This window comes from Kitasatospora papulosa (assembly GCF_000717245.1).
Lineage (GTDB): Bacteria > Actinomycetota > Actinomycetes > Streptomycetales > Streptomycetaceae > Streptomyces > Streptomyces papulosus.
In genome coordinates this window covers 1-45,404 of sequence record NZ_JNYQ01000028.1, presented here as the reverse complement: position 1 = coordinate 45,404, position 45,404 = coordinate 1, and the positions used below count along the sequence as shown (strand labels likewise).

The following is a 45,404-nucleotide window of genomic DNA, read 5'->3' as shown; positions in this document are numbered from 1 at the left end:
TAGCCACCCGCTACGACAAAACCCGCGAATCCTACGAAGCAGCACTCACCATCGCGTCACTCCTGATGTGGATATGACCCTTTGAAGACAGGCCCTAGGCACTGTTTCTCGGATCTCCTGACGCGGGTGGGGCGTTGGGCCCAGGCTGGCTGTATGGGCCGTGGGGATCTGACGAATGCGGAGTGGGATCGGCTGGAGTCGTTCTTGCCTCGGGGTGGTGCGCGTGGCGGTCGGTGAAGTGATCACCGGCGGGTGATCAACGGGGTTCTCTACCGAGTGCGGACCGGCGTGCAGTGGCGGGATCTGCCCGAGCGGTTCGGGCCGTGGGAGACGGTCTATAAACGACATCGCCGCTGGTCAGCTGATGGAACCTGGCAGATGCTGCTGTCCCGCGTCCAGGCAGCGGAGGACGCGGCGGGCGGGATCGACTGGGACGTGTCGGTGGACTCGACAGCGGTACGAGCCCACCAGCACGCCGCCGGTGCGAGGAAGGCTCCTCCGGCCGCCCTTCCTCAAAAGGGGGCCGAGCAGGGGACGAACCAGGTCGATCCGGTACTGCGGAAACTGGTGGCCCGGCTGGAGGAGGTGGTCAGATCGGCGAATGCCTGGGACGTTCCCGCGGGGGATTCACCACCAAGATCCACCTGGCCGCCGAGGGGCGATGCCGGCCCCTCGCCTTCGTCCTGACACCCGGACACTACGGTGACGGACCCCAGCTCGAGCGGGTCCTGGAGCAGGTATCGGTGCCCCGAACCGGAGTCGGCCGGCCTCGCACCCGGCCCGACCGTGTTCTGGCGGACAAGGCGTACACGTCGCGCAGAAACCGCCGCTACCTGCGACGACGCGGTATCCCGCACACGATTCCCGAACGCCTCGACCAGCAAAGACACCGCAAGAACCGAGGCTCGCGAGGCGGTCGCCCCACCGGCTTCGACAGCGAGCGCTACAAAAAACGCAACACCGTCGAACGCACCATCAACCGCCTCAAGGGCTTCCGGGCCCTCGCCACACGATACGAGAAACGCGCCTACATCTACCTCGGCACCGTCACGCTCGCAGCACTCGTCATCTGGCTCAGAGCACGATCCGAGAAACAGTGCCTAGGCAGCGGTGCCCGCTATGGGCGGCCACGCTTGGTGCAACTCGCCGACCGGTGCCGAGTCGTGACCGTGTGGCCGCCCGGGCGGCCTGCTGGAAGGCTTGAGTCTGCCGCTCGACAGGTCTCGGCCCCAGTGCGCCCGTTGCTGCCTCACCCGCTCGATGTACGCCACGACCGCTGAGCGTGCGCCAGCATGCGGGTCACTCTCTCTCCAGCGCTGCGCGCACAGCCTTGGAGTCTGCGCTCCCGCTCTCGACGATCCTGACCGCCTGGTCGACGAGCCAGGTGCCGCGTTCGTCGGGGACAAGCCGCAGTGCGCTTTGCACGACCATGGCGACTCGCTTGGAGTCCACGGTTGTCCCCACTCCGATTCCGGCCGGGTGCGGGCCGAAGGCCGGGACCTCGACAGCCTCACTGGTGCTCACCCCCGTGTCACTGTTGTCGCCGGGTTTGGGCGCCGCAATAACTTCGACGCACTCGGCTATGGTGTCCATCTCCCAACTCCGCCGCAGGCGTTCCGTCGTGGCCTCGCAGGCAGCCTCCCAATCATGGTCCAATTGGGCCTGCTGATATGCCCAAGCGGCCTCGATCGCAGCCGTCGCTCGCTCCTTACCTTCACCACCGTTCGCGCTGTCATCGGTCGCGACGCAACCGGACAGCGGCAAGGTCACCGCCATCGCAACCACCCGAGCGGCACGTACGAGCCGAGCGGCCATGTCATGCCCCCCCCTCACCCCTTATCGGTCCTTCCCGGAACCGTTTGGAGGATTACAACACAGGGCCGTAGCCGAGTAATCACCCACAGAGCTCAACGCGTTTCCCGGCGTCCGGCGGGCGGAAACCGTGTGTCCCGGATAGCTGCCCTGATCCACAGTCCACACCCCCGTATGGTGCCTCCACGGTGTCGGTCGTCAGGGGGTGACGATCGCGAACGTCTTGTCCGGCTTGTCGAGCACCGACATCAGCCGGGTGAGCAGACTCGCGTCACCCTCCATGGTGATGCCCTCCACCCCCCGGCCCGCGAGCGTGCGCAGGAGCTGGGCCTTGGTCATCGTCATGGTGAGGCCCACGTCGGCGGAGGGCTGGGTGCCGGTCGTCCGGGTGAGGAGTCCGTTCGCGAGGCGGAGGCGTCGGCGGTCATCGCCGACGTGCCAGTCGATCGTGAGGTCGAGGGCCCATGCCTTCGGTCCGTTCACACGGACGGCGAGTCCGTCGATGAGCTGGTCGACCGTCAGGGCCTGGTGCATGTCGGGGCCGATGGTGGCACTGGTGCCGTCGATGACGCCACAGGTCAGTTCCCGCGCGCCCGTGAGATAGAAGTTCCGCCAGACGGCGTTCTCGACGGTGTGCCCCAGGCGCGTGTAGAGGGCCGCTAGATCGCGTCGGGTCCGCTCGTCCCTGGGGTCGTCGAAGACGGCGTGATTCAGCAGGGTGACGGCGAAGCGGAGGTCACCGCGTTCCGCGTAGTGACGGGCGCGGGCGCGGACCGCGGCCTGGCCACCCAGGGTTTCCACCCAACGGCGGGCCTCCTCAACCGGGGGGTGCTCCCACAGGTGGGCGGGGTTGCCGTCGAACCAGCCCATGTAGCGCTGGTAGACGGCCTTGACGTTGTGGCTGAGAGAGCCGTAGTAGCCGCGGTTGGCCCAGATGCCCTCGAGCTGGGGCGGCAGCTGGAAGGTTTCGGCGATCTCGGTTGCGGTCAGGCCCTGGTTCATCTGCCTGACGGTCTGGTCATGGAGGTAGCCGTAGAGGTCCCGCTGGTGTGTGAGCAACTCGACGATGTTGCCGTTGCCCCAGGTGGGCCAGTGGTGGGAGGCGAAGGCGACGTCGGCGGCGCCGTTGTAGAGGGCGATCGATTCGGTGAGGTAGCCGGCCCAGGCGTGGGCGTCGCGTACTTGGGCGCCGCGCAGGGTCACGATGTTGTGCATGGTGTGGGTGGCGTTCTCCGCCATGCAGACGGCGCGGAGATCGGGGAAGAGGAAGTTCATCTCCTCCTGGCACTCGGTTCCGGGAGTCATCTGGAAGCGGATCCGGACCCCGTCGAGCGTCAGTTCCTCGCCCGTGGCACCGATGGAGTGGGTGGGAGGGATGAGACCGACCGTGCCCAGCGAGACGGTCAGACCGAGACCGCACCCGACCTGGGACGTCACCCCGGAGGGGAGGCCGGCACCGTACATGTACGAAGCGCGGCGGGACATAGCGGGGCCGGCGTAGACGTTCTCGCTGACGGCGTGCTCCATGAACCCGCTGGGCGCCACGACGGGGACGTCGCCGGCACCGTCCGGGAGCACGCCCCTGCAGCCGCCGAAGTGGTCGACGTGCGGATGGGTGTAGATCATCGCGCGGACGGGACGTTCGCCGCGGTGGTCGCGGTAGAGGCGCAGGGCGACGGCGGCCGTCTCGGCGGAGATCAGCGGGTCGATGACGATGACGCCGGTGTCGCCCTCGACGATCGTCATGTTGGACAGGTCCAGGCCCCTGACCTGGTAGACGCGGTCGGTGACCCTGTAGAGGCCCTGGCGGGCCAGGAGCCGGGCCTGTCGCCAGAGGCTGGGGTCCACGGTGTGGGGGGCCGGATCCCCAGCCTTGTCGAGGAAATCGTAGGCATTCGGATCCCAGGCGGTCCTGCCGTCCGCGGTGGTGATCGGGCCGCCCGTGAACGCGGCGACGAATCCGCGCTGTGCGTCGTCGAAGTCGGTCGTGTCGTCGTAGGGGAGGCCGTCCGTGCGCGTCGGAGTCGGGGCTCCGTGCGGGCGGTGACCTGGATCTGCTTGTGCGGTGGCGGGGTTGAGCGAGACGGCCGCGGCGGCGGCGCCCGCCGTGGCGGCGACGAAGTCGCGCCTGTTCATCGGTGTCATGGGTGAAAGACCTTTCCCGGGCGTTCCGAACGGCCCGGCCGGAAGGGCGGACGAGGGGTGGGGACCTTCCGCTGCGTCAGGTGTCAGTGGTGCAGGGCCAGCAGCTTGGCGATGCCGTTGCGCTGGATCTCCGATGTGCCGGTCAGTACGCGGAACATCCGGATCTTGCGGAAGAGGAATTCGATCTCGTTGCCCTGCGTGAGCCCTTCCTTGCCGTGGATCTGCACCGCCTCGTCGAGGATGCGGAAGGCGGACTCGGCGACGAAGAGCTTGCACATGAATGCCTCGGTGTGGACCTCGCGGCCCTCGTCGAGGGCCGCGAGCGCCGCGTACGTCATGGAGCGCGCGGCGTACAGGCCGGTCGCCATGTCGGCGACCCGGTGCTGGATGGCCTGGAGCATGAGCAGCGGCTGACCTCCCGCGACCATGCGGGTCCGGGCCCGGGTGAGCGTCAGGTCGAGAGCGCGGCGGGTGGCGCCGAGGACGCTGGGGCAGTGCAGCAGCCGGTTCGTGGTGACCCTGCCGAGTGCGATGCGCATGCCCGTGCCCTCCTCACCGAGCAGGTTCGCGGTCGGAACCCAGCAGTCGTCCAGGACGATGTCGCTCTCGATGTGCTCGCCGGACATCGGCGTCGCGCCGTCCTCGACACGGCAGCCGGGGCTGTCGAGGTCCACGAGGAAGGCCGAGAACCGGGGCTTGTCGTCCGGTAGTTCACCGGTGCCGGCCATGCGGGCGACGACGATCGCGAAGTCGGCGAACGGGCCGGCGGAGGAGAAGACCTTGTGCCCGGACAGGCGGTAGCCCTCGCCGTCCCGGGTGGCGACCGTGCGCATGGAGCGGACATCGGATCCGGCGTCGGTCTCCGTGAGAGAGAAGCAGCACGCCCGCTCACCGCGGACAAGTGGCAGCAGGTAGGTGTCCAGCTGGTGTGGGGTGGCGTACTTGAGGATGTCGCCCGCGCGCAGGGGGCCGCCCATGTCGCCCAGCACGCAGTGCGACAGGACGCGTCCACTGGCGCCGAGCTCCTCCTTCAGGGCCGCGAGCTGGGTGTACGTGAGGTTCTGCCCGCCGTACTCCTTGGGCAGGTGGATACCGTAGAAGCCCAGTTCACGGCTGCGGCGCCAGACCGGTTCGAGATCGGCGCGCGTCAGACGCCCCATCGGGGTGATGCCGCGCTCTCGTTCGTAGTCGGCGAGTTCGCCATCGAGGTAGCCGCGCAGGCGGTCGACGAGTTCGGCCGTGCGAGGGTCGTCGTAGGTGGGACGTAGCGAGAAGGTCACGGGGGCTCCTGGGGGAACGGGTGATCGAGAAGTGGTCAGTTGACGCGGCGGGAGGCGTTCGCCCAGTACGGTTCGCGTACGGACTTGCGGTCGAGCTTGCCGTTGCGGTTGTGGGGCAGCTCGGTCACGAAGTCGACGGCCCGGGGTTTCTTGAAGCGGTCGAGGCGGTCGGCGCAGAAGGCGATCAGCTGGTCGGCAGTCACGCCGGTGTCACCGGGGCTCTGGACTACGACGGCCCTGACCGCCTCGCCCCACGTGTCGTCCGGTACGCCGACGACGCAGGCCTCCTGGACGGCGGGGTGCTCGTAGAGAGCGGCCTCGACCTCGGTGCAGTAGATATTGAAGCCGCCCGAGATGATCATGTCCTTCTTGCGGTCGACGAGGAAGAGGTAGCCGTCCTCCCGCATCCACGCGAGGTCGCCGGTGTGCACCCACCCCTCGCGGAACGTCTCGGCGGAGAGTTCGGGCTCCTTCCAGTACTCGCGTACACAGTCCGGGCCGCGCACGATGACTTCGCCGATCTCGCGCGGGCCGAGCTCCCGGCCCTTCTCGTCGACGACGCGCACCTCGGTGTCGTAGGAGGCCCGCCCGCAGGACTGGAGCAGCTCGTGGTCCTCCTCGAGGGCGTGGGCGATCTCTCCGGCGCTCAGACCGGCGACGACGCTGGTGGTCTCCCCGAGTCCGTACCCCTGGGCGAGGACGGGCCCGAAGAGCTTCACCGCGTCACGCAGGCGCTGCGGTGAGATGGGCGCGCCACCGATCCGCACGCTTGTCAGGGACGACAGGTCGTGGCGGCTGGCGGCGGGGTGGGCGAGCACCATGTTCACCATGGCGGGGACGAGGAAGGTGGCGGTGATGCGCTCCTTCTCGACCGTCTCCAGAAAGCTTTCAGGGGTCCAGGCGGGGAGGACGTACGTCGTGGAACCGCCGAACACGCCGGCCAGCAGGCCCATTCCGGTGGCGTGGGTGATGGGCCCGCAGGCGAGGTAACGCGTGCCGGGACGTGGCCGTGACTCGTCGGACATGAGGAGCTTGCGCATGTTCGCGAGCCGGTTGCCGACGGTCTGCACTGCGGCCTTCAGCGCTCCGGTGGAACCCGAGGTGAAGTTCAGGACGCAGGGTTCGTCCTCGTCCACGTCCACGAGGAACGGCGCGGCGTCGCCCTCGGCGAGCAGGGTGGAGTAGGTGACGGGCGGCGCTCCGGACGGGAGGGCCTCCTCCGGTTCCTCGTCGAGCGGGACGGGCAGGCACTCGTTGCCGGCCGCGGCGATCGCGGCGAGGGCGTCCTCGCGGTGTGCCGAGTCGAAGACCAGGGCGCGCACGGAGGCGTAGCGCAGGATGTGCGCGATCTCGCCCCGCCCGAGACGCGCGTTGATCGGTGCGCGTGTCAATCCCGCCTTGTACAGGGCGAACTCGGTCTCGACCAGTTCCCCGCGGTTCCACGCGACGCAGGCCACCACATCACCGGGGCGAAGGCCGCGCGCGGTGAGGGCGGAGGCGAGGCGGTTCGCCGAGGACTCCAGCTCGGTGAAGGACCAGGAGCGCTCTCCGCATACCAGGGCGGGGGCCTCGGGCCAGTAGCGAGCGCTGCGTGAGAGATAGGTGCCGAGGTTCATGAAGCTGTACTCCAAGAGGCAGAAATGGATAGTCGTTTCATTTACAGACACCTTGTTCAGTAAAGTAAGAAGTGTCAAGAGTCTTCTAGACTGAGGACGCTCGCAGCGTCACGATCGAGGAGAGGTGGCTTCGTGGCCGAGGACAGACGGACGAGGCGGTCACGCCGCGCCCTGGGGACGGCCCTGGTGGAACTGGTGCTGGAGCGCGGTTTCACCGCGTTGACCGTCGAGGACATCACCGAGCGGGCCGATGTTGCCCGCGCGACCTTCTACGCACACTGCCGCGACAAGGAAGACCTGTTCGCCCGTGTGACGGCCGACCTTTTGACCGGGCTCGCCGCACGCCTCGAGCCGGTCGTCGCCGACAGCGAGGTCGGCTTCACCGGCAAGCCGGTCCTGGAGATGCTGCGGCACGCCCGCGAGGAGCGCGACCAGTACCGGATCGTGCTGCGGGGCGAGGGTGACGGCAAGCCGCTGCAGATGTTCGTGGACGCCCTCGCCCGGGCGACGGCCGAGGAGTTCCGCGCCCGCGCGGAACGCAACGCCGTGCAGCCGCGCATCGACCCCGAACTGCTGGCCCGCGTCTGGGTGGGTGAGCAGATCGCGGTGTTGCGCTGGTGGGTGGAGCAGGACGTGCCATCGCTGCCCGCCGAGGAGGTCGTCCGGATGCTGCTCGACCTTGCGTTGCACGGCCGGTACTGGGCCAGCGGCTTCGAGAGCCGGGCCTGAGACCCGGGACGGCCGCGGGGCACAGGCGCCGCGGCCGCCCCGCGGGCGTCAGCCCAGCTTCAGCCGGCGCGCGTCCCGCTCCGGCCGGATGGTGATGAGGGCGGCCACGGCGCACACGAGCATGACGGCAGCGGACAGCAGGTAGGCCTGCGTGTAGCCGGCGCTCCGCGAGGCGGCGGAGTCCAGCATGTACCCGGTCAGATAAGGGGAAATCAGCCCCGGCAGGGTTCCGGCCGCGGCTACGACACCGAACACGGCGCCACGCTGGACCGCCGGGACCACGGCCGAAACGGTCATGTAGTGCAGCGGGAAGACGATGGCGTGACCACCGAACGCCAGGGCGAGCAGCGCGAGATGGACGCCTCGGCCGTCGACAAACGGGAAGGCAGCCATGGCCAGTGCCGCGACACCCACGGCGACGCCTTGCGGGATCGCCGTCGACCCGCGGCTCGAGCCGCCCCGGCGGCGGAGGAAGTCCCCCAGTACGGGTACGGAGAGCAGCAGCACGAGGCTGAATGCGGAGATCGCACTGATGACCGTTGCGGCTACCCCCGATGTCATGCCGAGTTGAGTGCGCAGGTAGGCGGGGAGCCAGGCATGGCTCAACGCCAGAGCCCAGGAGGCGCCGAAGGCGGCGGCGATCGACCCGAGCACCGTGCCGTTCAGCAGGAGCCGCCGGTACGGCAGCCGTGCCTGCGGGGCGGGGGCGCACGGGGTTCCGGAGGCCGGAGCGCCGACGCTCCGGTGGCCTTCCGCGCCGGGCGTGACCTCGCCGCCGTGTGGCCCGTCGTGGCCCACTCGCCACCAGATCAGGCTCCACAGCACACTCGCCACCGCGAGGACCACGAATGCCGAGCGCCAGCCGAAGCTCGTGATCAGCCAGGTGACCACCGGCGCCGCGACCAGCGTGCCCAGGGCGGCACCGCTGATCTGCAGGGCAGAGGGCAGGCCACGGCGGTCCGCCGGGAACCACTTGTACAGCGCGTGCATCGACATCGACGCCGCCGGCCCTTCCGCGGCCCCGAGCAGTACGCGTCCGGCCACCAGCGCCGGCACCGACGCCACGACCAGCACAGGCAGTTGGGCCACCGCCCACAAGACGGCCATCGTGAAGAGCAGGACCCGACTGGAGAGGCGGGCAGAGGCGAAACCGACGGCAAGCCCCGAGAGGCTGAACAGCAACGAGAACGAGCTCGAGATCATCCCGTACGTGCTGTTGCTGATGCCGAGCTCGTCCATGATCGGTACGGCTGCGAGCCCCAGCACGGACTTGTCCGCGTAATTGATCAGCATGAACGACACGATCATCGCGGCGATCAGCCATGCGTGCCGTCGGTCGAACGTGGGACGCGGCGGTGCCCCTCCGGCGTCGGCGGGGAGGGGGCCGCCGGCCGCATCGAGAGGCGGGGCGGACGAGGGCGGTTCGACCATGAGGCACACTCCTGCGGCTCGGAAGGAAGGGGGCGGAGGAGGCGGGGAACGAGTGCTCGCCCGGAACTCGCGTCGTCCGCTGCGGGATTCACGACAGCCGCGTCCAGCATTACCGGACTGACTGTCTGTTAATGATCGAATCATTTGGAAACGTAGCTCTCGAGCGCCTGTGCGTCAACGAGTTGACCAAGACGTAAATGGCCTCTGTTCCCAAAACTGACCTGTGTGTACGGTAACGCTAGACATGTTTGAGATCTCGCCAGCTCTAGCTGCTGACGGACGGAGCGACACATGACCGAGACAGCCCCGCTGAGTGGCCTCTCGTGGACGCGCGGCTACACGGACCCCGCCTGGACCCGCCGTTTCACGACCTCCGGCCGCGAGATCTCACCGAGCCGCAGGGGCTGGCGCGGAGTCCGCCGTCCCCGGGATCTGCCCGGCAGGTCCACCTCTTCCGATCCCGGCACGCACGAGCTCGACACCGTGCCCCTCGAACTGAACGGCAGGGCCGCAGTCACGCTGCCCGACCTGTTCGACGCCGCGCAGACCGACGCCTTTCTCGTCCTGCACCGCGGCTCCGTCGTGTACGAGCGGTACCTGGACGGCATCGAAGGGCACACGCCGCACTTCAACGCCTCGGCGGCAAAGTCGTACATCGGTCTCGTCGCGGCGGTTCTGGCCCACCAAGGGCACCTGGACCGCACCCTTCAGACGTCCTTCTACGTCCCCGAACTCGCGGGAACCGCCTTCGGCGAAGCCCGGATCGAGGACCTTCTGCACATGGGCACCCAGGTCTCCTACGGAGGCCGGCGGCTGTTCGTCTCACCGGGACTCGACCTCGTCGTCGTCCACTTCGGTTCCCAGGTGATCTCCTCCGCCGTTCCTGCCGTCCCGTTCGTCCCGGCGTTTCTGCAGATCGGCGCGCACCTCCACTCGGAGGCATAGGCTGCGACGCGGTGAAGTTCGGTGCGGCGCCAGTGGCTGGGCACGGCACCGAGCCCTCCGGGTCCGCTTCGACCGGCAGCATGTGCCGACAACCTCACGTCGGATTCACGGACCGCGCCTGACGGCTGGATACACGTGAGCTCGCCGACCTCGCCCGCAGCGCGGCCGCTGAAAGAACGCTGAAGAACCTACAACAGCCACCCCGGGATGGCCGACTCCCCAGGACGACCCCAGCACCCGCCATGACCACGCCCAGTGGACCGGGGAAACGGATACCCCATCACGGCGAGAAACCTGTCGGCCGAGGCGGGCGGGCCGCTGCCGGCGCCAGATCGTACGATGGCGGCATGTCATGTGCCGTCCAGCCGTCGAGCCGCCGCCCTGCCGGGCGCGGTTTCGTGCTGTTGGTGCTGGCGGTACTGGCCGGAGTGCTGGCGATGCACGGGCTGGGCCCTGACCCGGCGCCGATGAAAGTCGCGACAGCCGGCAGCGCTCGCGGCGCGGCGATGACGCACGAAAGGGCCGTCGACGCAGCCGGGGACTGCGCGCACGCCACCGGCGGAGCGGGGCATGCGCATCACGCGGATGCCTTGTGCGTGGCGGCGGGTGTCGGCTCTCCTTACGTCCCGCCCCCGCTGGCTTCCGTTCCTGATGTCCCACGTGCGCTGCAGGTGTTTCCTTCCGGCGCGGCCGGGTCTCCCGAGGGCGGGCGTGCACCTCCTGACCTGGCCGAGTTGCAACTTCTGGGGATCTAGAGCGGCCCGCACGGCACCTTCTTTCCCCGGTACTGCGGGGGCGGGAGCGGTGCCGCGCTTGCGCCTGTGTTCTCTTCCGCCTCGACGTATGCCTTTGTATGGGCTGCGTATCAAGGAGTCGCACCACCATGAACAAGCACTTCATCCGCCGTACGGCGCTCGTCGCCGCTGCCGGCGCCGCGTCCTTCGTGCTCGCAGCGTGCGGGTCGGACAAGGACGCCTCGGCCGGGCACGACGGGCACGGCTCGTCGGCCTCGGCCACTGCGTCCGCTGCGGTGTCGCAGGGTGAGCACAATGCCGCCGACGTCGCGTTCGCCAAGGGCATGATTCCTCACCACCGCCAGGCCGTGGAGATGGCCGACCTTGCCTCCAGGCGGGCCCAGTCGGCTCAGGTCAAAATCCTGGCGGGCGAAATCAAAAAGGCGCAGGCCCCGGAGATCAAGACCCTGTCGGGCTGGCTGACCTCATGGGGCGAGGAGGTTCCCGCCGAGGGCGTCATGGATCACTCCATGCATGGCATGGACGGCATGATGACGGGCGAGGACATGGACAGCCTGAAGAAGTCGTCCGGCAAGGCGTTCGACACCGCTTTCCTGGAGATGATGATCAAGCATCACGAGGGCGCCGTGGATATGGCGAAGACGGAGAAGGCCGACGGATCCTTCCCTGACGCCAAGAAGATGGCTGACGCCATCATCACTTCTCAGACCGCGGAGATCAGCAGGATGAACAGCCTTCTCGGCACGGGCTGACCGGCTCGGCGTTCACGGGGCCGTACACGCCGACTGGCGTGTACGGCCCTGCCGCGGTCGCGCTTCGGAATGGCCTTCACGGTGATCTGCTGAACGGCACCTGAACCTGACGATCAAGACTGTCGCCCGGCCCAGGGACTCCTCCGCTTCGTCCTGCTGCCTCGCCGCTGGGTCGTCGACCGGTCCCTGGCCTGGATGATGAATGCCCGCCGCCAGGCCCGCGACTACGAACGGCTCGTCCAGCGCTCCGAGACGGACGCTGATCACCTGGGCAGCCATCACGCTGGTGACCAAACGCCTGACGCGCACCGCTTGGACCAGGAAACCGCAAACCAGCAGCTGACCTGCTCATTCACCGGGCTTCGAGTCGTCCGGTGGCCTGCGGATTCGCGGTCCGCTTCGGGGCATTCGCAGAAATCTCGCAACTGGTCATTCCTGCGAGCACGGGGCGTGCACTCGTGGCCCGGGGTTGCGGCCGGCGGTCGGGCCGCTCACGTATCGTCTCCCGATATCGGAGTGCGTAACCTACGCGGCTGTGCCGCCGAGGGAGTGGGCCATGAGCAAGCCGTCGACCGCCGCTGGGATGCCGGACGAACTTCAGTGGCGGCTCGGGGTGTCCGACGCCGTGGTGATAGGCCTGGGGTCGATGATCGGCGCGGGGATCTTCGCCGCCCTGGCCCCGGCCGCGAACGCCGCCGGGTCCGGGCTGCTGATCGGCCTCGCGGTCGCTGCCGTGGTCGCCTTCTGCAACGCCACCTCCTCGGCCCGGCTCGCGGCCCGCTACCCGGTCTCCGGTGGCACCTACGTCTACGGCCGCGAACGCCTCGGTGACTTCTGGGGCTATCTGGCCGGGTGGTCCTTCGTGGTCGGCAAGACCGCCTCCTGCGCGGCGATGGCCCTCACGGTCGGCTCGTACGTATGGCCGGGCCAGGCGCACGCGGTCGCGGTGGCAGCAGTGGTGGCGCTGACCGTGGTCAACTACGCCGGGGTGCAGAAGTCCGCGCTCCTGACCCGGGTGATCGTGGCCGTGGTCCTGGCGGTGCTCGCCGCGGTGGTGGTCGCCTGCCTCGCCTCCGACACGGCGGACGCGGCCCGACTCGGCGTCGGTGCGGACGCCACGGCCGGCGGGGTGCTCCAGGCGGCGGGCCTGCTGTTCTTCGCGTTCGCCGGGTACGCGCGGATCGCCACGCTCGGCGAGGAGGTCCGCGATCCGGCGCGCACCATCCCCCGGGCCATCCCGCTCGCGCTGGGCATCACCCTGGTCGTCTACGCCGTCGTCGCCGTCGCGGTGCTGACGGTCCTTGGCCCCGGCGGGCTGGCGCAGGCCACGGCACCGCTGTCGGAGGCGGTCCGGGCGGCCGGCGCGGGCTGGCTGTCCCCCGTCGTGCAGGTGGGCGCCGCAGTGGCCGCGCTCGGCTCGCTGCTGGCGCTGATCCTCGGTGTCTCCCGCACCACCCTGGCGATGGCCCGCGACCGGCACCTGCCGCACGCCCTGGCCGCCGTCCACCCCCGGTTCAAGGTGCCGCACCGTGCCGAGCTGCTGGTGGGCGCCGTGGTCGCGGTGCTCGCCGCAACCACGGACGTGCACGGGGCCATCGGGTTCTCCTCCTTCGGCGTCCTGGCGTACTACGCGGTCGCCAACGCCTCCGCCTGGACGCTCACCGAGGACGAGGGAAAAACGAACCGGCTAACCCCGGCCGTGGGGCTGGCCGGCTGCCTGGTGCTGGCCTTCGCCCTGCCCGTGTCCTCGGTGATCTCGGGCGCCGCGGTGCTGGCCTTCGGTGCGGCCGCCTACGGGCTGCGCCGCGCCGTGACCGCGCGCAGGGCGTAATTTCCCGCGCGGCTGCCGCTACGGGGCATCCTCGCCGAGGACTTCGCGGGCCAGCTCCTTGAGAGCCTGGCGGTCCTCGGCAAGGGCCTGCTTCCCGGCCTTCGTCGCCTTGTATACGCGCCGGGTGCGGCCGTCGACCACCCGCTGCTCGGAGACCAGCAGCCCCTCAACCTCCAGCCGGTGCAGCGTCGGGTACAGGGTACCGGGACTGATCCGGTAGCCGTGGGAGGCCAGCTCCTCGGTCATCCACGCACCGTAGATCTCCTCCTGGGCCGCGTGATGCAGGATGTGCAGCCGCACCGCACCCCGCTGGAACTCCCGCACCCTGGACCACCTCCGGCAGTGACGAAACCGATATCGGCATCCGATCCTACGCCTGCGCCGGATACCGCCCCGCTCGATCTCGTCGCGAAGCGCCGGACGGCCGCCACGCTACTCACAAGTGGAGACCTCCACTTCAGAAACCTCACTGATGTCCTTCATGCCGAACCGAAAACGAAGGCTTGTCCCGCCCTCGCTCAGCGAGTTCCCACCAGATCTTTCAGCGGGTTGACCAGCAACTCATCAAAAGCTCGTCATCGTAGGGGTCGTGGGTCGTCAGCCGCGTCGCTGTCCCGGCGACTGGGCCTTGTGGGCCGTTGGCGCAGCTGTCGCGATGTCGGACTGGGGATGCCAGCGGCGCAGCCGGGAGGCGTTGGTGACCACCGACAGTGAGCTGAGCGCCATGGCCGCGGCCGCGATGATCGGGCTGAGCCTGATGCCCCACAGCGGATACAGGGCACCTGCTGCGAGCGGGACGCCGACGGCGTTGTAGATCAGGGCGAAGAACAGGTTCTGCCGGATGTTGCGCATGGTGGCTCGCGACAGTCTGATCGCCGTGACGACGCCGCTCAGCGAACCGGAGATCAGAGTGATGTCGGCGGCCTCGATCGCTACGTCGGTGCCTGTACCGAGGGCCAGGCCGACATCGGCGGCGGCCAGCGCCGGGGCGTCGTTGATGCCGTCGCCGACCATGCCGACCGTGCGGCCCTCGCCCTGCAGGCGGCGGATCTCGTGCGCCTTGTGCTCGGGCAGCACCTCGGCAAGGACCCGGTCAACCCCCACTTGGGCGGCGATCGCAGCGGCGGTGCGGGCATTGTTTCCGGTGAGCATGACGACATCGATGCCGAGGTGCTGCAGGGCGGCAATGGCGGTGGCGGAGTCGTCTTTGACGGTGTCCGCCACGGCGAGCACGCCGGCGGGCTGCCCGTCGATCGCGGCGAGGACGGGAGTCTTGCCCTCGGCCGACAAGGTGGCCGCGACGGGGGCCAGTGCGGTGGTGTCGATGCCGGCATCGTCCAGCAGGCGGGCAGTGCCGATCAGGACGGTATGCCCGTCCACGGCGGCCTGGACGCCCTTGCCGGTGACCGAGTCGAAGCCGGTTGCCGGGGGAGGCTGGTGGCCGCGGTCGCGGACACCGGTGACGATGGCCTGGGCGAGCGGGTGCTCGCTTTGGGTCTCGGCTCCCGCGACGAGCCGCACCAGCTCCGTTTCGTCGAAATCGCCGACGGGATGGACGTCGGTCAGGACGGGCTTGCCCTCAGTGATGGTGCCGGTCTTGTCCAGCACAACGGTGTCCAGCTTGTGGGCGGTCTCAAGGGCTTCGGCTGAGCGGAGCAGAATGCCGGCCTGAGCTCCCTTGCCGGTGCCGACCATGACCGACAACGGAGTGGCAAGACCCAGCGCACACGGGCAGGCGATGATCAGCACCGCGACGGCGGAAACCAGCGCCAGGGTCAGTGCGGGGGACGGGCCCAGTATGAACCAGACGGCGAACGTGCCGATGGCGATGGCGATGACCGCGGGTACGAAGTACGCCGACACCGCGTCGGCGAGCCGTTGGATGGGCGCCTTGGATGCCTGGGCCTGCTGTACCAGACGGATGATCTGGGCCAGCATCGTGTCCGCGCCGACCTTTTCCGCCCGCACCCGCAGGGAACCGGTGCCGTTGACGGTGGCTCCGATGACCGTGTCCCCGGCGTGCTTGGTCTCCGGCATCGGCTCACCGGTGACCATCGACTCGTCCACCGCAGAGGATCCCGACAGGACCTCTGCATCGACGGGGATCTTCTCGCCCGGCCGGATGACGAGCTCGTCGCCGACCAGGACATCCTCGACAGGGACCTCGGTCTCGGCGCCGTCGCGCACGACGCGTGCGGTACGGGCCCGCAGCCCCAGCAGAGCTCGGATGGCCTCGCCGGTACCGGCCTTCGCCCGCGCTTCGAGCAGCCGCCCCAGCAGGATCAGGGTCAGAATGACGCCGACAGCCTCGAAGTAGACCTCCCGCAGGTCCGGCGGCAGCAGACCGGGGGCGAGGGTGACCAGGAGACTGTAGCCGTAGGCCGCAGACGTGCCGAGGGTGATCAGGGAATTCATGTCGGCGGCCCGGTGGCGCAGGGTCAACCAACCCGTCTCATGAATGGGCCACCCGGTGTACAGCATCACCGGCGTGATCAGGGCCAGCTGGAGCCAGTGGTCGAGCATCCAGCCCGGTACCCAGGCCGCGCCGAACAACTCGTGCGCCATCACCGCGAACAGCACGGGAGCGGTGAGCACGGCGCCCGTCACCACACGGCGGGTGAGGTCTTTGATCTCTGCCTGCCGCTCGGCGGCGTCCGCGTCCTGCGACTCGGCCGCTGTGCGCGCCCTGCCTGTTGACGGCCCGCCCGAATCAGCGGGGGTTGCCGGGTGACGATCGGCCGTCGTGCCGACGCCGTCCGGGGCAGGCTGTGGCGGGCCGTCCGCGGGTTCGACCAGCAACGTGCCGTGAATCATGTTCATGCCGCAGGAAAACCCGAAGGAGCCGAACCGGTCCGGGTTGAGCTGCACGGTGGTGCGGGTGTGGGCCGGCAGAACGGCACCGACCTTCAGGTCCGGGAAGACCACTCGCGACGTGCACTCACCGGCCTCCTGCCGGTCGAAAACCAGCTCCACCGGCGTGCCCTGGCGGACTCTGATCAGGTCGGGGCTGTAGCCGCCCCGCACCTTCACCTCCACCCGCTGCACCCCGCCCTCCAGGCGTACGTTACCGGCGCGGCGCGGGCCGAAGAAGTACCAGCCCAGACCTGCGATCAGCGCCACGGCGGCAACCAGCACGATCACCTGGGCGAGGCCCATTGCGCGCTCCCTCAGCCGTCTGCTTCCACCATCCATTCTCCGTCGGGGCACCTCGGTGGGCAGGGGCGCACCGGGCCCGCGGGCAGGACCGTTCGGCCCCAGCGCCGCCGTCGCTGTGGCGGGACCATGGAAGTACGCGGACTGCCTGCGCAGATAACGCTCAGCGGCCCACCCGCGAGGAAGTGATCGCGATGATGTTCTGGTACGACCACGACGTCAGCGGCTGGGGCTGGTTCGTCATGTCGGTCAGCATGATCCTGTTCTGGGGGCTGATCATTACCGCGGCAGTGCTGCTCTTCCGCGCCCTGGCCCGTGCCGGCTCCGTCAGCGGAGAACACCACCACGGCCCCGTCAGCGCCCCGGACCTCACACCTGAGGAGATTCTCGCCGTGCGGTTCGCCCGCGGTGAGATCGACGAAGACGGCTACCGGCGCCGCTTGGCCGCCTTGCACGGCTCAGGAACCGGGCCGCATCAGCGCTGAAGACAGCGAGCGGTGATCCTGGAATGGAAGGGATGTAGGGCGTGACCGCCTCGGCCACCCGGCACCTACGCAAGGCCACATCGGCTTGGGCCACGGTCAACATCAGCCCCGTTGAACGCTTCGGCCGGATCCTCGTGGGCCTGGCCGCCGCTATCGCCGGGATCCTCCTGCTCACGACAGCCACCGCGGCCCTCGCAGTGGCGATGGAGGTGCTGCTCATCCTCACCGGCTTCGACCTGCTGGTCACCGGCGGGCTCGGGCACTGCCCGCTGTACGCCAAGCTCGGCCACATACCGCGATCACTTCGGAGCCCGCGATGGACGCCCCCCTCGACCACCACAGCGCCCCCAGCCCCGGCCGCAAACCCAAAAGCGGCGGCCACGGCTGGCTCATGGTCGTGTGTTGCCTGGACCAGGACGTCGTGGAGTTTCTGCGCCGTGCGGGGCTCCCGGACGCGGAACGGCTGCTCGATCAGCCGGACTGGGTGGAGTGGCGGGGCGGACGTGCGCACACCTACGCGGCGGCGTAGCTCTGGGCGGTGTGCGGTGCCGGGCGGATACTGGAGGTAGCGGCACCACGGCCCGCCTCTTCCCGGTCTTCGAGGAAGAGGGCTTCTTGTTCTTCGAGGGGAAGCCCGCGGGGAGTGCGGGCCCCTGCCGGTCAGCCGAGGAGTCCGGTCTGCGGTCGGCAGACCTCGCACGGCTCAATGCCCGGCTCTGCGAGTGCCACCATGGCGCCCTCGCGGGAGATCAAGCCGACTTGGTCCGGGTAGGTGGAGCAGCCTCCCCGGTGGAGCAGTGCGGTGGACGAGGAGCGTTGTGGCTGGATCTTGAACGCCATCTCGGCGCGTGCCCGCTCGCGGCGTGCCTGTTCCTGGGCGTGGATCTTGAGCAACTGACGGTGATGAGGCGTGGCTGGGTTGGGGAGCCGATACTGGTGTGAGCGGCAGCGCGTCTGCGTCTGACCGGTTCTTCGTGGGAAGGGACCCTGCGGGGTTTCGAGGGAACGGCGAGCCGGGGAAGTCGTCCGAGTCGCGGATATGTCGCTGGCAGCCTGCCGGGAGCCGGTGGAGGCCTTCCGGACGCCCGGGCCCGCGAACCGGCCCGGCAGGCTGTCCTCGCTCGCGGGCCGGCGGCGGGGCGTGCAGCATGGAGGGAGCGTCTTCTTGCGGAGGTGAGCCGTCATGGTTCTCCCGGCCGTACACCGCAGGCCCGGCCAGCTCATGAACCACCCGTTTCCCCCACTGGGATGGGGAAAGCAGACCGCTACCGAGTTCGACGAACTCTTCGAGCGGATGAACCACTTCCTCGAAGCGGTAGGGGCGGAACCAACGACCGGCGCGTGGTCGCCCCTGGCGGACATGCATGAGACCGACGACTCCTACGTGGTCGAGGCGGAGCTGCCCGGAATCGAGCGCGAGGACATCGACGTGGAGATCAGCGACCGGGAGCTGCGCATCTCCGGCGAGTACAAGGAGCGCGAGCGCGAGGGAGTCCTGCGCCACAGCACACGACGCGTCGGGCACTTCGCGTTGCAGGCTCTGCTTCCCGCGGGCGTCAAGGCAGACGAGGTCACCGCGTCCCTGTCCGACGGAGTCCTCACCGTCACGGTGCCCAAAGCCCAGGCGGCCAAGGCACACCACGTGGAAATCACCCAGGCCTGACCGCCCGGTGTAAGGGCGGCCTATTGCTGCCTGCTCTCCTCGGAGAGGGCTCAGCACGGCCGGCGTGGAGGGTTTGTATGGCGGAGCTCTATGCGTTCTTCGATCCCAATGGACACCTGATGTTCTCCGACGAGGCCCAGGCCCGGATGTGTGAGGCCGCGGACCCACATCACAAGAGTCCCCTGGCCTTCAGCATCCACCGTTCCTCATGGGGCGGTGACGGTTTGCAGGGCCATGTCGGCAAAAGCTCGTGCTTCGTGGCGACGTACCCGCCCAACCCCATCGCCACGAGGGTCGTAACCGCTCTCGGCGGCCCGACGCAATACATCTTCGGCAACCTGACGATCTGCGGCACCCGATGGTCAGCCGGCGACAAGCAGCCCTCCCTGCGCGGGCTCAGCAAAGCGCAGCAAGATCTCTTGATGGATGTGCACGCTGTGGTCTGCGAAGAGACCGTCGGAGCATCGCCGCAGGGGTGACTTCGGCCGAACAGGAGCCGAAGCAGCAGCCAGGCAGGGGTTCCAAGGGTGCACGGTGAGCCATTCGTGAGCGCGGGCACGTCGGTGCGTGCAAAACCGGTGACCGGGCGACGCGAGGTAGCGCGGAGCATCTCAGAGGTCTCATTTCACTGCAAGGCCTGGTCCGAGCTGGGGAACGAGTTGCCTCAGGGCACGTCACCCTCCCAGACCCAGTGTTCGTCAGGGTGGTCACTGGCTGGTGCATAGGACGCCCGGCCACCTGGCCCATAAACGCTGCGCGGAGTGATCAGGTGCACGCCGGTGATGCGCTGCTCAAGCGTGAGGCCCGTGATGTTCAGTAGTTGTCCGTCCAGCGGTCCGCCAAAGAGTTGGACGTACTCGTGGCCGGGGCGGATGGCGTAGGGATCACCTTCGGCCCCGTAGATCCGCCGCTGTGGGTGCTCGGTCATCCGGCCATGTTGCCAGTCACGCGTAGTGACCGAATCGTTTGCATTCGGTGTGGCGGGCAGGGCAGCGAGGAGGTGTTCGGCCCGGCCGAGGAGGGCCTGTCACACCGGTCCGCTATCCGCTCCTCGACGACGTCCGCTCCCTCCCGAGGGCCGAGCACCTCACCCCCCGTTGGACCGCTCGCCCCTCGAACACCACGCTGGCCGCCTGCGGCGTGTTCGCGGCGATCGGGGACGCTGACTCAGACAGGCCGGAAGAGCTCACTGCACGTGCGGCAGTAATTCCATGGCGTGAGCCTGATCACTCTGTGTACGGTGAAGCTTCCGGTCAGAGGACAAGGGGGAGCCGCTCATGGCGCGATGCAAGGCATGCCCGGAGAGAAAGGGCCAGTGCCGCACGTGCAAGGGCACCGGCGAGGTCTACGCATGGTCCGGCCCTCGCAAGTGCAGCAAGTGCGGAGGCGATGGCGTCTGTTCCGGATGCAACGGCTCGGGCTACAACTCCGAGTGGTAGCAGTCGGCCAACCTCGAAGTTTCATGACGGCTCGCCGACGGAGTCGGCGGGCCGTCATCGTGCCGTGGGCCCGTGCTAAGCGTAGTGAATGTCGTTGGAACGACCAAGACAGGCTCTCTGATCGACGACATCGTCCGCGAGGGCGCGATGCGAGCCGTGAATACACCCCGCCTCGTTGCCCTCGTCCGCGCTGGGGCCCGCTTTGAACGCGGCCAGCTCCTTGAACGGTCGCAGACGACCGCGGCGTGAATAGGGTGGCGGACCTGCCTCGAAGTTCGAGAACATCCGGTCATGTTGGATGGCACGGCAGGACAGGACCTTCCGGTCGGCCTCGGGTTCCGGCCATTCGGGGTCAAGGCCCTACCTCTCGCCGGGGTTCGTTTCGCTTTTCATGGTGGGCGGGTCGGCGGGGTACAGCCGGTCTCACTCCTGCGTGGTGGCCTTCCAAGAGCCGGTGTCCGTAGCCGTCACCGCCTGCACAGGGTTCCGGTTTGCCAGGTCACCGAGACGTGGACTCGCCCCCGCGCTTGGGCGGCCGGGCCACCCTCGAAGACGTGGAACCCGCGGCAGTGTCGGACGCCGCATCACCCAGGTGGCCGAGGATCTCGACGGGAAGCCCCATCAGCGGACGGCCGTATGCGAAGCGTTGCATTCCACGTTCAGCCACTCCCGCAGCCGCTCCCCTGCGACCGGGGGCCCGTGATCGACGAGCCCCCGGTCGCAGGGGAGCCAGGCGACGGCCAGCCGCAACTGCCCTGGATTGCGCCACGCTTATCGGCCGAGGGTCGTCATGAGATGAAGTCGGTCAGCGTGCAACCGTCAACGAGGCCTTTCTCCTTCGTGTAGCCACTTGGAATCTCGGTCTCCGGGTCGCAGACGAGGGCGAGGAGCCCAGAATCCTTGAGGTTGGCCCTGGTCGTGGGGCCGCCCGTAATGGCGAAGTCCTCTCCAAGGAGGTATCCGGCAGGGCCGTGCTTCTCGGCCTGGGTCTGAAAGTTCTTCATGTCGTTGATGGATATGAGCGTGACTCCGTTGCGCTTGATGTCCCAGCAGACGGCTCGCTCCTTGATGCCCCACAGCTCGCCGACCGACTCCGCATCCGGGTCATCCTCATGGTCGGAGTCCTTGTCCTCCGGGTGCAGGTCGGTGCACGTGGTGCGCTGGCTGACGAACGTCTCGATGTCCGCCATGGTCCCGGCGCTCGGACGGCCGTTCGTCTCGGTATCCATGAGCCGCCCACCGCTGCCGGCGGACTGCCCGTAGCCGTCGCCGCCGGCCGCGCTGCTCTTCTCCCCACCCTCGTCACTGCCGCAGCCACTGACCGCCGTCAGCACCAGTACTGCCGCACCGACCGCAATCACGTTCCGCAACCGCATTTCTTCTCCTTGCCGCAATACATCGGATGCTGTGGGCCCGGTCCCGACCGCCGGCCGAGCGCGCGTCCCGACTCCGCCGGATCAAGCGCGAGCGGCGTTCCAGGCCTCGCTCTGCTGGAATTAAGTGTCGTACAACTCCTGCACGTCCAGGAGGCTTTCCGGCGGGACCTTGCCGTACGCAGTGAGCTCGAGATGACGAAAGTATTCGAAGCGATCCACCCACGGGGTGATCACGATGAGGATGTCCGCGCTCTCACCAGGGGCGGCCGCAAAGGCGTGCGGCACGTTCGGCGGGACGACGACCAGGTCCCCCCCCTGCCGTGAGGACCTGGTCGCCGGAGAGGAGTTGAGCCGTGCCGTCCAGCAGGTAGGAGAGCTCGGCGGAGTTGGCGTGATGGTGGGGGTTCGCGCCGTTCACTCCCTCGGCCAGAGTGACGCGCTGGGTGGACAGGGCACCTCCGGTGGCGTGGCTGTCGGCCAGCAGGCGAATGGTGGTCGGGGCACGTCCGATGACCTCGGCATCAGCCTCGCGTATGACGAGAGACCGGTCGAAATCCGGGTGGGTAAAAGACATGGGCTCACTTCCTCGAAAGCGCGCAATGGCGGCGTGACGCGAAGGTCAGGCCGCGAAGAGAAGTGCGGCCGAGACAAGGACTGCGACTGCCGTGGCCAGGTGGATACCGAAAGCCACCGCCCTCGTCCCACCGTTACACAGGACGATCACCGTGAGCCCTTTCCAACCTCACGCTGATGCGTGGTGAAGGACGAGGGCGGCCTTCACGAAGTTGGTGATGCGGTTCGTGCTGCACCGGAGCTTACGTAGGAGGCGCCAGCCCTTGAGCGTGGCCATGGCCTGCTCGCCGATGCAGCGGATCTTGGCGTGCGTGCTGTTGTGCTGGCGCTGCCACCGCTTGAGGCGACGGCCGCGGAAGGGTACCCGGATGGAGCCACCGGCACCTTGGTATGCCTTGTCGGCCCAGCACTTGAGGCCGGCCTCGGCGAGCGCGTCGACGATGCCGTGGGTGCGGGCCGCGGTCAGGTCGTGGGTAGAGCCGGGCAAGGCCCACAGCAGCCGTCCGAAAGGGTCGGTGAGGATCTGGACGTTCATGCCGTGGCGCTTGTGTCTACCGGAGTAGTACGGGGTGTCGGCGGCGATCCGGTCGATCGGCAGCAGCGTCCCGTCGAGGATCACGAAGGCCAGGCGGCTCGCGGTCCGCATCGCCTCGGCCAGGCTGGGAGCCAGTGCGGCCAGGACCTCTATCGCCTCGCGGACGTAGCGGTAGACCGTCGCGATCCCGATGCCGAACGCGGCGGCGAGCTGGGCATAGGTGTCGCCGCACTGCAGATGGGCCAGGACCAGCAGAGCCTGACGGCCCGGCGTGACGCGGCGCCACCGGGTGCCGATTTCGCGACGGCGAACCGTGAGATGCCCAGTGAGGTGGCGCAAGTGGGCACTGGACGGATCGATCGCCGATGGATAGACAAGCACACGGAGCTCCTGGTCGGCACGGGTGATCTTGGTCGTGACCCCGTCTACCAGGAGCTTCATCGGTTCGTACAGCCCGCCACCACCAGGTCACGCCGTCAGATTTGCAAGGGCTCACGGTTTCTCCGGCGAATGATGGCAACCGCTCCCGCCCGTCAGGAGGGCTGGCCGTCTACGGCCCTGTGTCTGCCGAAGGACGGCTACGGTTCCCGGTCATGGTCTTCCTGCTTCGTTTCAACAACATCGCATAAGGACCGCTCCGTGGAGACTCCGGGAACAGGTCCATGGGTGTGTGGTCGTGGTAAAGACGCTGGTGCCACCACTCCCCTGGGCCGGCAAATGGATCGGGCAGCGTTCGACGCCACAGTTCCTCATCCAAAGGGCGCACGATCAGCTCCAGTTCCCGCCGTGGACGGGGTGGCAGGAGATGAAGAATCTGCTCGATGGCATCCCGGGCCGCTGCCGTGTCGTCGAAGTGCCCCCCGGGGCACGGACAGGCGGTGCGCTGGAGATACAGATAGGGGCCAGGCTGGGTCAGGAACCAGCGGTACAAGCGCATAGCGCTCTCTGTCCCGAGGTGGAGGTCGGGGCGCTGGGCTTCCAGACGATGGATGAGAGCGGTCGTCCTGGGCGACAGGCCCCAGATACGCCGGATGGTCGGTGTGACGGGTCTCCACTGGGACGCACGGAGTGCGCCTGGCCGTCTACGCGGCATGAGCCTTTCGAAGAATGATCACGCACTGAGGCTCCCATGACGGTAGGCACGATGTCCATACAGCGTTCCCGGACGGAGAGAGCGAGGCGAGGCGCCGGTAGCCCTCGGCGAGGATCTCGAGAGGTGCGACCGAGTGGCCTGGACCCGCGTCCAGGCCACGAACACCCCACCTCGGCCTGAACCGGACGGGCAGGCTCACCGACTCATTCCGAACCACGGAACCACAGAAGAGGTCGCGGACGATGCCCGCACAGTCCCGGCAGATCAAGGGATGGCGCCTCGTAGGGAAGCTCTGGTGCAGCACGACCGCATCACCAACTTCGTGAAGGCCGCCCTCGTCCTTCACCACGCATCAGCGTGAGGTTGGAAAAGGCTCATTGGCCGCCGGGCCCATTCAAGGAATTCGAGCGGCACGGATTCCTTGAATGGGTGCCGTGAGGGTGCTATCGGACGGGTAGCCCGGCAGCTTCGTCGACGTCGTCGGGCGAGCCGGACAACACTTTCGGATGCCGGGGGGTTAGCCGCGCAAGCCCGGACGAGGGTCCGGAAGGGGTCCGCTGACTGTCCGCTGGGGACCCGCTGGTGATCCGCTGAGTCCCGTCCGGCAGCCGTCCAGCGGGACGGGTCCCAGCGGGGTGCCAGCGGACGTTCAGCGGGTCGCCAGCGGATGTCTGGGCGGGTCGGGTGGCAGGGGGTCCGGGTCGGCTGCGAGGCGCGGTGAAACTGTTCGCCGCAGTGTGGGGCATCGAAGGGCTAGAGCGTTTCGTTTGGATCACCCTGCGGTGTCTGGACCAGGCAGGCAGTGCTATTTCGCAGCGGGGGGAGGCCATGTGGCGGTTCGAGGCGGGCAGGCTGAAATTCATGGCATGCACTCGATCAGCTCTGTACGGTAAGGGTCTTCAGGCGTGGGTGCGGGACTGAATACGGGGGTGTACGGGCCATGACGGGCGAGCCGGACGGGACACCTTCACACCCACCGATGCCGTCGCGACCGCCACGGCCCATACCCCCGGAGCGCGGTCATGTGCCACCGAAGTGGGCGTGGTGGGTTGTCGGCATTTTGATCCCGGTGCTCGGCTTGGTCGTCACGCTGATCGCACAGTCAGGGACCAGTTCGTCGCGCGGCGCGCCCGTTCCGTCATCGACAGGGTCTGGGGGGTTGCCGGCTCCCGAGAGGGCGGTGACCGCCGATCCCAGTGAGACGCCTGCCGATGATGTGGTGACCACGTTGCCCCCGCCGGCGTCGCCCTCGGAGGCGCCGGTGAAGATCCTCAGGACAGGGGATTTCACGCTCATCGAGGGGTACAGCGCCGATCTCGAGCATGGCACGGTCGGAGTGTCGGTGAAGAATCCCGACATGGCATGGAGCGGAGGCGACGAATTCTCGGCCTTGAACGGGCGTGTGGCCGATACCTCGCGGGGGGCAACTCCAAAGACCTGTGCGAAAGCCCTCGACAATTCGTCATCAACAGGGTGGATGGTCGCCGGCCTGGAAGGGACATGGTTCTGCATGCCGACCAGCGCAAACCACCTGGCGGCCGTCGAGTGGCTGGGCCTCGGAGACGGCGGGAACCGATACCACTACATAGACCGTGTCCTATGTGGGGTTGGCTCGTTGAGCTCGTCATGGGGCGGGGTACGTGGAGTTGGATTGTTACGCCGGCCTGCTGGACCTGTCCCGGGCCGTGCTCGACTCCGCTCACGTGAGGGCTAAAAAGGGGGCGAACTCACAGGTCCGAGCCCCGTGGACCGGGGGCGGATTCAAGGGGTCGTTGCAACACTGCTGATCAGCTTGCTGCCAGGAGCTTAGCCAGACGCTCGGCTGGGGCCTCCCAGCCGAGCGTTTTTCGTGGGCGGCCATTGAGTTCGGCAGCCACGGCAGCGAGGTGTTCGAGGCTGTGGCTGGAGAGATCGCTTCCCTTCGGGAAGTACTGCCGTAGCAGGCCGTTGGTGTTCTCGTTGGAGCCGCGCTGCCATGGGCTGGCCGGGTCGCAGAAGTAGACAGGCATGTCGGTGGCCATGGTGAACGCGCCGTGGCCGGCCATTTCCGTGCCTTGGTCCCAGGTCAGAGAGCGTTTGAACTGTGATGGCAGCGTCTGAATCGTGCGGGCAAGCACTTGGTGGAAGTGTTCGGCCTTGTGTGCGCCGTTGGGCAGGTGCAGGAGCATCAGGTAGCGCGTCGAGCGTTCCACCAGTGTCCCGATGGCGGACCGGTGGCCAGGTCCGACGATGAGATCGCCCTCCCAGTGCCCTGGAATGGCCCGGTCAGCGACCTCTGCTGGTCGTTCGCTGATCATCACCATCGGCGTCGCGAAGCGCGGCTGACGCCTGGCTGCGTGCCGGTGAGGCTTGCGACGGGTTCGGCCCGTGCGCAACGCGTGAACGAGTTCTCTGCGGAGCTCGCCGCGGCCCTGGACGTATAGCGCCTGGTAGATCGTCTCGTGTGTCACACGCATCTCCAGGTCGTCGGGGAAGTCGCGAGGCAACTGGGCGGCGATCTGCTCCGGGCTCCAGCGGCGAGTCAGACGCTCCTGAATGTAGTCCCGTAGCCGGGAATTCTGGCCGATCCTTCCCGGCTTCGGCCGTGGCCGGCGTGCATCGGAACGAGCTTGAGCCGCGTAGGGCCGATAGGCCCAGCGCGAGGTGTCTCCACGTAGTGGGATGCCGTTGCGTCGTATCTCACGACTGATGGTGGACGGGCTGCGGCCCAGCTCAGCGGCAATGGCCCGGACCGTTGCCTTCTCACGCAAACGATCGGCGACGTGCAGGCGATCAGCCTGGGTCAGGAAACGGCTCGGGACAACGGGAGCCGACGCCGGACGAGCCGGTGCGCGGAACCGGTCCTTTGCCGTCCTGCCGTTGCGCCATTCACGACCGGTTCGTTCGTTGATGCCCACCAGTCGGCAGGCCTCGGTGTTTCCGTAACCCTGGTCGCGGACAAGGCGTACGACGTCCCTCACCTGCGGAAATGGTTATGGGGCAAGCACATCGGCGTCCGCATCGCCCGCAAGGGAGTCGAGTCCAGCGAACGGTTGGGGCGCCGCCGATGGGTCATCGAACGCACCATGTCATGGCTCACCGGCTACCGCAGACTCAACCACCGCTACGAACGCCATCCCCGCAACTACCTGGCCTTCCTTGGGCTCGCCGCCGCCCTTTGTTGCTACAAGCGCCTCGCCCGCCTCACCACATAGGACACGGTCTTAGCACCTGGGTAGCACCTGGGTAGTGGTGGCGCAGTTCGCTGAGTAAGCGCTCCTCGACAGCCCCGACGTGCCAAGATGAGCTGCCGAACTCGTTCTACCAGGGTGAGCGGGTGTCGCGGCGTGCTTCTGGGGTTTGCTCGGGCAGAGCCGTGTTCTGGTCGGTGCGCAGCAGCATGCCCGGGTAGGGTTCGAAGTCCTCATTGGGCGGTGCCGGCTGGTGGAATCGCTCGGTGCGCGGAATGGCGACTTCCACCAGCCGGCCCTCCTGGAACATCCACAGCCCGAAGCAGTCATCGTCCTGGTCGCGCAGCAGAACCTGCACCGTGTGCGGATGCGGCCACGGCAGCGACTCCAGGTGCTTGAGCAGGCCCTGGCGGCCACGCAATTTCTCGAACTCCAGGGCCCACCCGAACTCGTAGCCCCACTGCCCCGCTATCGGGACGAAGCGACCTCGCCACGTGCGTTCCGGGTCGTCCTGGGTCAGCGGTTCCATCACCTCGTCCGACCAGCGGGCTAGCACGATGACCTCTGCGTCTCTACTCATGCCGGAGTATGACCGCATGCGCCTGATCCACCGCAACCAAATTCCTCAACCGGACGACGCGGGCAAGGACGGGCGCATTGGCGACGAGCTCTCCATGCTGGCGAGCCCGACGACGGCGCCTCGGGAGAAGCTCATCTACTCCTATGCCACAGCCCTGATCAGCTCACACGACCCATCGGACAGCCCCTAGACGCCACCAGGGGACCGGGGAGACCTCCCGGAGGCCTGTTGGCGCTGAGGTGCTGCTAGGCCGTGAGGGCGGTGGTGAGGGCGTCTGGCGGGGGTGTGGTGCCCTGTGCGAGGTATCGGATGCCGTCGCCGGTCGGGGGCGGGACGGCGCCCTTGGTGAGGGGGTGTCGGCGGGCGGTGGCGGTGCGCCACCCGTGGCGCTCGTCCCACACCAGGGCCGGGGCCGGCGCATTGGTGCCGTTCAGGACGAGCACGGCCACGACCAAATCGTCGGCGGGGCACTGGACCTCGGGCACGGTGGCCGTGGTGGTCCATCCGGCCTGGGCGACGTCGGCGAGGTAGGGCGCGGCGCGGTGGGCTCGCAGGACGGCTTGGGCGCGGACGGTGGCGCGGCGGACCTGTCCGGCCGGGTAGCCGAGTGCCGCCGCGGATTGGTCGGGCGTCAGGGACGGGTCGGTGAGCATGAGGTGGGCGATGCGGTCGGCGCGCAGGCGTAGGAGGGCGTCTTGGGCGGTGTCGCGGTGCACGCCCAGTTCCTCGGTCACGCGGGCTGCGCTGATGGTGGGTCGGCGTCCAGGAGCGGTGCGGTGAGGGGAAGGAGCTGGTCGCGGGGGACCTGGTCGCCGGAGCGGGTCGGGCGGCCTGGTGGGCGGTGACTTTGGTCGCCTGTTCTGTCTGGTGCTGGTGCAGGATGCTGCGGGGCCAGTGCTCGACCCCTCCCACTTTCACCCTGTGTTCCGCGAGGATCGGGTAGGTGGTCTTGTACTTGTCCCAGGTGCGCGGGGAGAGGCCGAGCGCCGCCGCGCCTCCCGCCGGTCCAGGAGGTCCTGGTGGTCGTCCTCGATGGGCAGGGAGGGGACGGGCTGGCCCGCGAGGAAGGCGTTGACCTGCTCGGCGTCGTAGAGGCGGACCCGTGCGCCGGCCGATCCGATCGGGGCGGGAAAGCCGTCGACGAGGTGGTGCTTGGCGTTGAGGTAGCTGTGGGTGCGCACGCCTTGCTGTGCGGCGAGGTCTGCCAGGGTGCGCACAGGTGGCGACCCGGTGTCACTGGAAGTCGGTCAGGGGCGCGTAGGTCGCCTGCCCGTACACACACCGTCGCGCACGATCCCGTAACCAGCCAACTGCGCTGCCTTCTGCACACAGGCGCCCGCGTCACCGCGCTGATCGGGCTTGACGTACGGGACACCCACATCGGCCTCGGCTCCGCGCCGCAGGGCGGTCTTGATCATAGAAGGCCCCATCTTGTAAGCGGTCACGGGCCGCCCCGACAGGGCAGCCCGTGACTCGGACAGGACTCATGCTCAAGGCCGCGTCACGCGTCCCGCCAGAATTTCCGGCCCCAGAGACGTCCGGGGCCGATCCCGGGCGCGTGGGACGCCGCGACGGCTCAGGCCGTGGCGCGGAGCAGCGGTGACGCCGGAACCGAGGCGACCCCGAGCGCCAGCGTCACGGTGGCGGCGGCGACGGCGGGCATGTGGTCCGGGGGCATGAGGATGATGGTCCATGGCTGGGTCTCGCCGTTGCCCCCCGTATTACCGAGAAGCATCATCGTGATCACCCAGGCGACGGGAACGATCACCGCCACCTGGTATCCCGCCACCCAGCGGGCCACCAGCATCAGCCCGATCAGGAACGCGGTGTTGCGACCGGCGGTATTCGCGGTAGGGGCGTCCAGCAGCACCGCGACGGCCTGCGCCACCGCGATCGCGGTCAGCGTGGTGGCCAGAACTAGCGCCTGATCGAACCGGACGACCGGACGGCAACCCGAAGCCTCGGCGGACCGGAGGCTGCTGCCGAGCACATGAGCGAGCCCGATGCAGACGATGAGCGGCGCGAAGAGCACGATCGGCCTGGCCGCCTCACTCCCCAGGGACGGAAGCGAGACGAGCGTGTCACCGGCGGCCCAGGTCACCGCCGTGTAAACAACCAGAGCGACCGCCAGTACAGGGACCTGCCGGGTCCTCACCCACCACAGCATCCGATCACCCTTCCACGGGAGGGGAAGCCGGCATTGTCTCCGGAGCGGGCTTGCACTGCTGGAGCAGCCTGACGTTGCGCGTGTACCAGGAGAGCTGCTCCTCGGGTGACAGCTTTGTCACCTTCCGCACCACGGACGCCAGGCGCGGGTCGGCGGCTCGCTTCTCGCTGGACTGACCCCGGATCGCCTCCTCGTCCAGGCCGCCCTTGACCATGAGCCACGCCGCGAGCGTGCCCATGTTGCCCTCTTGGACGTCGGTGGAGGTGTCGCACGGCGGGATGACGGGAAGAGCCGACGCCGCAACGCTGGCCTCCAGATCCACGTCGCGCATGTCCCTGTAGAGGAAGAGCCGCCACGTCTGCTTGTCGATGTGAGCCGCCTCGGAGACGAAGGCGAGCTCCTTCGGCGGCGTCAGCCCCGCACCCACCAGGCGGGGAACGACCTCCTTCGACGCCTCGGTAAGCGGGCCCAGGCTGGCGGCCGCCTCCACGGGAACACAGACCCGGGGCGAGCCGTCGGCACACACCGGCGCGTCGGTGCGGGCCTGGGGCGGCGGGTCCCCGGTCCAGTTCCGTACGGGTGCGACGGCCGACGCAGTGAACACACCGAGGCAGACCGCGGACGCGACGGCCGCAGCTCCGATCCGTACGAACCGGTTACGACGCCACTGGGCGATCTGCGCGCTGACCAGGACAGCGGCCAAAAAGCCGGTGGCCATCAACATCGGCACCACCAGGGCCATCGGATTCACCGTGATCGTGACGTCACCGTAGGGGGCGTCGAGCCACCCAGTGAGCTCCCGCAGCCACATCGGGGACGTGATCGTGACGGGCATGACGAGGCACAGATAGTCCACGACGAGGATCACGGGGGTGGCCAGGATGCGCGGCAGCATCATGCCAAGGCCGTAACCGACGGCCGTGTGGACGACGATGAGGTACCCGGCCATGGCCAGCACGCCCGGGTGCGGCCAGTCGTGGGCCACACCAGTCTGCAGTCGCACGGTGATCAGGCACGCCACGACCGCCGCCACTCCGAGCAGCGCCACCGGCCACAGCACACTGAACGCGATGGCGTACCGGCCGCGCACCGCCCCCAGCCGGTGGACGCCCGCCCGTCGCAAGCGCCCGGCCTCCCAGGCGGCGAACGCCGCGCAGGCAGGGGCGTAGAAGGGCAGGGTGTGCCCGACGAGTACCGTGTTCCCCGCCCAGTAGGCTGGCTCGTTCGATGCCTCGTGAGCGGTGACCAGCCACACCCATCCGAGGACCAGCGGCGCGATCCAGACACCGCCGGTCGTACGCAACGCCGTCGCTAGGCGCATACCGGCCCCTCCTCCCGCACGGTCGCGTAGTACGCGGCCTCCGCGAGGCGCCCGGGCGCCGTACCGTGCGGGGCGAGAGCGAGGAAATCGCGTACCTCACCGGCAAATCGGACGGCCCCGCGGTCCAGCACGACGACGTGGTCGTAGGTCTCCTCCAGATCGGCGACGTCGTGCGTCGAGAGCACCACATGCTGGTCGAGGCCGCTGAGGATCTCGTGGAAGACCCGGCGCTGGCGGGGGTCCATGCCGGCCGTCGGCTCGTCCAGCAGCAGGACTTCGGCCTCGTGCACCAGTGACTGGGCGACGCCTATCCGGCGTTGCTGCCCGCCGGACATCCGGCGGACCTTCTGGCCTGCGAGATCGGCAAGCTCGACTCGTTCCAGCGCGCCGAGCGAACGGTCCCAGGCGTCCCGCCGGTTCATGCCCTTCAGCCACCCGACGTATGCCACCTGCTCGCGGGCGGTCAGCCGGGGCACCGATTCGATCTGCTGAGGCAGCCAGGCGATGCGCCGCCGGAACGCGGTGAGGTCAGCACGCCGCGTGGTCGTCTTCCTCCCGTACACAACGGTGCCCGAGTCCGGCCGCAGCACGGAGGCGGCCAGCGCCAGCACGGTGGACTTCCCCGCACCGTTGGGACCTAGGAACACCGTCCGCCCGCGCGGAAAGTCGATGGTGAAGCGCTGAAGGACGGGAACGCGACGGCGATAGCCGAAGTTGACCGACTGAAAGCCGATGGGCATGGTGCGCACTCTCTTGTGGTGGGAGGCCCGCACCGGTTCGGTGCGGGCCGTGTCGTACGTCAGATCACCACATGTGCACGCGCGAGACCGTCAGCGTCGGCCCCGCGGAGGTGTTGCCGTTCACGGCCTTGACCTTGAAGAACAGGTCATCGCCCTTGCGGCCGGTCCACTCACCGTGAGACTGGCCGCCACCGAAGCAGGCGGTGAACGTCTTCTTCTCCCAGTTCTCGTTCGGGGTCGTGTAGTTGTAGTTGATGAGCTGAATCTGCGTCGACTCGGTCACGTACCCGTGGTCCGAGGTCACGCACTTGTAGAAGTCGATGACCGTCGGGGCCGTGCCGATGTCAGTCTTGCTGGAGCTGAAACCGGACACCACGCCCTTCAGGTAGCTGTCGATCGAGTACAGCGAAATGCCCCCCTGCTTACCGCTGTAGGCGTCTTCGGCAGACGCGATGGGTGCGGCGGCAAGAGGGAGCACTGCCACACATGCCACTACGGCGGCGGCTCTGCAGATATTTCGCGACGTACGCATGGCGACTCCTGGTTTCGATGAGGTTCACGAGACCGGGGACGGTCTCGCCGCCTGATCCGGAGACACTCCCCCCCCCAGACGAAGCGATCAAATCTTTACCCATAGTTGACGAGACCGTCGAGGAATGACCACGTCGTAATTATTTCGTGATCAACGTTAGCGAGTTTTAAGCCAAATGAGGCGCAATCCAGCGCAACGCAAAGCTACTCCCGGTTTCCCGCGCGGGACGCGTCTACGGCCTGACAGGTGCGGCCGACCTGACCGCGCGCTCGATCCTCGCGCGTGGCGCCGCGCGGGCATTCTCGTCAATCCGCCACTCGCCTTCAGGACGCAATCCGGTCCGGCCGTCGAGGCCACCAGGCCGACGATGAGGGCCTGGAGCAGCAGGACCAGGGGGCGTCCATCTTCGTTGTAGCGCGCTGCGGTATAGCGCGGGGGCAATAGTCCGTACCGGCCGCCGGCCGTTCAATAACTCGCGAAAATCCGTTCCCTCTGAGTAATCGTCAAGAGGTGGGCACTGGGCTGTTGATGCCATTTGGTACTGCTCCCACTCGGCCCGGGTGGATTCGTACTCGACTGCACCCGCGCGGAGCCTTCGATCGCATCCGGCCACCCCTCCGGTGAAGTTCTAGACAAAGGACAGGCCAGATTTCTCCATCACGTGGCAGGAGCGGGTATTGACGGCCATGGTTTCCGACCCAAGGAGCTTTCTGTGAACACACCATCGGTGCACAGCGCAAAGCACACTCATCCCGACGCATCCGGGTCGAGCACGGCATCGCCCACCTGAAGAACTGGCGAGCCCTCGCCCGCCACCTCGGCCGCCGCGAGCACATGGACGACACCGTCCAAGCCATCGCCGGCCTACTGTCCCAGCAACAAACCGCAGACCAGATCCCGGCTCGGCACACGTGAGCACCGAGGCCCCACCGACCCCTTCGACGTCTCACCGCTAACCGTGCACGAGCTCGTCAGGGCTGCAGCTGCCGCGTTCGTGGCGGTGGTCAGAGGCTCTTCAGTGCAGTGGCGCTGGGGCTGCCGGGTTCTGCTGTGTACATCACCAGGGAGAATCCTGAGCCGGGCAGGCTGAGGGTGTGCCGGTCGATTTCCAGCTCGCCCAGTGCGGGGTGAAGCAGGTTTTTTCGCACGCTGGGCATGGGGCGCACAGCATGGTTGCGCCAGCTGCTCGCAAAATCTGGATCGTGGGTTGCGAACTCGTTGATCAGCTCTGCGAGCACATTGTCTGTGGGGTACCGGACGCTGGCTGCGCGCAATTGAGCGGCTGCCTGCTGAGAGAAATCGGACTCAGAACCGGGGGCGCCGGTGCAGAGGGTGTCACGGAACCTGATCGAGATGCGTGTGACGTTGCGCTGGTCAGGTGTGAGACGAGAGAAGTCTGTGATCAGGGCTGCGGCTGCTGCGTTCCATGCGACGACGTCTTGCCGGTCGTTGACGATGTAGGCAGGGATGCCGTCAAGTCTGCCGAGTAGCTGTTGGGCATCCTCGGGTACGTGCTCTGGCGCGCCGTCGTTGTCCGTCGGCAGCACCTGCCCGGCCAGGCGGGCCAGATGGTCACGCTCTGCTTCAGTGAGCTGGAGGGCTGTCGCGAGCGCAGACAGCACCTGCGGTGAGGGTCGGGGTGCCCGTGCCTGTTCCAGCCGTTCGTAGTAGCTCACCGACACCTGTGCCAGGGCGGCTACCTCTTCGCGGCGCAGTCCGGGTGTACGGCGAGCGCGCCGGCTTGGCGGGAACGTCGCTTGGGCCGGCGCATCTTCTGGTCGCAGGTCCTCGCGGCGGCGGCGGAGAAAGTCTGCGAGTTCCTGACTGCTCACTGTTCCATGCTGTCACAGGCGAGACAGCGGAGCCTCGCACTGTCGGTCCGGGGCTTGGCTGTCCGTTCCGTGCCCACACATCTGCCGTGCATGGTGGTCTGGTCGGTTTGTTGAGTACGAGGAGGACTGATGTCCAGCACGCCTGAGGAGATTTTTCGCCGCATGATCGACTTGATGCTGGCCAAAGACATGAATGCCGTGGCAGATCTGTGGGCGCCTGACGGAATTGCGGAATTTCCTTTCGCGGCCGGGAGCTCCCCTCGCGTTCTCCGTGGACGCGAGGAGGTACGCGCCTACCTCGCTCACTATCCGGAGCTGATGGACATAAAGGAGGTGGCCGCGCTCACGGTGCGGCCCACGGAGCAACCGGACACTGTCGTGGTGGAGTGGACGGCGACCGGCCGCACCGTGACCACCTCCCAGCCCTACCGTCTGGACTACATCGTGGTTCTCACGGTCCGCGACGGGCTGATCGCTCTGTTTCGGGATTACTGGAGCCCGCTGTCGGCGGCCGCCGCTGCCGGGAATCTCGCCGGGCTGATCGACTCACTCGAAAGCAGGGGCGCCTGATGTCGGGAGTGCTCGTGACCGGAGGAACCGGCCAAACCGGCAGGACGCTGGTGCAAGTGCTCCGCAACGATGGTGTGCAGGCCCGGGTCGCCAGCCGGAACCCAGCCGCAGCCGGCCCCGATGCAATCCGCTTCGACTGGAACGACCCGACCACATACGGACCTGCGCTCGACGGGATGGACCGGGTCTTCCTGCTTCCGCCGGTGGACAGTGTGGACCCGCTGCCACTGGTCGAGCCCTTCCTGCACCAAGCACAGCGGGCCGGTATCCGGCGCCTCGTGATGCTCGGCTCCGCCATTGTGCTGCCGAACGCGCCCAGCGCCGTAGAGATGGCCGCTCAGGTTCGGGCTCAGCCCAGAGGTGTCGTACTGCGCGCGTCCGGCTTCATGCAGAACTTCCTGCGCCCGCACCCACTGGCCGAACATATCCATCGACTCGGTGAGATCCGCACCGCAGCCGGTGACGGCAAGCTGGGGTGGGTCGACGCGCGAGACATCGCGGCCAGTGCTGCCGTGCTGTTGGCCGACCTGGATATGGACGCTCGAAGCGACTACCTGATCACCGGACCGCACGGGATGAGCTATCCACAGGCCGCGCAGATCATCACCGCACAGACCGGCAGACAGGTTCGGGTGGAGCGTATTACAGAGGAGGAACAGGCTGCCGCCTACCGCGCCTCCGGAATGCCGGCCCAGTTCGCTGACTCCCTTGCCGCCGTCGAGCGCGCAATAAAGACGGGACGCGAAGACCAGGTCAGCACCGCAGTGCTCGATCTGACCGGCCACCCGCCGCGCACCTTTACCGAATTCGTCTCCGACCACGCGGACGAGTGGACACAGTAGTGCCGGAACAGCCGCGTCGGGTGGAGTGGCTGGGCGGGGCAGGTCCAGGCGCTACGGCCCGCGCCTTCCCGGTCTTCGAGGGGAGGGGCTGGCACGCTGGCCCGTGTCGGCCAGTTCAGGAGTCCGGTCTGGGGTCGGCCGGCCTCGCACAGCTCGATGTCCGGTTCGGCAAGCGCGACCAGGGCGTCCGCGCGCGAGATCAGGCCCACTTGGTCGGGGTAGGTGGCACAGTCTCCGCGGTGGAGCAGGGCGGTGGACGAGGAGCGTTGCGTTCGGATCTTCCAGGACATCGCGACGCTTACCCCTTACGCCTGATACCGGCAGTGTCTGCCGACATGCTCAGCGGTCAGTGCTGCGGGTTTCGCGGGTGTGGTGGTGTTCGGCGTTGATGCGCTGTGCTTCCTCGAGCTGGTCTTCGAGGATGATGATTCTGCAGGCTGCCTCGATGGGGGTGCCCCGGTCGACAAGTTCCCGGGCGCGGGCGGCGATGCGGAGCTGGTAGCGGGAGTAGCGGCGGTGTCCGCCTGCGGAGCGGAGTGGGGTGATGAGGCGTGCTTCGCCGATGGCGCGGAGGAAGCCCTGGGTGGTGTTGAGTATTTCGGCGGCGCGGCCCGTGGTGTAGGCGGGGTAGTCGTCGTCGAGACGTCCCAGGTTGTCGTCTGCTGTCACTTGCACCTCTTGTGCGAGCGCGTGGAGGGGCCCCGGTGCCATGTTGCACCGGGGCCCCGAAGGACTGTTACACCATCTGCCGGCCTTGGTCGTGCGCCGGCCTGTTGTTTCCGCTGACCCGACTTGTTCGGTGTCGGGTATGCGGGGATCGCGGTTGCTTGACCGGAGACCACCTCACTATCGATGTCCTGCGGTACCCGGACCCGCGTGGCGTCCGGGCGATCCTGATGGCGTCTCGATCCTCCGTTCGTCCCTCTGGTGTCACTTACTTGCTCTACTGCTGGTACTGCGAACTGCTCGGCAGCCTTGTGACAGCGCCACTCCTTCGGCAGCCAGCCCCGTCGCCCGTCCTGCATCTGCTCCGGCTTGGAACCCCACTGCCGAACTTCCCGGCACGCGCGCCGCAGCCTGGCGCCTTTACCGAGGGACTGCTGGTACTACCGGCTGCGCTGGTTGGCGGCCCCTGATCACCGCGGGCGACCCGGTCCGGTCACCAGCCCCATCGCCGTCATGCAACCAACCTGGCTTCGGCACTCCGTCACCGCACCGTCCTGCGAACTACAACTACGGGTCCTGCTGCCGGGCAGTTCGTCTCTGCCCGGCCCTGCTGTCCTTCTTGCTTACGAGAGAAACCATAACCACACCACAACCCAATGTCTACCTCCGCCAGCATAGATTTTCAGGTGTGCAGTAGTGAGACAGTCGACCGCGAAGCGCGTAGGGATGGGTCACCGTGCCGCCCGGCACCCGAGCGGGCGGGATCGCTCCGAGTCAGATCCGCCCGGCCGGCACACGGGCGAGGCCCGCGAACCCCGCGCAGCCCGGGCCTTGGCCGTCCACGGGGCTCCCAGCCCGGCGACCGCTGCACCTAAGATCCCGGACATGTGGGTCGCGAATGAACGGGTGCACGCAACGGTTCACGGGGTAGACGTGTGGCCTCGATCGTTCTGGGAGAGGGGCGCAGCGGGATGCCGGTCGACGCGATAATCAGCCCTTGAGCGGCCGTCCGGTACTGGCGGCTGTGTCCTTCGTCGGCGATGAGCCGGTGTCCCATGCACGGCACGCCGCCTGGGACTTCGTGAACGAGTTGCAGGCCGTCCACGGGATCCCGGTCTCCGACCGCGCGATGGGCAGCGTCCAGCTCGTGGTCAGCGAGCTCGTCACCAACGCGCACAAGTACGCTCCCGGCCCCTGCCTGCTCAACCTCGAACTGACCGACGGGGCTGTGGAGATCGGCGTCTGGGACACCGAATCAACCCTCCCCGTCCCGCAGAGCCCTGACCCCGGCCGGGTCGGACAACACGGCCTCGAAATCGTCATCGCCCTCAGCCGCAGCTTCGAAATGCACCGCGACCCCGTAGGCAAACGCATCAAAGCCACCATCCCCCTGACCGGCAACCCCACCTAAAAACCAGCAGGCCACCAGCACCGCCACACCCCGCCCCGGAACCATTTCAGAGCGACGAGGAACACAAGTGGCGGCATCACGACGCCATGCCGGCACGCAGGGGGCACCTTCGCGGGATGAGGGCCCTGGCGATGATGGTGGAGCCGGCACGGGCTGCGCTCAGAAGCCGGTCACCGGTATGCCGTCGGATCAGTGGTCGTGTGGGGCTGCGGTGAGTGCCTGGGACAGGGTGGGGAATATCTGGAAGGCGGTGACGGTCCCGGTCACTTCAAGGGTGTGTCTGGCGAACTGGCTGAGTGGTCCGCAGAGCCAGGGAAGCTGCCCTGAGCCTCGGCGAGTTGGCTTGAGGAGTTCGAAGAGCAGAGCCGTGTTCATGAAGTTCACTCTGCCCAGGCTGGCCAGCGCTTGCTTGCTCGATCGCCCCGCGGGGTCAAGGGTCAGCCTCACCAGCTCCCTGCCCCTGGCCCGGCCAGCGAACTGTGTCAACTCGACGCAGAGGTAAGTGCATAGAGCACACGCCCCTGTGGTCGAATAACGATCTTGTCTCGCTGGCTGGGACTTCCCTCGATCACCAGCAGCGACGTGAGATGCGTCACCCAAGGTTCGGTAAAGACGTGGTACAAAATCGCAACTCCGCAGGTGGAACCACCGACAACTCCGCTGCGGAGGATCGACCCTCCTTATCCGCACCGGGCCCCGACGTGATGACGGTGCCGAACGCGCCGCACACCAAGAGCTGCATATCGGACAACGACGTTCGCTCAGACATCACTCATCCGGCGACAACTCTCGCTTGCCCCCCCCCACCCACCGAGGTAGTCATCTTGTCACTCGACTCCGTCACCCGGTCCGTCGATGAAGCCGTCAGCGGTTTCTTCGAGCCCATAGCCAAGTGGCTGGGGGAGGTGGTCTTCTACGCCGTACCAATAGGCGGAACCGATCTGCCTCTCATAGTCGCCTGGCTCGTCGTCGCAGGCCTGGTCTTCACCGGCTGGTTCGGGTTCATCCAGTTCCGCAAGTTCAGACTCGCCGTGGACGTGGTCAGGGGCAAGTACGACGAGAAGGGCTCTGCCGGCGAGGTCAACCACTTCCAGGCGCTGACGGCCGCAGTCTCCGGCACAGTCGGCCTCGGCAACATCGCCGGTGTGGCCGTCGCCGTCTCCATCGGCGGGCCAGGTGCCACTTTCTGGATGGTCCTGTGCGGTCTTCTCGGCATGGCCACCAAGTTCGTCGAAGTCACTCTCGGCGTGAAGTACCGGGAGGTGCACGCCGACGGCACCGTCTCCGGCGGCCCGATGCACTACCTTCCCAAGGGCCTCGCCGAACGCTTCGGCAAGAATGGCAAGGCTCTCGGCAAGGTCCTCGCGGTCCTCGCGTCCTTCATGATCCTGTTCTTCGGCCTCTTCGGCGGAAACCTCTTCCAGGTCAACCAGTCCTACGCGCAGTTGGTTTCGGTCACCGGTGGCGAGGACGGCGCGCTGGGCTCCTCCGCCGGCGCGCTGTTCTTCGGCATCCTGATCGCCGCGCTCGTCGGCATCGTGCTGCTCGGCGGTATCCGCTCCATCGCCAACGTCACCAGCAGGCTCGTCCCTGCCATGGCCGGCATCTACATCGCTGCGTGCCTCGTTGTCATCCTGGTCAACGTGACCGCCGTCCCGGACGCCGTGGCCACCATCGTCGAGGGAGCGTTCAATCCCGAGGGAGTCGCCGGCGGTGTGCTCGGCGCGCTGATCATCGGCTTCAAACGGGCCGCCTTCTCCAACGAGGCCGGCCTCGGCTCCGCCCCGATCGCCCACTCCGCGGTCAAGACCAAGCACCCCGCCAGCGAGGGCCTGGTCGCGCTGCTGGAACCGTTCATCGACACCGTCGTCATCTGCACCATGACCGCTCTGACCATTGTCATCGCCAACCCGGCCAGCTGGGCGGAGGCCCGCGCCGGCGAAGACATCGGCGGTGTCACCATCACCTCCGACGCGTTCGAGACGGTCCTGCCCTGGTTCCCCTACATCCTCACCGTTGCGGTGCTGCTCTTCGCCGTCTCAACGGTGCTGACATGGGGCTACTACGGCCTCAAGTCGTGGACGTACCTGTTCGGCCGCAGCCGGACCAGCGAGCTCACCTTCAAGATCCTCTACACAATGTTCGCCGTCGCAGGATCGTTGCTCACTCTGCAGACCTTGATCGACCTGGCCGACGCGGTCCTCTTCACGCTCGCCGTCATCAACATCATCGGCCTCTACCTGCTCGCCCCGGTCGTCAAGCGGGAACTCAACGCCTTCCTGCAATACGTACAGAACCGGAAGGCGGGCGAGCCCTCGGAAAGCGGGAAAGACCGGGAGCAGGAGAAAAACATAGTTTGACAGGCAAGCCCACACGGGCCCGTGCCCTTCTCGCGCCTTCGTGCGCACAGGGCACGGGCCCTTTCGCCATCCTCGACAGGTCGCTGAACAGGGCCGCCGAGAGGCCCGCGGAGCCAGGCTCGGACTGCGCAGGCGAACTGATGCCGGCCGGGCTGCCGGCGGCCAGAGCGCGCGAACGCACGAGCTCCAGCGCAGTGCGGCCGATCTCCAGGGTGGTGCCGATCCGCCAGGAGGCGTCGTTGACCAGCTGGAGCCGGGCCTGCGCCCGGTCCTCGCCGGTTATGTCAACAGCAGATAGCGCGACCCCCACCAGCTCGCCCCGTGCGTCCCACATTGGGGCGATCCGCCCCAGCCAGGCATGCTCGCGCGGCTCGCCACCGGTACGCAGCCGGGTGCGGACATCCCTGGGCCTGCCGCTTTCCAGCACCTGACGCAGCTGCTCCTCCAGCTCGATGCTCTGCGGCTTGCCGCCGATCTCCGACAGACGAAGGCCGCGAGCCTCCTCCTCGGTGAGCCCGATGACCTCCTCCATCGCTCGGTTGGCGCGCCGCAGCCGGATTTCGGTGTCGTACAGGGCGAGAGCGTTGGGCGCGTAGCGGAACGCCGGGCGGGGCAGTCGGTTGTCCTCCCTCGGTGCGTTCGGTGCCGGCCAGGGGACTGACGAGCAACCACCCTTCGAAGCCACCTTCTTGCTGGCGGAGCCGGTGGGCCAGCAGCCGTACAGTCAGCCGCCGACCGTCGCGGTGCCTCAGCTCGACAGTGCCCCTCCAGGGCAGTGGCCGCTCGTGGCGGGACGGGGCGGTTACAGCGACGGGGTCAGCGAGTAGCTCGGCTGCCGAGCGGCCCAGCATCCGCGCTGCGGTGTGGCCCAGCAGCCGCCGGGCACCGTCGTTCCAGTGCGTGATCCGCCCGGAACTGTCCAGGAGAGCGCGGGCAGTAGCCGCCTCGTCCGGGACCAGGCCCCAGGGGTCGTCCCTTCGGGAGGACTTTCCATAACCGACAGTGCTCACATCCCCAGACTGGGGCTCGGTGAGCAGGCCGACAACCAGAGAACGCCAGCCGGGAACCCCGTCCGGATCGTGAGACGGCGCAATCCGCAAGCAATACAGGGGACTTCAGGCGTTTGGTCAAGCTGAGGTGCGGTCGATGCGGTGTCCGCACACCGCACGCCTGGGACGGTCGAAGTCGCTGGTCCCTCGTACCTGATAGACGAACTGCGTCCAGGCCGACTCCCTCGATCAAGGGGTCGTGGCCACGCGACTCAAAAGATCCCGACAAGGCACCGCACATGTTCACGGATGCCGAGTGCGACACCTTCGTCGGTGGCATCGTCCGCCGGAAGCTCCCATGCCAGAAGAAGAAAGGCGGGTTTCCGCCACGTACGGCCGTGAGACGCGTGGAGAAGATGTGGAAGGAGTATCGAGAGGATGCACTTCAGACCAGGTAGCGGCTTGAGCCTCTGATCCGCACTGTGGCAACCAGCGAACCGCGTGGGGCATGGTGCCTCTGGGCCGTATGGGAAGAAGCTAGGAACGGCTGACTGAGAACGCTCCAGTGAATCGTGCATCTGGCACAGTGAGGGCGCCGAGTCCTCTCGCGCGTGGCAAGGAGACGGCGCACGAGCACTGCGAGGGGCGGGCGAGGCGTTGGCCCACGCAGTCGGAGTTGTGCGGTGCCGCGCATCGGGGGTAGCCGAAGCAGCTCACCCCACCCCGCACCGCAGGCATGAACGTCCGCACCACAGCACCGGATCGCGCAGGCAGCACCCACCTCGTCCACAGGAGGCACGCCCATGCACGTCCGCACCCCAGACTCCTTACGCAGACCCGTACAGGCCGTGCTGCTCGTCATCGGCATGGTGGCCGCGCTCCTGGCCGCGGTCTTTCCTGCCGCAAGATCCGCCCAGGCCGCGGTTCCCGACCGATGGGGCTTCGCCTATCTGGACGACTCGACACCCCCGCCCGGCTACGCACCCGATCCCTCACGCCAGTGGGGCAGCTGGGCCTCTCCGTCCACCAACCCCGTCAAGGTGGACCAGATCGGCCTCGGAGCGTACGTCGTGCACTTCCCGATGATCGGCGGGGTGGACGGAATAGCCCACGCCACCGCAGTCGACAGCACGGGCCGCTGGTGCCAGATCACCGCATGGAAGGACGTGGGGTCCGGCGAGGACGTCTACGTGAACTGCTACCGACCCGGTGGCGCGCCCGACAATTCCACCTTCACCGTCCTCTACACCAGCAGCAGTGGCACCCCCGCGACACCTTCCGGCTCGTACGGCTACCTCTACTCGGACACCAGCGGGATCGCTCTCACCCAGTACAACTCCACGGGAGCGGTCAACTCGGTGAGCCACGGCGCGACCGGCGTCTGGAAGGCGTGGCTTCCTGGCCTGGGGCTGTCCAGCCAAGCAGGCAACCTTCAGGTCACCGCGGTCGATACTCGGCAGAGCGCACGGTGCAAGGTATCGGACTGGGCGCCGGGTACGGCCGGGCAGACCGTCGTGGTTGCCTGCTACGACGCATCCGGTGCTCCATATGACACCAGATGGACGCTGAGTTACTCCCACCTGCGCGCGGTCCATGGCCCGGCCTTCCCCCCCAAGGCATTCGGTTACCTCTGGTACAACGGATCACTTCCCACATTGACCAACTACAACTCCGGCGGGGCCGCCAACACCCTCGGCGGTTCGGGATCACCCTTCACGGTCACCATGCCGTCGATAGCCGTGCCGTCCGACACCGCTCAGACCACCGCCTACGGCCGCGGGGCCGACTACTGCGGCCTACACGCGCCGTGGGACCGGAGCAGCGGTACCGTCCTGCTCTACGTCAGTTGCTTCGGCCCCGGCGGGACACCGGTGAAGGTTCCCTTCTTCACCGCCTACACCTCAGCCCGCTGACCTCTCCTGTCGCTCGGGCTCGCCAAGGCGGTACGCACAGCGTGTGGAGACATTGGCTGCACCTACCAGCGCGTCGTCCCCCGAGACGACGCGCGCACCGCCGCGAGGGCGCTGAGGGCGGGCCGAGACCCTGACGCGCTCCAACATGATCACCTCCTCGGACGCATAGACGGAGCCGACGCAGCATGCGATATCCACTCTCCTCACGGGCGCGACTCGGGCGTAGTGCCAAAGGGGGTCGATGAGCGAGGGCCGAATGAGCCGTATCGGAGGTTCCCCGGCAAACTCGTGCGGAGCACCGCACTACCCCTCGCTCACGGCCTTGATCGTGAGGACAGGTCTACACCACTAGAACGTGTCACGCCGCCATGCATCCCTCTCCAGAATCGTGCACGAGAGCCAGTGAACCTTTTCCATCTTGATCAGCTGGCGAGTTCGAGGGCGACGACGGCTCGGACGACTGCTGTGATGCGGGTGGTGCTACAGCGGAGCTTCCGCAGGAGCGGCCAGGACTTGAGGATCGCCATGGCGCGTTCACCGAGGCTGCGGATCTTCGTATGGTCCCGGTTGTGACGTCGGCGCCAGCCGCGCAGGTGCTTGCCACGGATCGGGACACGGATCGCAGGGCCGGCGCCCTGATACGCCTTGTCGGCCCAGCACTTGATGTCGTCTGCGGCAAGGGCGGCGGGAATGCCGTGGGCCCGCGCCGCGGTCAGGTCGTGCGTGGCTCCCGGCAGTGCGTCCGAGGCCCGGATCAGGCGTCCGGCGGGATCGGCGAGTACCTGCACGTTCATCCCGTGGTGCTTCTTCTTCCCGGAATAGTACGGCCGGTCTGCGGCGAGGCGGTCGATCGGCAGCACGGTGCCGTCGAGCATCACGTACGCCTTCTTCCGGACGGACGTCATGGCCTGTTTCAGCGTGGGCGCGAGGGCGGCCAGGAGGTTGACGGCCTCGCGTATGTAGCGATAGGCCGTGGCGATCCCGATGCGGAAGCCCGCGGCGAGGCGGGCGTAAGTGTCGCCGCAGCGCAGGTGGGCCAGGACGAGCAGGGCCTGGCAGCCGCAGATCAGGCGACGCCAGCGCGAACCGATCCGACGGCGGTGACCTGCGAGAACACCGGAGAGATGCCGCAGCGCGCGGCTGGACAGATCGATGCCGGACGGGTAAACAAGCACGTGAAGCTCCTGGCGGACTGGTGATCTTGGTCCTGAACCCGTCTACCAGGAGCTTTCTTCATGCCCGCCGCCGGGGCTGCCGGTCCAACTACCGTCAGGTTGGAAACGGCTCAGTTGTTGCTGCAGCAACGGCAGCCCTCGCATTCGGCGCCTCCCCTGCCAGCGCTGCGGCGAACTGGCAGGAAGTGAAGACGTAACCTAAGGCTTGTCCCGTAACTGATCTTGGAGTGGCTGGGGGCGAGGCCGTCCAGGTTCGGCCCATTCGCCTATCCGGCGAGGGTGAGGTTGTGCAGGCGGGCGATGCCGCTCATGGCGTGATGGACGCCGTCTCCTCTGAGGCGGCAGTCGCGCAGGATCTTCCAGGTCTTCATGCGGGCGAAGACGTGCTCGACGCGGGCACGGACTTGCTTGTGGGACTTGTTGTGTGCCTGCTTCCAGTCGGGCAGGCCCTCGCCTTCGCGGCGCCGGTGGGGCATCACGAGTCCGGTCCCCGGGTAGCCCCGTCGGCGATCGTCATGGTGGTGCCGACGGTGGCCTTGGCACCGGATTCCTCCCATGCCCTGCAGTCGTTTCGGTTGCCGGGCAAGGGCCGGCCGACCAGGACGACGAGCCGGGTGTCGGCATCGATGACGACCTGATGGTTGGTGGAGTACCGGTAGTTCTTCGATTGCTCGGCCACCGCGTGGTCCCGGGTGGGCACCAGGGTGCCGTCCACGATGAGGACGGTCTCCTTGCGGAACCGCTTGCGGGGCTGGAGCGCGAGAGTCGGGCCGAGATGGTTGATGATGCGGTCTGCCGCCGACTTCGAGACCCCGAACAGCTGGGCAAGCTGGCGCATCGTCAAGTTCGTTCGCCAGTACACCACGATCAACAACGCTCGGTCCTCCAGCGGAAGACCCCAAGGCCGCCCCTTGCGGATCGCGTCCGCTCCGTCGCGCCGCAGCGAGGTCACCAGCTTGGCGAACTGGCGCGGGCTCAGCCCGGTGAACGGGCCTATCCAGGATGGTTCCGACGCCGTGATCACGCGAGGCATCGCAGGATCATCGCACTTACGGGCGGCAGCCTTGGAGGCTACCTGGCCTCAGAACTCAAACCAGAGGTCGATGTTCGGGTGGACCCGTTCGCGCAGGCAGTTTGAGTGTGCATAGGCCTGCTGCCGCACGGTATCGCCTCGCACCAGGTCAACCGCACCGAGCCTGAGCTTGGTTGCTGCCCGGTCCTGGTCGAGATCGATGACCTGATAGCAGAAGCAGCATATGGGGTTCGGGTTCAACGATGCCCTCTCATGTTGCTGAGACAACAGCTCCGGCCGCGCTGTTCTTCAGACCTTACGTCGGACAGGACGCCGTTAACGGGACAGCCCTTAGAAATCAAAGAATAGAATCTTTAGACCGTGTCCCATGTGGGTTCGGCCCGTTGGGCCAGTCATGGGGCGGGGTACGTGGAGTTGGATTGTTCCGGACGGGCTGTGGGAGATCGCGGAGCCGTTGATCCCGCCGTCGAAGGTGCGGCCGCAGGGCGGC

At 67.5% G+C, this 45,404-nt stretch carries 41 protein-coding genes and 11 pseudogenes; 21 read left to right on the top strand and 31 right to left on the bottom strand.

Translation table 11 applies throughout. The features are described from left to right. Positions 1-252 precede the first annotated feature (252 nt). Positions 253-1,079, top strand: a pseudogene (locus IA22_RS35810) (IS5 family transposase); the annotation flags it as partial. A 220-nt stretch (positions 1,080-1,299) separates the two neighbouring features. Here IA22_RS35810 and IA22_RS36970 read toward each other — a convergent pair. From IA22_RS36970 to IA22_RS0132780, 4 genes are all read right to left on the bottom strand, one after another. Continuing rightward, entirely contained in the window at positions 1,300-1,593 is a 294-nt protein-coding gene (locus IA22_RS36970; RefSeq protein ID WP_015575423.1) for a hypothetical protein, read from the bottom strand. A gap of 417 nt (positions 1,594-2,010) precedes the next feature. Continuing rightward, the gene (locus IA22_RS0132790) at positions 2,011-3,957 is read right to left on the bottom strand and encodes an alkyl/aryl-sulfatase (RefSeq protein WP_030125759.1); all 1,947 of its coding nucleotides are present in this window, start codon (positions 3,955-3,957) and stop codon (positions 2,011-2,013) included. An 83-nt stretch (positions 3,958-4,040) separates the two neighbouring features. After that, on the bottom strand, positions 4,041-5,237 hold the full coding sequence (locus tag IA22_RS0132785; protein ID WP_015575425.1) for an acyl-CoA dehydrogenase family protein: 1,197 nt from the start codon (positions 5,235-5,237) through the stop codon (positions 4,041-4,043). A 35-nt stretch (positions 5,238-5,272) separates the two neighbouring features. Next, entirely contained in the window at positions 5,273-6,868 is a 1,596-nt protein-coding gene (locus IA22_RS0132780) for an AMP-binding protein (protein WP_245229648.1), read from the bottom strand. Between the two features lie 117 nt (positions 6,869-6,985). Here IA22_RS0132780 and IA22_RS0132775 point away from each other — a divergent pair, with 117 nt between their 5' ends. Continuing rightward, positions 6,986-7,582 carry a TetR/AcrR family transcriptional regulator gene (locus IA22_RS0132775; protein ID WP_015575427.1) on the top strand — a complete coding sequence of 199 codons (597 nt, stop codon included), beginning with the start codon at positions 6,986-6,988 and terminating at the stop codon, positions 7,580-7,582. 48 nt (positions 7,583-7,630) lie between these two features. On the opposite strand, the gene IA22_RS0132770 is transcribed toward IA22_RS0132775, so the two are convergent. Then, complete coding sequence (locus IA22_RS0132770) at positions 7,631-9,013, bottom strand: MFS transporter (RefSeq protein WP_030125757.1); 1,383 nt, start codon at positions 9,011-9,013, stop codon at positions 7,631-7,633. A gap of 291 nt (positions 9,014-9,304) precedes the next feature. Here IA22_RS0132770 and IA22_RS0132765 point away from each other — a divergent pair, with 291 nt between their 5' ends. The 5 genes and pseudogenes from IA22_RS0132765 (at position 9,305) to IA22_RS0132755 (ending at position 13,296) form a co-directional block, all read left to right on the top strand. Continuing rightward, positions 9,305-9,958 carry a serine hydrolase gene (locus IA22_RS0132765; RefSeq protein WP_051694885.1) on the top strand — a complete coding sequence of 218 codons (654 nt, stop codon included), beginning with the start codon at positions 9,305-9,307 and terminating at the stop codon, positions 9,956-9,958. 242 nt (positions 9,959-10,200) lie between these two features. Beyond that, positions 10,201-10,713, top strand: coding sequence for a DUF6153 family protein (locus IA22_RS37890; RefSeq protein ID WP_318260267.1), 513 nt, complete (start codon positions 10,201-10,203; stop codon positions 10,711-10,713). Positions 10,714-10,841: 128 nt separating this feature from the next. Further along, a complete protein-coding gene (locus IA22_RS0132760; protein ID WP_030125755.1) occupies positions 10,842-11,465 on the top strand; it encodes a DUF305 domain-containing protein in 624 nt (207 codons plus the stop codon). A gap of 147 nt (positions 11,466-11,612) precedes the next feature. After that, positions 11,613-11,808: pseudogene (locus tag IA22_RS37885) on the top strand (IS5-like element IS4811 family transposase); the annotation flags it as partial. A gap of 213 nt (positions 11,809-12,021) precedes the next feature. Then, entirely contained in the window at positions 12,022-13,296 is a 1,275-nt protein-coding gene (locus tag IA22_RS0132755) for an APC family permease (RefSeq protein ID WP_030125754.1), read from the top strand. Between the two features lie 18 nt (positions 13,297-13,314). Here the strand turns inward: IA22_RS0132755 and IA22_RS0132750 are convergent, their stop codons facing one another. Both IA22_RS0132750 and IA22_RS0132745 read right to left on the bottom strand, forming a co-directional pair. Then, positions 13,315-13,620, bottom strand: coding sequence for an Rv3488 family transcriptional regulator (locus IA22_RS0132750; protein WP_030125753.1), 306 nt, complete (start codon positions 13,618-13,620; stop codon positions 13,315-13,317). Positions 13,621-13,893: 273 nt separating this feature from the next. Further along, positions 13,894-16,452: a heavy metal translocating P-type ATPase gene (locus IA22_RS0132745; RefSeq protein ID WP_033250023.1), complete on the bottom strand. Its 2,559-nt coding sequence runs from the start codon at positions 16,450-16,452 to the stop codon at positions 13,894-13,896. A gap of 191 nt (positions 16,453-16,643) precedes the next feature. Between IA22_RS0132745 and IA22_RS0132740 the strand changes: the two genes are divergently transcribed. The 3 genes and pseudogenes from IA22_RS0132740 to IA22_RS0132735 all read left to right on the top strand — a co-directional run bounded on the left by IA22_RS0132740 (position 16,644) and on the right by IA22_RS0132735 (position 17,463). Continuing rightward, positions 16,644-16,934 (top strand): SHOCT domain-containing protein, encoded by a 291-nt coding sequence (locus tag IA22_RS0132740; protein ID WP_015575435.1) that lies wholly within the window; start codon positions 16,644-16,646, stop codon positions 16,932-16,934. A gap of 41 nt (positions 16,935-16,975) precedes the next feature. Next, positions 16,976-17,212, top strand: a pseudogene (locus IA22_RS38085) (YgaP family membrane protein); the annotation flags it as partial. Between the two features lie 38 nt (positions 17,213-17,250). After that, on the top strand, positions 17,251-17,463 hold the full coding sequence (locus IA22_RS0132735; protein ID WP_030125751.1) for a hypothetical protein: 213 nt from the start codon (positions 17,251-17,253) through the stop codon (positions 17,461-17,463). Between the two features lie 131 nt (positions 17,464-17,594). Here the strand turns inward: IA22_RS0132735 and IA22_RS0132730 are convergent, their stop codons facing one another. Beyond that, positions 17,595-17,828, bottom strand: coding sequence for a DUF6233 domain-containing protein (locus tag IA22_RS0132730; protein ID WP_106973282.1), 234 nt, complete (start codon positions 17,826-17,828; stop codon positions 17,595-17,597). A gap of 289 nt (positions 17,829-18,117) precedes the next feature. On the opposite strand from IA22_RS0132730, the gene IA22_RS0132725 reads away from it, so the two are divergent. Both IA22_RS0132725 and IA22_RS0132720 read left to right on the top strand, forming a co-directional pair. Continuing rightward, complete coding sequence (locus IA22_RS0132725) at positions 18,118-18,597, top strand: Hsp20/alpha crystallin family protein (protein ID WP_030125749.1); 480 nt, start codon at positions 18,118-18,120, stop codon at positions 18,595-18,597. A 77-nt stretch (positions 18,598-18,674) separates the two neighbouring features. Beyond that, on the top strand, positions 18,675-19,076 hold the full coding sequence (locus IA22_RS0132720; RefSeq protein ID WP_015575440.1) for a hypothetical protein: 402 nt from the start codon (positions 18,675-18,677) through the stop codon (positions 19,074-19,076). Between the two features lie 185 nt (positions 19,077-19,261). Here IA22_RS0132720 and IA22_RS35790 read toward each other — a convergent pair whose 3' ends face one another. From IA22_RS35790 to IA22_RS36960, 6 genes and pseudogenes are all read right to left on the bottom strand, one after another. After that, positions 19,262-19,525, bottom strand: a complete 264-nt coding sequence (locus IA22_RS35790) for a hypothetical protein (RefSeq protein WP_015575441.1) — start codon at positions 19,523-19,525, stop codon at positions 19,262-19,264. 1,299 nt (positions 19,526-20,824) lie between these two features. After that, complete coding sequence (locus IA22_RS0132715; RefSeq protein ID WP_030125748.1) at positions 20,825-21,412, bottom strand: hypothetical protein; 588 nt, start codon at positions 21,410-21,412, stop codon at positions 20,825-20,827. Between the two features lie 120 nt (positions 21,413-21,532). Next, positions 21,533-21,986, bottom strand: a pseudogene (locus IA22_RS34550) (cupin domain-containing protein). A 45-nt stretch (positions 21,987-22,031) separates the two neighbouring features. Beyond that, positions 22,032-22,139, bottom strand: a pseudogene (locus IA22_RS38465) (DUF4267 domain-containing protein); the annotation flags it as partial. Positions 22,140-22,154: 15 nt separating this feature from the next. Continuing rightward, positions 22,155-22,901, bottom strand: coding sequence for an IS5/IS1182 family transposase (locus tag IA22_RS0132705; protein WP_030125747.1), 747 nt, complete (start codon positions 22,899-22,901; stop codon positions 22,155-22,157). A gap of 1,732 nt (positions 22,902-24,633) precedes the next feature. After that, positions 24,634-25,125, bottom strand: coding sequence for a hypothetical protein (locus IA22_RS36960; protein ID WP_143685128.1), 492 nt, complete (start codon positions 25,123-25,125; stop codon positions 24,634-24,636). A 167-nt stretch (positions 25,126-25,292) separates the two neighbouring features. Here IA22_RS36960 and IA22_RS38385 point away from each other — a divergent pair. Next, positions 25,293-25,372: pseudogene (locus IA22_RS38385) on the top strand (IS5/IS1182 family transposase); the annotation flags it as partial. 28 nt (positions 25,373-25,400) lie between these two features. On the opposite strand, the gene IA22_RS0132700 reads toward IA22_RS38385, so the two are convergent. Next, a complete protein-coding gene (locus IA22_RS0132700; protein WP_106973283.1) occupies positions 25,401-26,504 on the bottom strand; it encodes an IS30 family transposase in 1,104 nt (367 codons plus the stop codon). Positions 26,505-26,540: 36 nt separating this feature from the next. On the opposite strand from IA22_RS0132700, the pseudogene IA22_RS35780 reads away from it, so the two are divergent. Further along, positions 26,541-26,807: pseudogene (locus IA22_RS35780) on the top strand (transposase); the annotation flags it as partial. A gap of 106 nt (positions 26,808-26,913) precedes the next feature. Here IA22_RS35780 and IA22_RS0132695 read toward each other — a convergent pair. After that, positions 26,914-27,363: a hypothetical protein gene (locus tag IA22_RS0132695; RefSeq protein WP_030125745.1), complete on the bottom strand. Its 450-nt coding sequence runs from the start codon at positions 27,361-27,363 to the stop codon at positions 26,914-26,916. 16 nt (positions 27,364-27,379) lie between these two features. On the opposite strand from IA22_RS0132695, the gene IA22_RS36955 reads away from it, so the two are divergent. Then, positions 27,380-27,553, top strand: a complete 174-nt coding sequence (locus IA22_RS36955; RefSeq protein ID WP_157840971.1) for a hypothetical protein — start codon at positions 27,380-27,382, stop codon at positions 27,551-27,553. Positions 27,554-27,608: 55 nt separating this feature from the next. Here the strand turns inward: IA22_RS36955 and IA22_RS35775 are convergent, their stop codons facing one another. The 8 genes from IA22_RS35775 to IA22_RS35755 all read right to left on the bottom strand — a co-directional run bounded on the left by IA22_RS35775 (position 27,609) and on the right by IA22_RS35755 (position 33,955). Beyond that, entirely contained in the window at positions 27,609-28,097 is a 489-nt protein-coding gene (locus IA22_RS35775; protein ID WP_051694883.1) for a DUF6292 family protein, read from the bottom strand. Positions 28,098-28,277: 180 nt separating this feature from the next. Beyond that, entirely contained in the window at positions 28,278-28,580 is a 303-nt protein-coding gene (locus IA22_RS36950) for a hypothetical protein (RefSeq protein WP_157840970.1), read from the bottom strand. A gap of 30 nt (positions 28,581-28,610) precedes the next feature. Next, a complete protein-coding gene (locus tag IA22_RS36945; protein WP_237691268.1) occupies positions 28,611-28,781 on the bottom strand; it encodes a hypothetical protein in 171 nt (56 codons plus the stop codon). Positions 28,782-28,939: 158 nt separating this feature from the next. Continuing rightward, positions 28,940-29,518 (bottom strand): hypothetical protein, encoded by a 579-nt coding sequence (locus tag IA22_RS34840; protein WP_157840969.1) that lies wholly within the window; start codon positions 29,516-29,518, stop codon positions 28,940-28,942. 16 nt (positions 29,519-29,534) lie between these two features. Next, a complete protein-coding gene (locus IA22_RS0132675; protein WP_157840968.1) occupies positions 29,535-30,851 on the bottom strand; it encodes a DUF7224 domain-containing protein in 1,317 nt (438 codons plus the stop codon). Then, positions 30,842-31,591, bottom strand: a complete 750-nt coding sequence (locus tag IA22_RS0132670; protein WP_030125742.1) for an ABC transporter ATP-binding protein — start codon at positions 31,589-31,591, stop codon at positions 30,842-30,844. Before IA22_RS0132670 ends, IA22_RS0132675 begins: the two co-directional genes overlap by 10 nt. 64 nt (positions 31,592-31,655) lie before the next feature. Then, positions 31,656-32,075, bottom strand: coding sequence for a hypothetical protein (locus IA22_RS0132665; protein ID WP_157840967.1), 420 nt, complete (start codon positions 32,073-32,075; stop codon positions 31,656-31,658). Positions 32,076-33,127: 1,052 nt separating this feature from the next. After that, positions 33,128-33,955, bottom strand: coding sequence for a helix-turn-helix transcriptional regulator (locus tag IA22_RS35755; protein WP_078468424.1), 828 nt, complete (start codon positions 33,953-33,955; stop codon positions 33,128-33,130). Between the two features lie 129 nt (positions 33,956-34,084). Between IA22_RS35755 and IA22_RS0132655 the strand changes: the two genes are divergently transcribed. Both IA22_RS0132655 and IA22_RS0132650 read left to right on the top strand, forming a co-directional pair. Then, positions 34,085-34,525 (top strand): nuclear transport factor 2 family protein, encoded by a 441-nt coding sequence (locus IA22_RS0132655; protein ID WP_030125740.1) that lies wholly within the window; start codon positions 34,085-34,087, stop codon positions 34,523-34,525. After that, on the top strand, positions 34,525-35,367 hold the full coding sequence (locus IA22_RS0132650; RefSeq protein ID WP_030125739.1) for an NmrA family NAD(P)-binding protein: 843 nt from the start codon (positions 34,525-34,527) through the stop codon (positions 35,365-35,367). The genes IA22_RS0132655 and IA22_RS0132650 overlap by 1 nt, the downstream gene beginning before the upstream one ends. Positions 35,368-35,498: 131 nt before the next feature. Here IA22_RS0132650 and IA22_RS37870 read toward each other — a convergent pair. Further along, a pseudogene (locus IA22_RS37870) lies at positions 35,499-35,657 on the bottom strand (DUF6233 domain-containing protein); the annotation flags it as partial. Between the two features lie 49 nt (positions 35,658-35,706). Further along, a complete protein-coding gene (locus IA22_RS0132645; RefSeq protein WP_030639190.1) occupies positions 35,707-36,036 on the bottom strand; it encodes a MerR family transcriptional regulator in 330 nt (109 codons plus the stop codon). 994 nt (positions 36,037-37,030) lie between these two features. Between IA22_RS0132645 and IA22_RS0132640 the strand changes: the two genes are divergently transcribed. Further along, entirely contained in the window at positions 37,031-37,444 is a 414-nt protein-coding gene (locus tag IA22_RS0132640) for an ATP-binding protein (RefSeq protein ID WP_097243187.1), read from the top strand. Between the two features lie 824 nt (positions 37,445-38,268). Continuing rightward, positions 38,269-39,804, top strand: coding sequence for an alanine/glycine:cation symporter family protein (locus IA22_RS0132635; RefSeq protein WP_030125736.1), 1,536 nt, complete (start codon positions 38,269-38,271; stop codon positions 39,802-39,804). On the opposite strand, the gene IA22_RS35750 is transcribed toward IA22_RS0132635, so the two are convergent. Beyond that, entirely contained in the window at positions 39,713-40,489 is a 777-nt protein-coding gene (locus tag IA22_RS35750; RefSeq protein WP_234434705.1) for a PAS domain-containing protein, read from the bottom strand. The two genes, IA22_RS0132635 and IA22_RS35750, sit on opposite strands and share 92 nt — an antisense overlap. A gap of 34 nt (positions 40,490-40,523) precedes the next feature. Continuing rightward, positions 40,524-40,814 (bottom strand): annotated as a pseudogene (locus IA22_RS37865) (PAS domain S-box protein); the annotation flags it as partial. A 782-nt stretch (positions 40,815-41,596) separates the two neighbouring features. Between IA22_RS37865 and IA22_RS0132625 the strand changes: the two are divergent. Beyond that, positions 41,597-42,706, top strand: coding sequence for a hypothetical protein (locus IA22_RS0132625; RefSeq protein ID WP_030125734.1), 1,110 nt, complete (start codon positions 41,597-41,599; stop codon positions 42,704-42,706). 422 nt (positions 42,707-43,128) lie between these two features. Here the strand turns inward: IA22_RS0132625 and IA22_RS0132620 are convergent, their stop codons facing one another. The 3 genes and pseudogenes from IA22_RS0132620 to IA22_RS36940 all read right to left on the bottom strand — a co-directional run bounded on the left by IA22_RS0132620 (position 43,129) and on the right by IA22_RS36940 (position 45,154). Continuing rightward, positions 43,129-43,881, bottom strand: coding sequence for an IS5/IS1182 family transposase (locus tag IA22_RS0132620; protein WP_030125733.1), 753 nt, complete (start codon positions 43,879-43,881; stop codon positions 43,129-43,131). A 266-nt stretch (positions 43,882-44,147) separates the two neighbouring features. Continuing rightward, positions 44,148-44,914, bottom strand: a pseudogene (locus IA22_RS34535) (transposase). Between the two features lie 48 nt (positions 44,915-44,962). Next, entirely contained in the window at positions 44,963-45,154 is a 192-nt protein-coding gene (locus tag IA22_RS36940; RefSeq protein ID WP_015575451.1) for a hypothetical protein, read from the bottom strand. 154 nt (positions 45,155-45,308) lie between these two features. Here IA22_RS36940 and IA22_RS37365 point away from each other — a divergent pair. Continuing rightward, positions 45,309-45,404: pseudogene (locus IA22_RS37365) on the top strand (IS5/IS1182 family transposase); the annotation flags it as partial.

What these genes read in the sequence shown, in the direction of transcription:
- IA22_RS36970 (WP_015575423.1), bottom strand. Translation starts at nt 1,593, where the DNA reads ATGGACACCATAGCCGAGTGCGTCGAAGTTATTGCGGCGCCCAAACCC.
- IA22_RS0132790 (WP_030125759.1), bottom strand. Translation starts at nt 3,957, where the DNA reads ATGACACCGATGAACAGGCGCGACTTCGTCGCCGCCACGGCGGGCGCC.
- IA22_RS0132770 (WP_030125757.1), bottom strand. Translation starts at nt 9,013, where the DNA reads ATGGTCGAACCGCCCTCGTCCGCCCCGCCTCTCGATGCGGCCGGCGGC.
- IA22_RS0132765 (WP_051694885.1), top strand. Translation starts at nt 9,305, where the DNA reads ATGACCGAGACAGCCCCGCTGAGTGGCCTCTCGTGGACGCGCGGCTAC.
- IA22_RS37890 (WP_318260267.1), top strand. Translation starts at nt 10,201, where the DNA reads ATGACCACGCCCAGTGGACCGGGGAAACGGATACCCCATCACGGCGAG.
- IA22_RS0132760 (WP_030125755.1), top strand. Translation starts at nt 10,842, where the DNA reads ATGAACAAGCACTTCATCCGCCGTACGGCGCTCGTCGCCGCTGCCGGC.
- IA22_RS0132755 (WP_030125754.1), top strand. Translation starts at nt 12,022, where the DNA reads ATGAGCAAGCCGTCGACCGCCGCTGGGATGCCGGACGAACTTCAGTGG.
- IA22_RS0132745 (WP_033250023.1), bottom strand. Translation starts at nt 16,452, where the DNA reads ATGGGCCTCGCCCAGGTGATCGTGCTGGTTGCCGCCGTGGCGCTGATC.
- IA22_RS0132740 (WP_015575435.1), top strand. Translation starts at nt 16,644, where the DNA reads ATGATGTTCTGGTACGACCACGACGTCAGCGGCTGGGGCTGGTTCGTC.
- IA22_RS0132735 (WP_030125751.1), top strand. Translation starts at nt 17,251, where the DNA reads ATGGACGCCCCCCTCGACCACCACAGCGCCCCCAGCCCCGGCCGCAAA.
- IA22_RS0132725 (WP_030125749.1), top strand. Translation starts at nt 18,118, where the DNA reads ATGGTTCTCCCGGCCGTACACCGCAGGCCCGGCCAGCTCATGAACCAC.
- IA22_RS0132720 (WP_015575440.1), top strand. Translation starts at nt 18,675, where the DNA reads ATGGCGGAGCTCTATGCGTTCTTCGATCCCAATGGACACCTGATGTTC.
- IA22_RS35790 (WP_015575441.1), bottom strand. Translation starts at nt 19,525, where the DNA reads ATGACCGAGCACCCACAGCGGCGGATCTACGGGGCCGAAGGTGATCCC.
- IA22_RS0132715 (WP_030125748.1), bottom strand. Translation starts at nt 21,412, where the DNA reads ATGCGGTTGCGGAACGTGATTGCGGTCGGTGCGGCAGTACTGGTGCTG.
- IA22_RS36960 (WP_143685128.1), bottom strand. Translation starts at nt 25,125, where the DNA reads ATGCAGAACCATGTCCCTTCCAGGCCGGCGACCATCCACCCTGTTGAT.
- IA22_RS0132695 (WP_030125745.1), bottom strand. Translation starts at nt 27,363, where the DNA reads ATGAGTAGAGACGCAGAGGTCATCGTGCTAGCCCGCTGGTCGGACGAG.
- IA22_RS36955 (WP_157840971.1), top strand. Translation starts at nt 27,380, where the DNA reads ATGCGCCTGATCCACCGCAACCAAATTCCTCAACCGGACGACGCGGGC.
- IA22_RS36945 (WP_237691268.1), bottom strand. Translation starts at nt 28,781, where the DNA reads ATGATCAAGACCGCCCTGCGGCGCGGAGCCGAGGCCGATGTGGGTGTC.
- IA22_RS0132675 (WP_157840968.1), bottom strand. Translation starts at nt 30,851, where the DNA reads ATGCGCCTAGCGACGGCGTTGCGTACGACCGGCGGTGTCTGGATCGCG.
- IA22_RS0132670 (WP_030125742.1), bottom strand. Translation starts at nt 31,591, where the DNA reads ATGCCCATCGGCTTTCAGTCGGTCAACTTCGGCTATCGCCGTCGCGTT.
- IA22_RS0132655 (WP_030125740.1), top strand. Translation starts at nt 34,085, where the DNA reads ATGTCCAGCACGCCTGAGGAGATTTTTCGCCGCATGATCGACTTGATG.
- IA22_RS0132650 (WP_030125739.1), top strand. Translation starts at nt 34,525, where the DNA reads ATGTCGGGAGTGCTCGTGACCGGAGGAACCGGCCAAACCGGCAGGACG.
- IA22_RS0132625 (WP_030125734.1), top strand. Translation starts at nt 41,597, where the DNA reads ATGCACGTCCGCACCCCAGACTCCTTACGCAGACCCGTACAGGCCGTG.